The organism is Meiothermus cerbereus, from assembly GCF_051297115.1.
Classification (GTDB): Bacteria; Deinococcota; Deinococci; order Deinococcales; family Thermaceae; genus Meiothermus; species Meiothermus cerbereus_A.
In genome coordinates this window covers 1-55,347 of sequence record NZ_JBEVAL010000011.1, presented here as the reverse complement: position 1 = coordinate 55,347, position 55,347 = coordinate 1, and the positions used below count along the sequence as shown (strand labels likewise).

The 55,347-nt window shown below is 61.5% G+C and carries 57 protein-coding genes and 3 tRNA genes (1 of these 60 only partly in view); 26 read left to right on the top strand and 34 right to left on the bottom strand.

The annotated features are described in order from the left end of the window. The 3 genes from ilvN to ABWU19_RS04130 form a co-directional block, all read right to left on the bottom strand. Positions 1-260, bottom strand: the 5' portion of a protein-coding gene (ilvN, locus tag ABWU19_RS04140) for an acetolactate synthase small subunit (RefSeq protein WP_435900498.1). It extends 250 nt beyond the left edge of the window; the window shows 260 of its 510 coding nt (coding positions 1-260); its start codon is at positions 258-260; its stop codon lies beyond the left edge, outside the window. A gap of 61 nt (positions 261-321) precedes the next feature. Further along, positions 322-2,007: a biosynthetic-type acetolactate synthase large subunit gene (gene ilvB, locus ABWU19_RS04135; protein WP_435900497.1), complete on the bottom strand. Its 1,686-nt coding sequence runs from the start codon at positions 2,005-2,007 to the stop codon at positions 322-324. A 215-nt stretch (positions 2,008-2,222) separates the two neighbouring features. Continuing rightward, a complete protein-coding gene (locus tag ABWU19_RS04130; protein WP_435900496.1) occupies positions 2,223-3,209 on the bottom strand; it encodes a YpdA family putative bacillithiol disulfide reductase in 987 nt (328 codons plus the stop codon). Positions 3,210-3,322: 113 nt separating this feature from the next. Here ABWU19_RS04130 and ABWU19_RS04125 point away from each other — a divergent pair, with 113 nt between their 5' ends. The 5 genes from ABWU19_RS04125 to ABWU19_RS04105 all read left to right on the top strand — a co-directional run bounded on the left by ABWU19_RS04125 (position 3,323) and on the right by ABWU19_RS04105 (position 8,787). Further along, on the top strand, positions 3,323-4,387 hold the full coding sequence (locus tag ABWU19_RS04125) for an alpha/beta hydrolase (RefSeq protein ID WP_435900495.1): 1,065 nt from the start codon (positions 3,323-3,325) through the stop codon (positions 4,385-4,387). Positions 4,388-4,551: 164 nt separating this feature from the next. Next, positions 4,552-5,187: an arginine-tRNA-protein transferase gene (locus ABWU19_RS04120; protein ID WP_435900494.1), complete on the top strand. Its 636-nt coding sequence runs from the start codon at positions 4,552-4,554 to the stop codon at positions 5,185-5,187. 137 nt (positions 5,188-5,324) lie between these two features. Then, complete coding sequence (locus ABWU19_RS04115) at positions 5,325-7,556, top strand: FdhF/YdeP family oxidoreductase (RefSeq protein WP_435900493.1); 2,232 nt, start codon at positions 5,325-5,327, stop codon at positions 7,554-7,556. Continuing rightward, a complete protein-coding gene (fdhD, locus tag ABWU19_RS04110; RefSeq protein WP_435900492.1) occupies positions 7,525-8,409 on the top strand; it encodes a formate dehydrogenase accessory sulfurtransferase FdhD in 885 nt (294 codons plus the stop codon). Before ABWU19_RS04115 ends, fdhD begins: the two co-directional genes overlap by 32 nt. A gap of 51 nt (positions 8,410-8,460) precedes the next feature. After that, the gene (locus ABWU19_RS04105; protein WP_435900491.1) at positions 8,461-8,787 is read left to right on the top strand and encodes a DUF503 domain-containing protein; all 327 of its coding nucleotides are present in this window, start codon (positions 8,461-8,463) and stop codon (positions 8,785-8,787) included. Positions 8,788-9,072: 285 nt separating this feature from the next. On the opposite strand, the gene ABWU19_RS04100 is transcribed toward ABWU19_RS04105, so the two are convergent. After that, positions 9,073-10,266, bottom strand: coding sequence for a thiolase family protein (locus ABWU19_RS04100; protein WP_435900490.1), 1,194 nt, complete (start codon positions 10,264-10,266; stop codon positions 9,073-9,075). A 651-nt stretch (positions 10,267-10,917) separates the two neighbouring features. Between ABWU19_RS04100 and rodA the strand changes: the two genes are divergently transcribed. Both rodA and tatA read left to right on the top strand, forming a co-directional pair. After that, positions 10,918-12,000, top strand: coding sequence for a rod shape-determining protein RodA (gene rodA, locus ABWU19_RS04095; RefSeq protein ID WP_435900489.1), 1,083 nt, complete (start codon positions 10,918-10,920; stop codon positions 11,998-12,000). An 85-nt stretch (positions 12,001-12,085) separates the two neighbouring features. Next, positions 12,086-12,265 (top strand): twin-arginine translocase TatA/TatE family subunit, encoded by a 180-nt coding sequence (gene tatA / locus ABWU19_RS04090; protein ID WP_314135844.1) that lies wholly within the window; start codon positions 12,086-12,088, stop codon positions 12,263-12,265. Here the strand turns inward: tatA and ABWU19_RS04085 are convergent. From ABWU19_RS04085 to ABWU19_RS04040, 10 genes are all read right to left on the bottom strand, one after another. Then, on the bottom strand, positions 12,262-13,269 hold the full coding sequence (locus ABWU19_RS04085) for an ABC transporter ATP-binding protein (protein ID WP_435900488.1): 1,008 nt from the start codon (positions 13,267-13,269) through the stop codon (positions 12,262-12,264). The two genes, tatA and ABWU19_RS04085, sit on opposite strands and share 4 nt — an antisense overlap. Continuing rightward, positions 13,236-13,916, bottom strand: coding sequence for a molybdate ABC transporter permease subunit (gene modB, locus ABWU19_RS04080; protein ID WP_435900487.1), 681 nt, complete (start codon positions 13,914-13,916; stop codon positions 13,236-13,238). Before modB ends, ABWU19_RS04085 begins: the two co-directional genes overlap by 34 nt. Next, entirely contained in the window at positions 13,916-14,749 is an 834-nt protein-coding gene (gene modA / locus ABWU19_RS04075; protein ID WP_435900505.1) for a molybdate ABC transporter substrate-binding protein, read from the bottom strand. The genes modB and modA overlap by 1 nt, the downstream gene beginning before the upstream one ends. Positions 14,750-14,812: 63 nt before the next feature. Then, complete coding sequence (locus tag ABWU19_RS04070; RefSeq protein WP_435900486.1) at positions 14,813-15,361, bottom strand: PadR family transcriptional regulator; 549 nt, start codon at positions 15,359-15,361, stop codon at positions 14,813-14,815. 274 nt (positions 15,362-15,635) lie between these two features. Beyond that, positions 15,636-16,076, bottom strand: coding sequence for a c-type cytochrome (locus tag ABWU19_RS04065; protein WP_435900485.1), 441 nt, complete (start codon positions 16,074-16,076; stop codon positions 15,636-15,638). A gap of 34 nt (positions 16,077-16,110) precedes the next feature. Continuing rightward, a complete protein-coding gene (locus ABWU19_RS04060; RefSeq protein WP_435900484.1) occupies positions 16,111-16,563 on the bottom strand; it encodes a c-type cytochrome in 453 nt (150 codons plus the stop codon). Positions 16,564-16,774: 211 nt separating this feature from the next. Beyond that, a complete protein-coding gene (locus ABWU19_RS04055; protein ID WP_435900483.1) occupies positions 16,775-17,800 on the bottom strand; it encodes a polyamine ABC transporter substrate-binding protein in 1,026 nt (341 codons plus the stop codon). Between the two features lie 50 nt (positions 17,801-17,850). Next, positions 17,851-18,630: an ABC transporter permease gene (locus tag ABWU19_RS04050; RefSeq protein ID WP_435900482.1), complete on the bottom strand. Its 780-nt coding sequence runs from the start codon at positions 18,628-18,630 to the stop codon at positions 17,851-17,853. Next, complete coding sequence (locus ABWU19_RS04045) at positions 18,627-19,490, bottom strand: ABC transporter permease (protein ID WP_435900481.1); 864 nt, start codon at positions 19,488-19,490, stop codon at positions 18,627-18,629. Before ABWU19_RS04045 ends, ABWU19_RS04050 begins: the two co-directional genes overlap by 4 nt. Then, a complete protein-coding gene (locus ABWU19_RS04040) occupies positions 19,483-20,625 on the bottom strand; it encodes an ABC transporter ATP-binding protein (RefSeq protein ID WP_435900480.1) in 1,143 nt (380 codons plus the stop codon). Before ABWU19_RS04040 ends, ABWU19_RS04045 begins: the two co-directional genes overlap by 8 nt. Before the next feature lie 140 nt (positions 20,626-20,765). Here ABWU19_RS04040 and ABWU19_RS04035 point away from each other — a divergent pair. The 3 genes from ABWU19_RS04035 (at position 20,766) to ABWU19_RS04025 (ending at position 21,131) form a co-directional block, all read left to right on the top strand. Further along, a tRNA-Pro gene (locus ABWU19_RS04035) sits at positions 20,766-20,842 on the top strand. Positions 20,843-20,878: 36 nt separating this feature from the next. Then, positions 20,879-20,954: transfer RNA gene (locus tag ABWU19_RS04030), tRNA-Gly, on the top strand. A 101-nt stretch (positions 20,955-21,055) separates the two neighbouring features. Then, positions 21,056-21,131, top strand: a tRNA-Arg gene (locus ABWU19_RS04025). 211 nt (positions 21,132-21,342) lie between these two features. Here the strand turns inward: ABWU19_RS04025 and hemG are convergent. The 10 genes from hemG to ABWU19_RS03975 all read right to left on the bottom strand — a co-directional run bounded on the left by hemG (position 21,343) and on the right by ABWU19_RS03975 (position 31,445). Continuing rightward, positions 21,343-22,710: a protoporphyrinogen oxidase gene (gene hemG / locus ABWU19_RS04020; protein WP_435900479.1), complete on the bottom strand. Its 1,368-nt coding sequence runs from the start codon at positions 22,708-22,710 to the stop codon at positions 21,343-21,345. Next, on the bottom strand, positions 22,703-23,680 hold the full coding sequence (hemH, locus tag ABWU19_RS04015) for a ferrochelatase (protein ID WP_435900478.1): 978 nt from the start codon (positions 23,678-23,680) through the stop codon (positions 22,703-22,705). Before hemH ends, hemG begins: the two co-directional genes overlap by 8 nt. 99 nt (positions 23,681-23,779) lie before the next feature. Continuing rightward, positions 23,780-24,562: a chlorite dismutase family protein gene (locus ABWU19_RS04010; protein WP_435900477.1), complete on the bottom strand. Its 783-nt coding sequence runs from the start codon at positions 24,560-24,562 to the stop codon at positions 23,780-23,782. Next, entirely contained in the window at positions 24,559-25,614 is a 1,056-nt protein-coding gene (hemE, locus tag ABWU19_RS04005) for a uroporphyrinogen decarboxylase (RefSeq protein ID WP_435900476.1), read from the bottom strand. The genes ABWU19_RS04010 and hemE overlap by 4 nt, the downstream gene beginning before the upstream one ends. After that, entirely contained in the window at positions 25,611-26,375 is a 765-nt protein-coding gene (locus tag ABWU19_RS04000; RefSeq protein WP_435900475.1) for a response regulator transcription factor, read from the bottom strand. The genes hemE and ABWU19_RS04000 overlap by 4 nt, the downstream gene beginning before the upstream one ends. After that, a complete protein-coding gene (locus tag ABWU19_RS03995) occupies positions 26,372-27,490 on the bottom strand; it encodes a sensor histidine kinase (protein ID WP_435900474.1) in 1,119 nt (372 codons plus the stop codon). The genes ABWU19_RS04000 and ABWU19_RS03995 overlap by 4 nt, the downstream gene beginning before the upstream one ends. Before the next feature lie 209 nt (positions 27,491-27,699). Beyond that, positions 27,700-28,728 (bottom strand): porphobilinogen synthase, encoded by a 1,029-nt coding sequence (gene hemB, locus ABWU19_RS03990; protein WP_435900473.1) that lies wholly within the window; start codon positions 28,726-28,728, stop codon positions 27,700-27,702. Then, positions 28,716-29,396 carry a uroporphyrinogen-III synthase gene (locus ABWU19_RS03985; RefSeq protein WP_435900472.1) on the bottom strand — a complete coding sequence of 227 codons (681 nt, stop codon included), beginning with the start codon at positions 29,394-29,396 and terminating at the stop codon, positions 28,716-28,718. Before ABWU19_RS03985 ends, hemB begins: the two co-directional genes overlap by 13 nt. Further along, positions 29,381-30,283, bottom strand: coding sequence for a hydroxymethylbilane synthase (gene hemC, locus ABWU19_RS03980; protein WP_435900471.1), 903 nt, complete (start codon positions 30,281-30,283; stop codon positions 29,381-29,383). Before hemC ends, ABWU19_RS03985 begins: the two co-directional genes overlap by 16 nt. Then, positions 30,276-31,445, bottom strand: coding sequence for a glutamyl-tRNA reductase (locus ABWU19_RS03975; protein WP_435900470.1), 1,170 nt, complete (start codon positions 31,443-31,445; stop codon positions 30,276-30,278). Before ABWU19_RS03975 ends, hemC begins: the two co-directional genes overlap by 8 nt. Before the next feature lie 169 nt (positions 31,446-31,614). On the opposite strand from ABWU19_RS03975, the gene hemL reads away from it, so the two are divergent. The 11 genes from hemL (at position 31,615) to ABWU19_RS03920 (ending at position 43,325) form a co-directional block, all read left to right on the top strand. Then, positions 31,615-32,931: a glutamate-1-semialdehyde 2,1-aminomutase gene (gene hemL, locus ABWU19_RS03970; protein WP_435900469.1), complete on the top strand. Its 1,317-nt coding sequence runs from the start codon at positions 31,615-31,617 to the stop codon at positions 32,929-32,931. Positions 32,932-33,191: 260 nt separating this feature from the next. Then, a complete protein-coding gene (locus ABWU19_RS03965; RefSeq protein ID WP_435900468.1) occupies positions 33,192-34,211 on the top strand; it encodes an ABC transporter substrate-binding protein in 1,020 nt (339 codons plus the stop codon). Positions 34,212-34,340: 129 nt separating this feature from the next. Next, positions 34,341-35,144 (top strand): ABC transporter ATP-binding protein, encoded by an 804-nt coding sequence (locus ABWU19_RS03960; protein ID WP_435900467.1) that lies wholly within the window; start codon positions 34,341-34,343, stop codon positions 35,142-35,144. After that, positions 35,141-35,902 (top strand): ABC transporter permease, encoded by a 762-nt coding sequence (locus tag ABWU19_RS03955; RefSeq protein WP_435900466.1) that lies wholly within the window; start codon positions 35,141-35,143, stop codon positions 35,900-35,902. Before ABWU19_RS03960 ends, ABWU19_RS03955 begins: the two co-directional genes overlap by 4 nt. A 2-nt stretch (positions 35,903-35,904) precedes the next feature. Then, positions 35,905-36,402, top strand: a complete 498-nt coding sequence (gene uraD / locus ABWU19_RS03950) for a 2-oxo-4-hydroxy-4-carboxy-5-ureidoimidazoline decarboxylase (RefSeq protein ID WP_435900465.1) — start codon at positions 35,905-35,907, stop codon at positions 36,400-36,402. Positions 36,403-36,422: 20 nt separating this feature from the next. After that, complete coding sequence (locus ABWU19_RS03945) at positions 36,423-37,739, top strand: urate hydroxylase PuuD (RefSeq protein WP_435900464.1); 1,317 nt, start codon at positions 36,423-36,425, stop codon at positions 37,737-37,739. A 9-nt stretch (positions 37,740-37,748) separates the two neighbouring features. Next, entirely contained in the window at positions 37,749-38,105 is a 357-nt protein-coding gene (gene uraH, locus ABWU19_RS03940) for a hydroxyisourate hydrolase (RefSeq protein ID WP_435900463.1), read from the top strand. A gap of 193 nt (positions 38,106-38,298) precedes the next feature. Then, positions 38,299-39,555 carry an allantoate amidohydrolase gene (locus ABWU19_RS03935; RefSeq protein WP_435900462.1) on the top strand — a complete coding sequence of 419 codons (1,257 nt, stop codon included), beginning with the start codon at positions 38,299-38,301 and terminating at the stop codon, positions 39,553-39,555. Between the two features lie 30 nt (positions 39,556-39,585). Continuing rightward, the gene (locus ABWU19_RS03930; protein ID WP_435900461.1) at positions 39,586-40,950 is read left to right on the top strand and encodes an allantoinase; all 1,365 of its coding nucleotides are present in this window, start codon (positions 39,586-39,588) and stop codon (positions 40,948-40,950) included. A 213-nt stretch (positions 40,951-41,163) separates the two neighbouring features. Then, positions 41,164-41,913 (top strand): (S)-ureidoglycine aminohydrolase, encoded by a 750-nt coding sequence (gene allE / locus ABWU19_RS03925; RefSeq protein ID WP_435900460.1) that lies wholly within the window; start codon positions 41,164-41,166, stop codon positions 41,911-41,913. A 119-nt stretch (positions 41,914-42,032) separates the two neighbouring features. Continuing rightward, positions 42,033-43,325, top strand: coding sequence for a M20 family metallo-hydrolase (locus ABWU19_RS03920; protein WP_435900459.1), 1,293 nt, complete (start codon positions 42,033-42,035; stop codon positions 43,323-43,325). Between the two features lie 82 nt (positions 43,326-43,407). On the opposite strand, the gene rplT is transcribed toward ABWU19_RS03920, so the two are convergent. Beyond that, the gene (gene rplT / locus ABWU19_RS03915; protein ID WP_027876664.1) at positions 43,408-43,755 is read right to left on the bottom strand and encodes a 50S ribosomal protein L20; all 348 of its coding nucleotides are present in this window, start codon (positions 43,753-43,755) and stop codon (positions 43,408-43,410) included. A 17-nt stretch (positions 43,756-43,772) separates the two neighbouring features. Then, positions 43,773-43,973 carry a 50S ribosomal protein L35 gene (gene rpmI / locus ABWU19_RS03910; RefSeq protein ID WP_435900458.1) on the bottom strand — a complete coding sequence of 67 codons (201 nt, stop codon included), beginning with the start codon at positions 43,971-43,973 and terminating at the stop codon, positions 43,773-43,775. Positions 43,974-44,203: 230 nt separating this feature from the next. Here rpmI and ABWU19_RS03905 point away from each other — a divergent pair, with 230 nt between their 5' ends. The 4 genes from ABWU19_RS03905 to ruvA are packed head-to-tail and all read left to right on the top strand — an operon-like array spanning position 44,204 to position 46,699. After that, the gene (locus ABWU19_RS03905; RefSeq protein WP_435900457.1) at positions 44,204-44,536 is read left to right on the top strand and encodes a cupin domain-containing protein; all 333 of its coding nucleotides are present in this window, start codon (positions 44,204-44,206) and stop codon (positions 44,534-44,536) included. A gap of 24 nt (positions 44,537-44,560) precedes the next feature. Beyond that, positions 44,561-45,331, top strand: a complete 771-nt coding sequence (locus ABWU19_RS03900) for an enoyl-CoA hydratase-related protein (protein WP_435900456.1) — start codon at positions 44,561-44,563, stop codon at positions 45,329-45,331. Positions 45,332-45,340: 9 nt separating this feature from the next. Continuing rightward, positions 45,341-46,108 carry an enoyl-CoA hydratase-related protein gene (locus tag ABWU19_RS03895; protein WP_435900455.1) on the top strand — a complete coding sequence of 256 codons (768 nt, stop codon included), beginning with the start codon at positions 45,341-45,343 and terminating at the stop codon, positions 46,106-46,108. Between the two features lie 9 nt (positions 46,109-46,117). Next, entirely contained in the window at positions 46,118-46,699 is a 582-nt protein-coding gene (ruvA, locus tag ABWU19_RS03890; RefSeq protein ID WP_435900454.1) for a Holliday junction branch migration protein RuvA, read from the top strand. A 7-nt stretch (positions 46,700-46,706) separates the two neighbouring features. On the opposite strand, the gene coaBC is transcribed toward ruvA, so the two are convergent. The 4 genes from coaBC to ABWU19_RS03870 are packed head-to-tail and all read right to left on the bottom strand — an operon-like array spanning position 46,707 to position 51,346. Further along, positions 46,707-47,918: a bifunctional phosphopantothenoylcysteine decarboxylase/phosphopantothenate--cysteine ligase CoaBC gene (coaBC, locus tag ABWU19_RS03885; RefSeq protein WP_435900453.1), complete on the bottom strand. Its 1,212-nt coding sequence runs from the start codon at positions 47,916-47,918 to the stop codon at positions 46,707-46,709. Beyond that, positions 47,915-48,679 (bottom strand): type III pantothenate kinase, encoded by a 765-nt coding sequence (locus tag ABWU19_RS03880; RefSeq protein WP_435900452.1) that lies wholly within the window; start codon positions 48,677-48,679, stop codon positions 47,915-47,917. Before ABWU19_RS03880 ends, coaBC begins: the two co-directional genes overlap by 4 nt. 56 nt (positions 48,680-48,735) lie before the next feature. After that, positions 48,736-49,449 (bottom strand): aminotransferase class IV, encoded by a 714-nt coding sequence (locus tag ABWU19_RS03875; RefSeq protein WP_435900451.1) that lies wholly within the window; start codon positions 49,447-49,449, stop codon positions 48,736-48,738. Further along, complete coding sequence (locus tag ABWU19_RS03870) at positions 49,436-51,346, bottom strand: chorismate-binding protein (protein ID WP_435900450.1); 1,911 nt, start codon at positions 51,344-51,346, stop codon at positions 49,436-49,438. The genes ABWU19_RS03875 and ABWU19_RS03870 overlap by 14 nt, the downstream gene beginning before the upstream one ends. Positions 51,347-51,387: 41 nt before the next feature. On the opposite strand from ABWU19_RS03870, the gene folK reads away from it, so the two are divergent. After that, entirely contained in the window at positions 51,388-51,879 is a 492-nt protein-coding gene (gene folK / locus ABWU19_RS03865) for a 2-amino-4-hydroxy-6-hydroxymethyldihydropteridine diphosphokinase (RefSeq protein WP_435900449.1), read from the top strand. 3 nt (positions 51,880-51,882) lie between these two features. Here folK and ABWU19_RS03860 read toward each other — a convergent pair whose 3' ends face one another. The 4 genes from ABWU19_RS03860 to ABWU19_RS03845 all read right to left on the bottom strand — a co-directional run bounded on the left by ABWU19_RS03860 (position 51,883) and on the right by ABWU19_RS03845 (position 55,199). After that, complete coding sequence (locus ABWU19_RS03860) at positions 51,883-53,196, bottom strand: bifunctional folylpolyglutamate synthase/dihydrofolate synthase (RefSeq protein WP_435900448.1); 1,314 nt, start codon at positions 53,194-53,196, stop codon at positions 51,883-51,885. Next, positions 53,193-53,546, bottom strand: a complete 354-nt coding sequence (folB, locus tag ABWU19_RS03855; protein ID WP_435900447.1) for a dihydroneopterin aldolase — start codon at positions 53,544-53,546, stop codon at positions 53,193-53,195. The genes ABWU19_RS03860 and folB overlap by 4 nt, the downstream gene beginning before the upstream one ends. Before the next feature lies 1 nt (position 53,547). Then, positions 53,548-54,345: a dihydropteroate synthase gene (folP, locus tag ABWU19_RS03850; protein WP_435900504.1), complete on the bottom strand. Its 798-nt coding sequence runs from the start codon at positions 54,343-54,345 to the stop codon at positions 53,548-53,550. Between the two features lie 68 nt (positions 54,346-54,413). Continuing rightward, on the bottom strand, positions 54,414-55,199 hold the full coding sequence (locus tag ABWU19_RS03845) for an HAD family hydrolase (protein ID WP_435900446.1): 786 nt from the start codon (positions 55,197-55,199) through the stop codon (positions 54,414-54,416). Positions 55,200-55,347 lie beyond the last annotated feature (148 nt).

Genomic DNA, 55,347 nt, shown 5'->3' with positions numbered 1-55,347 from the left:
AGGGCCAGCTCGCGCTCCACGTGGGGCTCAGCGTGATCAGTTACCTTAATGACCTCAATCAGCCGATTGAGTTGCTTTTCCACCTGCTCCAGTACCGCATCGTCCCCCGAAACCACCAGCGAGATGCGGGAGAGGCCCGGCTGGTGGGTGCGCCCCACCGCCAGCGACTCGATATTAAAGCCCCGCCTTGCAATCAGGCCCGCAATACGTTGCAGGACGCCTGGGTTGTCTTGAACCAGCACCGAAACCAAGTGTCTCATGAGAAATCTCCGATTTCTGCTGATAGCTTTCGGCTATGGGCTACCAGCTATATTGGCTTACTCAATCACCCGCCACTGTCTCCCGTGGGTTCTCGATGATCATGTCTTCCGCCGCCCCACCTGCTGGAATCATGGGGAAGACGCCTTCTTCATGGTAAACCCGGGCTTCCAGCAGCACCGGGCCGGGATGAGCCAGCACTTCCTTAACCGTCTCGTGCAGCCTGGCCTTGTCGGTCAGGGCAATGCCCTTGATGCCGTAGGCTTCAGCCAGTTTGGCGAAGTCGGGATTGGAGTCGGCCAGGTACACCTCGCTGTAACGCTTGGCGTGGAACAGGTCCTGCCACTGCCGCACCATGCCCAGGAAGCCGTTGTTCAGAATTACAATCTTGACATTCAGGTTGTGTTTTTTGAGGGTGGCTAGCTCTTGCAGGGTCATCTGGAAGCTGCCATCGCCATCGAAGTCGATCACCAGCTCGCCCGGTCGGGCCAGGGCCGCACCGATGGCAAAAGGCAGCCCCACCCCCATGGTGCCCAGCCCTCCGGAGTTAATCCAACAACGAGGGGCATCGAACTTGTAGAACTGGGCGGCAAACATCTGGTGCTGGCCTACCCCGGCAGTGACCACAGCCTTGCCCTGGGTGGCCTCCCAGAAAGCCTGGATGACCTCCTGGCTTTGCAGGTGGGGCTTGGGTTTCCAGGCAAAGGGGTGCTTGGTCTTCCAGTCCTCGAGCTGTCCCCACCACTTGGTCAGGTTGAGCTTTTTGGCGCCATTGACCAGCTCTGCCGCCACCCATTTGGCATCGCCCACCACCGGAACGGCGGTCTTGACCAGCTTGCCAATCTCGGCGGGGTCAATGTCCACGTGGATGATGGTATGGGCATTGGGAGCAAAGCGCGAAACCTTGCCAGTTACCCGGTCGTCGAAGCGCAACCCAATAGCCAGGATGGTGTCGGCGTGGTGGATGGCGCGGTTGGCTGCTACCGAACCATGCATGCCCGGCATCCCCAGAAACTGCGGGTGGGTTCCGGGAAACACCCCCAGGCCCATCAGGGTTGGAATCACCGGAAGGCCGGTCTTCTCAGCCAGGGCCATGATTTCCGGGGCCGCATTCAAAGCCCCACCGCCCACCATCAATATGGGTTTTTCTGCCTTTTGCAAGGCCTCCAGGGCCCGCTCAATCTGGCGGGGGTGGCCCTTGTAGGTTGGCTTGTAGCCCGGCAAGTCTATCTCCACATCGAAGCTGCCGGTGAACTCGGCTTGCTGCACGTCCTTGGGAAAGTCTATCAGCACCGGGCCGGGCCGGCCGGTAGAGGCGATGTAAAAGGCCTCGGCAATTACCCGCGGAATATCGTTGACCTTGCGCACCTGGAAGTTGTGTTTGGTCACCGGCTGGGTGATGCCTACCACGTCGGCTTCCTGAAAGGCATCGGTGCCGATGAGGTGCTGGGGCACGTTGCCGGTGATGGCCACCACCGGAGTAGAGTCCATCAGGGCATCCTGCAGCCCCGTGACCAGGTTCAGTGCCCCCGGCCCCGAGGTCGCCATACACACCCCCACCCGACCCGAGGCCCGCGCATATGCGGTTGCAGCGTGCACACCGGCCTGCTCGTGCCGCACCAGGATGTGCCGTATGGGCGAGTCGTAAAGCGCATCGTAGGTGGGCATGATGGTGCCCCCCGGATGCCCAAAAATGGTATCCACTCCCTGCATCTCCAGGGCTTTCAGGATGGCGGCGGCTCCGTTCATAGCTCTCTCCTCAAAAAATCGCCCCCCGGTGCTTCGGGGGGCTTTAGGATGCGCTTATAGGCTCTTCGCTACACCAAATCCCCCGTAGGCCTGGTAATTAGGCCTACTACGACTAGGATCAGGCTGCTGGGCAAAAGCATCTTGTGGAAGAGTTTACGGGTGTTTGGTATACCGTGTCAAGGCTTAGCCCATACCCCCTCTCTCCGAAGACCACTCTAGGTAAGGCGCTTTTGCATACGAAAAGCCATCTCCAGCACTGCTCTTCTGGCATGCTCCCGCCCATTTTCGATGAACACCGTGCGGGTATCGGAGCCATACCCCGCACTGCCCGCCACAAAAAGCCCCTTGATGCTGGTCTCGTAGGAATCGGACAACACCGGCGCATCGCCACAGTAAGCCACCTTGGCCGCCCTTAGAAGCCCGTCTGCCGCTTTGTAGCCAATATGAATCAGCACAAAATCGCTGGGGAGGCGATGTACGGCCTTTTCTTCTGCAATTTCCTGCTGAAGCACTACCTCTCGCGGGGTAATTTCCACCACCTGCGCGTTCAGCAAAAGCCGTATGGCGCCCTCTTTGACCCGGTTCTCAAAATCGGGCTTGAGCCAGTACTTAACCCCCGGACGAATTTCGGCCCCATGATGGACAACCGTAACCACAGCTCCAGCGCGGTAAAGCTCGAGGGCCGCTTCTACCGCACTATTGGAGCCCCCCACCACCGCTACCCTCTGGTTCCAGTAGGGCAGGGTTTCGTCTAGGCCATAGCGCACGTGCGGCAGGTTTTCTCCGGGTACACCTAAGCGGTTGGGGTTATCGTAGTAGCCTGTGGCTACCAGCACAAAACGGCTTTTAAGCTCGCTTTCGCCATCGCGGTCACGGTAGCCCACCCTGAAGTGGGCCAGCTCGGGGTAGATGCCGGTTACCTCGGTATAGGTTCGAATGTTCAGCGCTTCGTTCTCGGCTACCCGACGATAGTATTGCAAAGCCTCGCGGCGGGTAGGTTTGGCAAAGGGCGAGGGAAAGGGATGCCCCCCAATCTCGATGTTTTTGGCCTCGCTGAAAAAGACCGTTTCTTTAGGCCAGCGGTACAGGGTGTGAACGATGGTGCCCTTCTCCAGAACCACCGCATTAAGGCCAGCACGCCTGGCCTCGATTGCAGCAGCCAGCCCCACTGGCCCTGCACCCACAATCACCAGATCCCACATACGCTAAAGGATACCCATTTTGGGCAAAGCTGATTGTTGCGCCCTGCTATGAGTAACAAGTTTGTAACAAAAATCCAGTAGCATGACTTATCTCGAGTCTGAAGGAGTGAGCTATGGGTTCCATCCCTACCTTGCCGGGCATTTTTTCCACAGTGATCGAGACCCCTCGCCTCCGCATGCACCTGCTGCTACGGGGCCCCTCCGATGGGGTACCGGTGCTCCTAGTTCATGGCAACGCCAGCAGCAATACCTTTTGGGAAGAGACCATGCTGGCCCTGCCCACAGGCTACCGCGCCATTGCCCCCGACCTGCGCAGCTACGGCGACACCGAAGACAAGCCGATTGATGCCAGCCGTGGTTGCATGGACTGGGTGGACGACCTGCTGGGCCTAATGGACGCCCTGGGCTATGCCCGCTTTCATGTAGCGGGGCACTCGCTGGGGGGAAGTGTGGTCTGGGCCTTGCTGGCTAGCGCGCCTGAACGCATCTACACCGCTACCGTAATTGCGCCAGGTTCCCCGTTCGGGTTTGGCGGCACCAAGGATCTTCAGGGAACCCCCTGCGCTCCCGACTTTGCTGGCTCGGGGGCTGGCATCGTCAACCCCGAGTTCGCACGGCTAATCGCCGAGGGCTACCGGGGCAGCGAATTCCAGGCCTCCCCCCGCGTCGTCATGAACAGCTTCTACTGGAAGCCGCCCTTTCGTCACCCCCGCGAGGAGGCCCTGCTTTCGGGCATTCTCTCCGAAAAGATTGGGCCGAACCGGTACCCTGGCGACGCTGTGCCTTCGCCCCACTGGCCGGGCATGGCTCCAGGAAAGTGGGGCCCAGCCAACGCCATCTCGCCCAAGTATGTGGGCGATACTGTTCAAAAGATGCTGTCGGCAACAGCCAAACCCCCCATCCTCTGGGTGCGCGGCTCCGACGATCAGATTGTGGGGGATATGAGCCTGTTCAACATGGGTACCCTGGGCAAACTGGGCGTGGTTCCTGGCTGGCCTGGCGATGATGCACACCCCCCACAGCCAATGGTGGGCCAGACCCGTTATGTGCTCGAGCTGTACGCAGCCAACGGTGGCTCGTTCCGCGAAGAGGTGATCCCGGACACCGGCCACTCCCCCCACATGGAAAAACCCGACGTCTTTGACCCACTGTTTCATGCCCATCTGAAGTCGGTTTAGAACGGGTTTGTGGTGGGCTGCTACAAACCCCACCCCAGGCGCAGGTCAATGCCGACAGAAAGCGCAGGTTGCTGCCAGTGTTTGCAAAGGCCCCAGCAAGAATTGGAAGCATGCGGCCCCAGGTTAATGAGTATTTTTTGAGCACAGCGACTGACTCCGCCCAAATGGACGCGCTCTGGGCAGAAGGCTGGCGTCACTTTGGGGTCTATTTCTTTCGCTATAGCCGTCTTGGAAACAATCATGTGCTGCCCCTTAGGGTGCGGCTGGCCGACCATACCCCAAGCCGTAGCCAGCGACGGGCGCTCAAAAAGAACCTGGACTTGCAGCTGAAACTACAACCCGCCTTCGTGAACGGCGAGGTTGAGGCCCTGTTCGCCAGACACAGGACCCGCTTCACCCACAACGTGCCCGAAAGCATCTACAACTTTATCTCGCGTCGTCCGGCCTACATCCCCTGCCGCTGCCACAGCCTGACCCTGTACCACCAGAATCGCCTGGTGGGCATCAGTTACCTGGACGAGGGCGAGCAGGCCACTTCCAGCGTTTACCAGTGCTTCGACCCCGCCTACACAAAGCGCAGTCTGGGCATTCTGATGCTTGTTCACTCGATTGAGCTTTCGCGGGCCTGGGGAAAGGCCTACTACTACCCTGGCTATGCCTACCAGGAACCCTCCGAGTACGACTACAAGAAACGGCTGGGGGCGCTTGAATACTTCGACTGGCAAGGCAACTGGCTAAAATTTGAGGCAGGTCCGCCGGGTAGAGCGCTCTTCACAAATATTGAGCTGCCCACAACTTGATTGCTTTGTCCTGCGCAGCACAGTGGCCTCCCGGATGGGAGGCCTCTTCTGTGCAGAGTGCGATAAGCCAGAACCCGCCCTCACAAATCGTTTTCCAGATTGGGGTTTAAAATGAAGGCATTCGCTGGAGGCATGAAGTGGCACTAAAGCCAGTCAAGAAAGGGTGGAGCTTCGAAACCTGGGTCAGCCTGCGGCCTTTTGGGCTGGGGATGCAGAAGCCCAACAACTTCCTCGAGGTCTTCCGGGCGGTTTTTGAGAACGCCGACAACCTCGAGTACGCCTGGCGTATCCTGCGCGATGGGGTCTGCGATGGCTGCGCTCTGGGCACCAGTGGCCTTAAAGACTGGACCATCGAGGGTATCCATCTCTGCAACATCCGCCTGCGGCTGCTGCGGCTCAACACCATGGGGCCGCTCGAGGCCTCCAGTCTGAAGGATGTGGCGCAGCTTCGTGCAAAAAGCTCTGCTGAACTGCGGGCGCTGGGCCGCCTCCCCTACCCCATGCGCCGCCGCCGGGGGGAGGCGGGGTTCACCCGGATTAGCTGGGACGAGGCCCTCGACCGCATCGCCTGGAAGCTCTGTAAAACCCCGCCCGACAAGATGGGCTTCTACCTGACCAGCCGCGGCACCCCCAACGAAACCTACTACGTGGCCCAGAAAGCGGTGCGGGCGCTGGGCAGCAACAACATCGACAACGCCGCGCGCATCTGCCATAGCCCCAGCACGGTTGCACTTAAAGCTGCCTTGGGCGTGGCCGCTACCACAATCAGCTACCGCGACCTGATTGGCACCGACCTGGTGGTGTTTTTTGGCTCGAATCCGGCGGTCAACCAGCCGGTCATGATGAAGTACCTCTACTACGCCAAAAAGGCCGGAACCCAGGTGGTTTGTGTAAACCCCTACCAGGAACCGGCCATGCAGCACTACTGGATTCCCTCCGACCTCGAGAGTGCGTTGTTTGGCAGCAAAATTACCGACCGCTTCTTCCTGGTTCAGCCGGGGGGCGACAGCGCTTTTATTGCCGGAGTGCTCAAGCATCTGATCGAACAGGACTGGCTGCACCACAGCTTCATTGCCGAGCACAGCGAAGGTTTTGAGCAGGTCAGAGCCCAGGTGGTTGGAACCTCGTGGGAGCAGCTCGAGCAGCTTTCCGGGCTGAGCAAAGCCGAGATGCTCGAGTTTGCCCTCCTGCTTTACAAGGCCGAGAAAGCGGTGCTGGTCTGGAGCATGGGCATTACCCAGCATCGCTCGGGCGAGGACACCGTGCAGAACATCATCAACCTGGGCCTGGCGCGGGGCTACCTGGGGCGCGAGGGCTGTGGCCTGATGCCCATCCGCGGCCACTCGGGCGTACAGGGCGGGGCCGAGATGGGGGCCTATGCCTCGGTGTTTCCCGGCGGCCTGCCCATCAACGCCGAAAATGCAGCTGCGTTGGAGAAGCTATGGGGTTTCCCGGTGCCAAGCCAGCCGGGCCTGACGGTCACGGAGATGCTCGAGGGGGGCCTCGAGGTCTTGTGGAGCGTGGGGGGCAATTTCCTCGAAACCCTGCCCAGCCCGGCCCTGGCCGAAGCCCGCCTGGCCCAGGTGCCATTGCGTATTCACCAGGACATTGTGCTGTCGTCGCAGATGCTGGTAGAGCCCGCTGAAGAGGTTATCCTGCTGCCTGCCACCACCCGCTACGAAATACCGGGCGGGTGTACCGAGACCAGCACCGAGCGCCGGGTTATCTTTAGCCCTGAAATCCCCGGCCCTCGCATTGCCGAAGCCCGCTGGGAAGGGCAGGTCTTCCAGGATGTGGTGGCCCGGATGTGCAGTCCCGAGCTGGCCGAAAAGGTGCGCTTTGCGGATACCGCCGCCGTGCGGGCCGAGATTGCCCGGGTGGTTCCGCTTTACGACGGCATCCAGCACCTGCGCTCAAAGGGCGATGCCTTCCAGTATGGAGGGCCGCAGCTTTGCCCTGGGGGGGTCTGCCCTACCCCCAGCGGGCGGGCACGGTTCCTGCCCGTGGTGCTGCCCGAAAGCAGCCTTCCCGCAGGGGCTTACCGCCTGGTCACGCGGCGCGGCAAGCAGTTCAATAGCATGGTGCTCGAGCACACCGATCCCATCAACGGCGCCCCCCGCGATGCGGTCTTGATGAACCCCAGCGACCTGCAAAAGCTAGGCCTGCAACCCGGCCAGCAGGTCTGGCTACAAAACCCCTCTGGCACCCTGGCGGGCCGGGTCTTTGCGGCCAAGCTTCGGCCCGGCAGCATCCAGGTACACTGGCCTGAGGGCAATGTGCTGGTAGACCCCGCGCTGCGCTCGAGCCAAGCCAAAATTCCCGCTTACAAAGAGGTGTATGTTTATATCCACACCCAACCACCGTCCTAAGGCCCGCACCCGTACCCAGCTATTGCGGATCGAGCACGGGCGGGCTTTGGTTAAGTCCGACCTGCTCGCCAGCGAAGAACCGTTGGAGATACGCTTGCTTGCAAGCTCCGGTCAGGTGAGCAAAAAGGTGTCTGAGGGAGCTAAAACCCTGGCCGTAACCATGCGCACTCCCGGCCACGACTTTGAGCTGGCCGCCGGGTTTTTGCTGGCCGAAGGGGTAATTGCACGGCGGGAAGACATTGCGCGCATTGCCTACTGCACCGACCCCAGCGAGCCCCAGCAGTACAACATCGTGAACGTGGAGTTGAAGACAGCCAGGCTACCCGACCTGGCCCCATTGGAGCGCCATTTTTACACCACATCGGCCTGTGGGGTCTGCGGGAAGGCCGGGCTGGAGAACCTCCAGCGGCGGTATACCCCCTTGAAAGCAGACTGGACGGTCTCGAGCGAAGTCATTGCCAAACTGCCCACCCAGCTGCGGGCCCACCAGCCCCTCTTTGCCCAAACCGGGGGCCTGCACGCAGCCGCCCTGTTCGACCAATACGGCAACCTCCTGGCCCTGCGCGAAGACGTGGGCCGCCACAATGCCCTGGATAAGCTTCTGGGCTGGGCCCTGCTGGAATACCAGCTCCCCCTTTGTGAACACATGCTGCTGGTAAGCGGCCGGGCCAGCTACGAACTAGCGCAAAAAGCCCTGGCTGCCAGCATTCCCCTGTTGTGCGCTATTTCCGCCCCCAGCAGCCTGGCGGTGGAGCTGGCCAGGGAATTTAATCTGACCCTGATTGGTTTTCTGCGAGACAGCTTCAATGTGTACAGCGGTGCAGAGCGGCTCGATATCGGCCCCAGCTCCTAACCCTGGCCCCATGCTGGGGGTTGTGTCCGGGTTTGTGGCACAATCAATTACATGAAAGCCTACCTGGGCATCTACACCGCGCGCCTGGAAATGCCCTGGGTGAAAAGCCTCAAGGAAAAGCGGGCGCTAATCAAACCCACCATCGAGCGCCTACGTTCGCGCTTTCCCGTTTCGGCAGCGCGGCTGGCCGGGCAGGACGACCACGGCTGGGAAGTGGTGGGTTTTAGCCTAATCGGCTACGACGGGGTCTGGGTCGAAACGGTACTGCGCCAAGCCGCCGACTTCATTGCGGCCCAGGCCGAGTACGTGGTAACCGATGTGAGCTGGAGCATCGAGGAGGTAAACCTCGAGGACCTAGTTCCCACCTGGGCTCACTAAGTGTCTCCATAAGCGAAATGCAAGACGCCGTACCGAAAGTTCGCTTTAGGAATTGCGCCAGGTATGCATTGACTCATTCCGCTGGTTTTGCCAATCTGCCCTGGCGCAACTTAGTGCTCTGGTAACTTAGAGCGGTCTTCAGAGAAAATGGTACAAAGCCGGAAGTGCTACTCAGAGCGCTCTTTACAAATATTGAGCTGCTCACAGCTCGATTGCTTTGTCCTGCACAGCACAGTGGCCTCCCATCCGGGAGGCCACGCCTGTGAAGAGTGCGATAAAACTGGTTTAGTCGATGGCTTCAAGCGCCATTGCAGTTGAGCCACCGGTTCCGTGGCAAATTGCAGCCAGACCCCGCTCCTTGCCGTGGGTGTGCAGGGCATGAATCAGGGTGGTCAGGATGCGGGCACCGGAGGCCCCAATGGGATGGCCCAGCGCAATGGCCCCTCCATGCACATTCAGGCGATCCATAGGCACGCCCAGCAAGCGGTTGAACAACAGGTTGTTGAGGGCAAAGGCCTCGTTATTTTCAAATAGATGGAAGTCGCCTACGCCAAGACGGAGCTTTTCTAGCAGCTTCTTAACCGCAGGAACCGGCGCCTCGGGGAAACGCCAGGGCTCGCCCGCGGCCCAGCTGTTGCCCAGAATGCGCGCAATAGGCTTCAAGCCGTACTTTTGCACTGCCTCAGGACTGGCCAAAATCAGAGCCGAGGCCCCGTCGGATATTTGCGAGGCATTGCCCGCGGTCAGCACCCCATCTTTCTTGAAGGCCGGGCGCAAGGCTGCCAGCGATTCGAGGGTGGTATCGGGCCTCACGCCTTCGTCTTTTTCTACCTTCTCGACCCCCTTGCGGGTCTTGACCTCGAGCGGCACAATCTCCTTGCCAAAGTAGCAGGATTCCTGGGCCCTGGCGGCCCGCTGGTGCGACTCGTAAGCCACTTCGTCGAGCTCGGCCCGGGTAACACCGAATTCGGCGGCCAGGCGTTCGGTTTGGTCGCCCATGGCCTCCCCGGTAAAGGGGTCGGATAGTCCATCCCGCTGCAAAATATCTTGCAGTTGCTCGGGTGCACCCGCCAGGTACTTGTAGCCCCAGCGAGCCCGGCTCGAGAGGTAAAACCCAGTCTGGGTCATGGATTCCATGCCGCCAGCCAGCACCACCTCCGCATCGCCATTTTTGATGGCCAGCGCCCCGTTGGCCACAGCCTGCATGCCCGAAGCGCACACCATATCCACCGCGTAGCCGTCTACGGTGTCGGGAATACCCGCCTTGAAAGCAGCCTGCCGGGGTGGCAACTGGCCGTGCCCGGCCCGCAACACCTGCCCAAACACAAACAGGTCAAGGTTGGCTCCGTTCAAGCCTGCTTGCTCGAGGGCCGCTTTCATCACGTGCGCCCCCAGGTCAACCGGCGAAAAATCCTTGAGCGCCCCACCAAACCGCCCAATCGGGGTGCGTACGGCCGAGATAACCAACACCTCACGCATAACTGCCTCCTGCCGATATATTACGTCATTTTGGCTCGGCAACGTAAAACCGTAGGATGCTTGGATGCAGCAGGTAAAAGGAAATCGGCAGCTTCAAGCGTTTGAACATCAAAAACACAGCACCCAGACATACCTCCGGCTGGGTGCTGGGGCCAGGGTATCTGCCCTGTACTTAGTGATCCTTGTTGGGCAGGCCCTTATCCTTTACAAAAAAGACAAACATGATAACCAGCAGCAAAATAACCACAGCCGAACCAATGGTGATGATCTCGTCCATAGCCTTCTAACCTCCTTTTGTTCCAGGTTCAGAAAGATGATCAGCTCAGGGCTATCTTTTGAATCCTGGAGCACACCCCCCGCAGCGTTCGGGAAAAAGTGTCTCCCGCCGGTCGGGGTGGTTCGCCAGCGCCGGGTGACGAACTACCCGAAAAAAGTTTAGCACCATTGCCATATTCAGGGGGGTTTGCAGCACCCTTGGCAACCACACAATTTCTGATAAGAAACGGATTTGATTTGTTCTTTTTGCTGGGGCCCCCACCTGAAGCTGCGCCAAGAGTTGCCCCTGCATCCGGCCGGTTTTGACCTGGCTAAACAGAAATCTTCAGGTGGGTTCATATGACAAATCTCACCCTGCCTTTATAGACTGTTGGGGTGACACTGCGCAGGGTTCCGGTTTTTGCCTACGACTGGGTGCTCATAAGCCTGGTGCTGCTTATTAGCTTTATTGGGCTGGCTACACTTTACAGTGCAGCACCCAGCCAGAGCGTCTGGTTACAGCAGCTGGTGGCCCTTCCGATTGCCCTGGCGGTGGGCCTGTTGATACAGTTTTTTACGCGCCGGCAGGTGCTCTCCTGGGGCTTTCCGCTCTACGCGGCTTCACTGGCCATGCTGGTGCTGGTCTTGCTGATAGGCCGCGAGATAAACGGCGCCAAGGCCTGGTTCGACCTGGGCCCGGTTAGTTTTCAGCCGCTCGAGCTCGCCAAAATTGGCCTCATCCTGGTGCTGGCCCGGGTGCTGGCGGCAAGACCGCTGGAAGGCCCGCTGGATTATGTATTGCCGACTTTGCTGGCGGCCCCCGTTCTGGGGTTGGTATTCATCCAGCCAGACCTGGGGGGCACCCTGGTGCTCATCGCGGGGTTATTAGGCATGTTATTTGTGCGGGGGATGCCCACCAGCCACATCGTTTTAGGGCTGGTTGCGGTTGCGGTACTGCTGCCAACAGTAATTTGGCCCAACCTGAACCAGTACCAGCGCGACCGGGTTGAAATTTTGTTCGACTTATCCAAGGACCCCAAGGGCAAGGGCTTTCAGCAGATTCAGTCCACCATTGCCATTGGCTCTGGGGGCCTGGTGGGCAAGGGTTTTGGAGCCGGTACCCAGACCCAGCTGGGGTTCGTGCCAGAGCGCCAGACCGACTTCATCTACGCTGTGCTGGCCGAAGAGTGGGGCTTTGTTGGTGCAACCACGCTGATGGCACTGTACGCCTTGCTTTTTTTTCGCCTGGGCCGCATGGCTTTGGAGTGCGTACGCCTGGAGGATCGCCTGATCATCATGGGGGTGCTCTCGATGCTGGCTTTTCAGGTCGCGGTTAATATTGCGGTTACGCTGGGCCTGGCCCCGGTAACCGGCCTCACCCTGCCTTTGGTCTCTAAAGGTGGCAGCAGCCTGATTATGGTCTACTTAGGCCTGGGGCTGGCTTTGCTGATCCATCGCGACCGGTACAGCGAGGTATAAGGGTGGTTTTCATACTTCTGTTACGAAGCGGGTTTACAGTTGGGCATAGCTCAGTCGGCGTATACTAGCCGCAAGGAGGAACACCATGCCTTTAGGCCCCACCGAACTACTCATCATCCTGCTGATTGTGGTTTTGTTGTTTGGCGCACGCAAGCTACCGGAGCTGGCTCGAGGTCTCGGCCAATCGGCCAAAGAGTTTCGCAAAGGTCTGAGCGAGGAAGAAAAAAAGCCTGAAGAAAGCAAGCCTGAGCAGAAGCAGTCCTAGCTTGCTGGCATCAGGTGCAAAAAGCGCGGCTCGAGGGCAACCTCGAGCTGCTGTCCTTCGGTCAGCCCCAGCTGGGTCTGTTTGTAGCGGGGCAGCAAGAAGTCCAGCGCAACCTCTCCCACCACCAGCTGGCCGCGCAGACGCAAGCCCTGCCAGCGCAGTTGACAAACCCTGCCCAGCACGCGGTTTTGTGGTGTGTCCAGGGTAAATACCTCCTCCGAACGAATACCCAGCCAGACCTTCTGGCCCACCTGAACCCAGTCGGGGCGGGCCGCCTGAAGCACCCCCAGCGGGGTCTCTACCCAGAGCCACCCCCCTTCCAGCCGCAGCACCACCCCACCCCACAGGTTACGAAAACCCACCAGCCGGGCCACCTCGAGGCTCTTTGGCCGGGTAAACACCTCTTCGGCAGAACCCTGCTGTACCAGCCCATGTCTGGTCAGCACCGCCACCCGGTGGGCCCGTTGGGCCAGCCACTGGTCGTGCGAGGCGGCCAGGGTGGGTATTTGAAGGGATCTGAGGCGCTCAATCACCCCCCCAAAGACCTCCTCTCGTGTCGCCACATCCAGGGCACTGGTAGGCTCGTCCAGCAAGAGAATCTTGGGTTGGCGGGCCAGTGCCCGAGCCAGCGCCACCCGCTGCTGTTGCCCTCCGGAGAGCTGCCGGGGAAAGCGCTCGGCCAGCTCGGCTATGCCCATCTGGGCCAGGTACTCGAGGGCTTTGGATTTGCGCTGGGCAGGGGGCAGATGGGCCAGCGGGAAAGCCACATTCTGCCAGGCGCAGAGGTGCGGAAACAGGGCAAAATGCTGGGGCAGGTAGCCCACCGGACGCTCTTCGGGCCGTAGGCCCGCAAAAGGCTGCCCCTTAGCGGAAACCAGACCAGCCACCGCCTTCAGCAGGCTGGTCTTGCCCACCCCGCTTTCCCCCAGCAAAACCGTAAAGCCCTGCACGTGCAGCTTCAGATGCAGCTTTACCGGGTGCTCGAGGGCATACGCGATCTCCACACATCCTCCAAGGTTCGCACCAGATACACCAGGGCCAAACTAACCACCAGTAAAACCGCCGCTGCCTCGGCGGCCCGCCCAAACTGGAGGGCCTGTACCTGGTCGTAGATGTAGATGCTGACCAGCTGGGTTTTGCCGGGAATGCTTCCCCCTACCATCAGCACCACCCCAAACTCGCCCAGGGTGTGGGCAAACGCCAGAATTGTGCCGGAAAGTATCCCCGGCCAGGTGATGGGCAGAATCACCTCGAGCCAGATCCGCCGCCAGCCCGCCCCCAGGGTACGCGCGGTCTGTATCACGTCTAAGTCCAGGCTACGAAAGGCCTCACGGTAGCCATTGAGCGCGAATGGCAGGCTAAACAGCACCGAACCCACCACCAGCCCCTCGAAGCGAAAAGCCCAGGTGAAGCCGAAGGTCTGGGCGATTGGACCATTCTGGCCCAGCAGCAAGAGCAGGTAAAACCCCAGTACCGTGGGGGGCAGGGTGAGGGGCAAAAGCACGATGGACTCCAGCACCCGCTTGCCCCAAAAACGCTTGTGGGCCAGCACCCAGCCCAGTGGCAGCCCCAGCAAAAGCAGAATTACGGTCGTCACCAGACTGACCTCGAGGGTCAGGCGCAGGGTCTGCCAGAAGGCCGGGTCGTCCATTACTCTATTCTCTCCCCCGGCAGCAAGAACCCATACTTGCGAAGCACACGGTGCGACTCGGGTGAAGCCAGGTAGTCATAAAAACGACGCACCGCCGGGCGATCCTGGCCCCGCAACATGACGTAGGTCTGGTTCAGGCGCAGGTGGCTGCTCAGGGGGGCCAGCCAGTAAACCCCAGAACTTTGCATGACCTCACTCCTGGCAAGGGAGAGCGCAATCAGGCCAATATTGGTGCTGGTCAGGGCCAGTTGTGCGGTCTGGGAGATGTTTTCGCCATACACAAACTCAAAGCTGGTCTTGCCCCGCTGCAGTGCGGCCAGGTCGTAATAAGCCGGGATGCCACCGGTCATCTCCTCCCACCTGACTGGACGGGTCTGGCGCAATAAACCGAAACGCTCCAGAAGCGTTACCCCAGCCCGACCATACGGCGCATGTATCGGATTAGCGATGGCCAGCCGGGTAACTCGAGGGTCAAGCAGTATTCGCGGCCCCAGCCGCCGGGGGTCGAGCCCTTGCTCAACCAACCGATTGGAAGCCCATATCACCATGCGGCCAACGGCATACAGCTTCAGGCTTCCGGGCACGATACGTCCTGCCTGCTCTAGCTGGTTGGGGAAGGTTTCATCGGCAGAAAAATAGATGTCCGCTGGCAAACCCTGCATAAGCTGGGTGTAAATCTTGCCCGAGGAGCCAAAGCTCAGTTCAACCCGCAGGCCCGGGTTCTGCCGCTCGAAATTTTGCGCAATTTCGCTCAGGGCGTATTGCAGGTCCGCAGCAGCCACCACCCGCACCGCATTTTGGGCCAGGCCCAATCCCATCAGCAACAACCCCATGCTCAAAAAGCGAATCACGCCGGTCTCCCCTATTAGTTACAGTATAACTATATGGGTCGGGGCCTATTTGGACAAGGCCAGGTTTTGCGCCAGCAGCCGCTCGATAAACCCCAGGCTGGCCCTGGCCATCTCCATGCGCCACAACGCCGAAACCAGCTGAATACCCTCTGCCGTCTGAATCTGCTGCTGCAGATCCTCCAGTATGGCTTTAAAAACCCCCGCCTGGGCTTTTAGCAATGGCTCGAGGTCGCACTGCAGTCGAATCAGGAAAGCGATTTTCAGCCTTAGGTCGGAGCGGCCATAGCGCAGCCGCGTTACGGGGGTGTAAAGCCAGCACCGCACCGCCGCCTGGCCGCTGGAGGTAGCGCCATACAGCGTCCGGGGTGGCCCCGCATCGCCTTCTTCCTGCCGGACAGCCTCGATAAGCCCTCGAGCCTCGAGGTGTTCTATGGCCCTGTAGACCTGGGTGCGCTGGATACGCCAGATATCCCCCAGTTCGCCACTGGGGGCAAACAAAAGCGCCAGGCGAAACCCGTGTGAGGGCTGCTCGAGCAAGGCTGCCAGCACAGCCCAATCGGTGGTCGAGAGCCTGTAGGTTGCCAGCTCGCTCACCCCATCAGCCTATCGCACCCTTGGGCACAACCGTAAGGTTGGCAAGGGGCCCAAGGATGATGAAGAGCGCCCTAGGCTGGAGCATGCCAGGTTTGTCAAACCCTGAAGCCTCGCTCACACCCCAAGCGCCACGCCCAGGTCAAGGCCACGGCACTTTGGGGTTGGCACTCCTCCACCCTTGCCAGGTATAGACAAAACCCGTTATCGAGGGCACACCAACGCTCTTCTCGGGTAGCTTTTAGGGCAGTTGCAAAAAAGCGAAAAGCACACCAGGTCACTTCAGGCCCAGGGCCTTGCGGGCTGTGTTGACCTGGGCCGGCGTCAGGGTTTTGGCCCGCTGGGCCTTGACCTCCGCTGGTGTGAACGGCTTCTGCCCTGCAGGAAATTTATTGCCCCACTGGGTCGAGATGTGGTTGAGCAAGGCGGCAATCTCGGCATCGCTGAGCTGGCGGTAGCCTGGCATAACCCCGTTGTACTTGACCCCTTTTACGGCAATTTCGCCGCTCATACCCCACAGTAAAACCTGGATGAGCCAGGTTCGGCCCCCCTTGGCTGCCAGAATATCGGGAACATGCCCGGCCAATGGGGGAAATACCCCGGGAATACCCGCGCCATTGGGCTGGTGGCAGCCCTGGCACTGCTGGTACAGCACTGGCCCACTTTGGGCAAAAGCAGCCGGAAGGATTAGAACCAGCAAAACCAACAGCTTCTTCATCGCTTCTCCTCCAAAACAAGTTTAAGTTCAAACACTACGGGACATTTATGCGTGAGCGAATGCCGCCGATTTGTTGAGGGGTTGGCTTATCGGCCACATTGCGTGCACTGCTAACTTCTGATGCTGTTATGGGCCGATGGTCCCGTGGCAGCAGTTTGTCATTGCCCCAGGCGTTGAGGATGTAATTGAGCACAGTGGCAATCTGGTCATCGGACAACTGAGCAAAAGCCGGCATCACCCCGTTGTAGGTAATGCCCTTGACCCGAACCGGGCCCTGCATCCCGAATAGCACCGCATTAATCAGATGGGTACGGCCTTCTGGGGTTTTCACCAGCTCGCTGGCGTGGGCCGCCAGGGGCGGAAAGGCTCCCGGCCGTCCCTGGCCGTTATCCCCGTGGCAGAACGCACAGTTCTGCTGGTAGATCTGGGGCCCAGCCTGACCCAGCGCCAGGCTCAAAAAGGTCAGGAGACCAAAGAGCGTTCTCACGCCCTGAGTATAGCCCTGCTGGCTGTGACAAAAGTAAGATTCAGCCCCACAACGGCGCTTGATTAATCGAGGCTAAAGGACACCAGTCCGATTTGGCAAAAGCTGCTGGCCGGGCCAGGCAAGAGCAGAACGGGTTTTGGATGATTCCGTGCCTGCGCGGATGAGCAATCCGTGCTGCTTGCCCAAAGTTTGCTTTCGGGGTCAAGGCCCGCTAACGCGACTTGACCTCCGCCCAGACCCTATTGAACAAATCCTCCTGGTCGCCCAAATCGGCAAGCAGCTCGAGGCGGGCCCTGATCTCGGGGGTGGGGTAGATGATGGGGTTGTCTTTTTCTTCAATCTGATCCATGGCTGCCGCTACCGGGGTGGCATAGCCAATCGAGTTGGAGATTTGCGCGGCAATCTCGGGCTCGAGCAAGAAGTTGATGAACTTATGGGCCAGCTCGTGGTTGGGGCTCTTTTTCAACACCACCAGGTTGTCGGTCCAGAGGGTAGCCCCTTCAGCAGGGATTACATATTTAAGCTTGGGATTCTCGGGCTGGGCTGCCAGGATGTCTCCCGAATAGGCAGGCCCCACCGCGATGTCGCCGGCAATCAGGCGGTCGCGGATACTGGTTCCCCCAGCAAAGCCCTGCGAACGGCGCTTGGCCTCGAGCAGCATGGCCTGGACTTCGGCCAGCTTGGCCGGGTCGGTGGAATTGACCGATTCGCCTTTGTACTTCAGGGCTGCCCCTATCATCTCGCGCATCTCGTCCAGAAGCAAGAAAGGCCCAACCTGTTTGGCTGGATCGAATACCACAGCCCAGCTTTCCACTGGCCCACGCACCAGGTCTTCACGGTAGGCCAGCCCGGTGGTGCCCCACTGGTACACCACGCTGTACCTGCCCTCTGGATCAAAGGCCGGGTTGGCAAACTGCGGGTCGAGGTTCTTCAGGTTGGGAATTTTGGTCTTGTCTAGCTCCAGCAGGCTACCGGCTCGAGCCAGCGACCCCACGGTATAGTCAGGGGTAATCAGCACGTCGTACTCGGTGTCGCCGCCGGCCTGCAGCTTGGAGAGCATGGCCTCGGGGGAGTCGTAGGTATCCTCCACCACCTTTATGCCCTCACGCTTCTCAAACTCCTGAAGCACCTCTTTGGGCATGTAGTCCGACCAGTTCAGCAGACGCAACTCTTTTTTCTGCTGACCGCACCCGGCTATCAGAAGCCCCAACAAAGCGATAAGCCAGAATCTGTTCATGCCAACCTTCCTCCACGCCAGTTGTCGTTCCTGCAAACGCACCCAGGAAGCTAGGTACGCTTCCTCCAGTACAGTGTTCCCAACAACAGCACCAAAATTGTAATCCCCACCATCAATGTAGAAAGGGCATGAATTTCGGGGCTAATCCCCAATTTGACCGACGAATAGATGTACAGCGGCAGGGTGGTGGAGCCTGAGCCAGCAGTAAAAAAGGTTACCACGAAATCGTCGAGCGATAGGCTAAAAGCCAGCAAAGCCCCCGAAACCACCCCCGGCATGATCAGCGGCAGCGTTACCTCACGGAAGGTGAGCCAGGGGGTGGCCCCCAGGTCTTTGGCGGCTTCTTCCAGGGTGGGGTCCAGGAGCAAAAGCCGGGCCCGCACCACCAGGGTGACGTAGGCAATCTGAAAGCTAATGTGGGCCAGGATGATGGTAAACAGCGACAGCCGGGGCCAGCCAATGGCGTCACGCACCACGTCGAACAAAAGCAGCAGCGAGATGCCCATGACCACATCCGGCACCACCACGGGCACATACAGCAAGTAGCGCAGCGCACTTTGCCAGTGGAAGCGGTAGCGCACCAGGCCCACCGCCAGAAGGGTGCCCAGGGTGGTCGAGACCAGGGTGGATACCACCGCCACAATCAGGGTGTTGGTGAGGTACTCGAGGATCCGCTCATTGTTAAAGAGCCGGAGGTACCAGTCGAAGGTAAAGCCGGTAAAGCGCACCCCAAAGCGGCTTTGGTTGAAGGAGAGGGCCACAATGACCACTATGGGCAGATATAAAAAGGCAAATACCAGCCAGGCGTGAAGGGATAGCAAGCGCTTCATACCAGTTTGTCCAGTCCTTTCTCACCCTGGGTGCGGGCGTAGAGCCACAGCCCCAGCAATACCATGCCCATTAGCACCATGCTGACTGCGCTACCAAAGGCCCAGTTTTGTGCAGAGCCAAACTGAAGCTGGATTAGGTTGCCCACCAGCGTAACCTTGCCGCCCCCCAGCAGGTCGGCAATGACAAAAGTGCCTACCGCCGGTATGAACACCAACAAAAAGCCAGCAAACAAACCCGGAAGCGTCTGGGGAAAGATGGCCTCCCAGAAAGCCCGGATGGGCCGGGCCCCCAGGTCGTAGGCGGCCTCGAGCTGGCTCCAGTCGATGCGCTCGACGGCAGCATAAAGCGGCAATACAAAAAAAGGCAGGTAGGTGTAAACGGTAGCCACATACACCGCGAAGGTAGAGGGCAGCAGCTCCGCCGGCGGGAGACCAAGCGCCGTGATTAGGCTGTTCAAAAGGCCTTCTTTCTGAAACACCACAATCCAGGCGTAGACCCGAATCAGAAAATTGGTGAAGAACGGAATGACCACCAGCAGCAGCAGCACTTCCTTGTAGCGGCTTTGGGCAATGTAAAAGGCCAGCGGATAACCCAGCAAAACGATGAATACCGTAGACCAGAAGCCAATCACCAGACTGCGCCCGATAATTTCAATAAAAAGCGGGTCGGAAAAAAAGCGCACATAGTTGTGCAGGCCAAATGGCGGTACCAGCTGGCCCAGGCTGCCCCGGCTCATCAGCGAGGCCACAAACATGATTAGGGTGGGGATAAGAACAAAAACCATCAGCCACAGCGCACCTGGCCCCACCGTAACGAGCACCTGACGTAGGCGCTCCCAGGGCCTTGCGGCTTCACGCATAGGGATTGCTCCCTTCGGCCCCGCCCTGAATGACCACCAGCTTTTCGGGCGTGAAGGCCACCCAGACCTCTTCGTCGTAGGAAAACTCCTCGTGGCCGGGCTCCTGTATGTCCTGGTTGAGCGTCTTGCACATCAGGCGCTGCCCATCGGCCAAAAGCAAATACTGGTTTTCCGAACCCGTATAGATAATGTCGTCTACCCTTGCCGGAAAAACGTTGGGCAGGCTGGGTTTCTCCCTAAAGAGGCGTATTTTCTCGGGGCGAATCGAAAGCAGCACCTCCTGACCAGGGATGAGGGCATCCTCGTCGTCGAGCACAAACTCACCCAGGGGCGTCCTGACTTTGCGCGGCTCTATGGCCTGGGCCGGAATCAGGTTGGAGTCGCCGATGAACTTGGCCACAAAGGCCGTTTGTGGCAGCTCGTAAATCTCCTCAGTGGGGCCTAATTGCTCGATGCGCCCCTTGTTCATCACGGCGATGCGGTCGGACATGACCAGGGCTTCTTCCTGGTCATGGGTTACAAAGATGAAGGTGATGCCCAGTTGTTCCTGGAGGTTCATCAGGTCTACCCGCAGCTCCTGCCGCAGCTTTAGGTCGAGGGCCGAAAGGGGTTCATCGAGCAGCAGAACCTCCGGCTCGTTAACCAGGGCCCGGGCCAGGGCAATGCGCTGACGTTGTCCCCCGGACATCTGGTCTGTACGGCGTTTTTCGTAGCCCGGCAGGTTAATGAGCTCCAGGGCCCACTGCACCCGCCGGGCAATTTCGTCACGGGGCATTTTTTTCATGCGCAGCCCAAAAGCGATGTTTTGCTCCACGGTCATATGGGGGAAAAGCGCATAGTTCTGAAAAACTGTATTGACCGGGCGCAGGTAGGGCGGCACCTCGGTCATGTCCTTTCCTCCGATGATGACCCGGCCCTGATCGGGGGTATCAAAGCCGGCAATCATGCGCAGCAAGGTGGTTTTGCCACAGCCCGAGGGCCCCAGCAGGCTAAAAAACTCACCATCACGAATCTCGAGGCTTACCCTATCAACCGCTACCTGATCGCCAAAGCGTTTGGTGACATCCTCGAGGCGCACGGCAATTTGCTCACCCAGTTTCCGCTCGCGTCGGCTGCGAAAAAGCGTAGGCTCCACAGGGCAGAGTGTAATCTTTCATAAAGGTTGACGACAACATGCCCCCGGGTTTCTTCTTGTAGATGCACCCGTGTTTGACCGACCTCGCCCGGACATGTTATCTTTATTTTCGCGTTCTGGCGAGATGGTCAGGCGCACAACGGGGAGTAGCGCAGCCTGGTAGCGCATCTGCTTTGGGAGCAGAGGGTCGCTGGTTCGAATCCAGTCTCCCCGACCAAGCGCTCCAGGAACCCCCTGGAAGCGCACGCAGCACGCGGGAGTAGCTCAGTTGGTAGAGCGTCAGCCTTCCAAGCTGAATGTCGCGGGTTCGAATCCCGTCTCCCGCTCCAAAAAGCCGTCCAGAGGGGCGGCTTTATTTTGCAGGCCAGAGCCAGTTTTTACGATTTTGATAAGTCTGCTAAACTATCGCTGGCTCGACCTGGGCCTGCATGCGCCCGTAGCTCAGTGGATAGAGCAGCCGCCTTCTAAGCGGTAGGTCAGGGGTTCGAGTCCTCTCGGGCGCGCCAAGTCCAGGACGCAAAGACCGGAGTTGCTAAGGCTCCGGTCTTTGCCGTTTTGACAGCAGCAGAGTTTCAGCCCTGGCCTCTGGGCTTGCTGGAGTACGGTTCGTCAAAGCCCCCTTCTTCAAGCACGCAACGCCACACATCCAAGGCAATTCCCAATCCGCTCGGCAACCACTTCCAGGTGCTTTGAAGGATGAGCGGGGCAGCCAGAGCGTCAGGTGGCATGGGCGGGCGTGCCTATATAGGTCAGTACCCGCATCGCCACCGCCTTACCCATTCGGATCACCTCGGGCAATCCTACGCCGTAGTAGGCAGCGCCGGCCAGAAATAAGCCCGGCAACGCTTCGGCCCGAAGTGCTCTGGACACCCGCTCCTGGTGGCCCAGGGTGTAGCGAGGAAGGCCCTCTGACCAGTGAAATACCCAGGTATGTACGGGCTCTGGCACCTGTCCCCACAGGCGAGCCAGATCGCCCAGAGCCAGCTGGGCAAGCTCGGTCTGGCTGGCTTCCAGGCCGGAGAAATAGGCACGTACCAGGCTATAGCCTTCCGGGGCGCGGCCTGGCCACTTCTGGTCGGTCCAGGTAAAACCGCGCACGCTAAAGCCCCGCTGCGCGGCCATAAGCATGCCGTGGCCCGCCCTTGGGGGCAGTTTTTCCTGGGCAAAGGCAAACGTAACGGTTGAAGAAGCGCCGTAGGGAATCTGCCGCAAGGCAGAGGCAGCCTCAGGGTGTAGGGGCTCCAGCAAGCGCCCGCTCATGCCCGCAGGCGTAGCCAGCACCAGCGCATCGGCTCGTAGCGTACCTTGGGTGGTGTGAATTCGCCACTCATTGGAGTGCTCGAGGGCCTGAGCGGCGGTATTGAGCCGAATTTCCACCCCAGTTAGCTGCGTCCGCAATGCCTCTACCAGGCTGCCCAGGCCCCCTTTGAGCGAAGCAAAGAGTTGTCCTTTTTCACGGCTGCCGCGCTCCTTACGCTGCCGCATGGCCCCCCGGATCAGGCTGCCGTACTGCTGTTCGAGGGCCTTAAGTTGAGGAAAGGCCGCCAGGGTAGAGAGTTCGTAGGGGTCGCCCCCATAGATGCCACCCGAAAGTGGGGCCACCAGCCGCTGCCAGACCTGCCGGCCCAGCCTGCGCTCGATGAAGGCGCCAAAAGGCTCATCCTCTGCTGGTCCCCTGGGAATGAGCAGCTCGAGGGCCGCTCGAGCCTTACCAAAAGGGCTCAGCAATGGGCTTCTGGCCAGAGCCCCCAGATCGCTTGGTACCACCATCTGCAAGCCCGCGGGTATCGGTAAGGCCTCACGCCCATCGTGGATCAGGGCCGAGGGGTGGGCGGGTAGGGTTCCCACCACCTCGCTTTGCAGCCCGAGCTGGTGCACAAGCTCTAAAGCCCAGGGTTTATAGCGCACTACCGCGTCCGGGCCACCCTCGAGCAAAAAGCCGTTCTCGGCCACGGTGGTAATTTTCCCACCCAGGCGCGCATCGGCCTCCAGCAAGGTAATGCGCAGATGGGGTGCTGCTTGATGCAGGTAATAGGCCGCCGAAAGCCCCGCAGCCCCACCCCCCACCACCACCACGCTAGCCATTCTGACCCACCGGCTCTGCTGAAAAACAGGCCCACGCCCGCAGCACCAGGTCGCGCAGCACCTCGATGTAGTCGGGGTCGGCATTGAGGCTGCGGGTACGCAGCAGGCGCAGGCCCAGCCGGGCAGCGGTATTTTGCGCTTCGTAGTCGAGGTCGTAGAAGACCTCGAGGTGATCGGAAGGAAAGCCCACCGCCGTCACCACCACCTCGCGGTAGCCTTGGGCGGCTGCTTGCTCGAGCTTTTCGTTCACATCAGGCCCAATCCAGGGCTCAAGCGTGCGGCCTGCCGACTGCCAGGCAGTGTCCCAGTGCGCCAGGCCTAGCCTTTGCACCACAAGCTCGGCGGTGGTGCGCACCTGGGCCTGATAAACCCCGTCCTGGGCCGATTTTTCTGGAATCGAGTGGGCCGTAAAAAGGAAGAGGGCCTTCTTGGGTTCCCGCAGCCGCCAGACCTGCTCGAGCACCCGCCCCGCCAGGGCTTGAATGTAGCCCGGATGGTCGGGGTAGGCCTCCACAAGCCTAAACTGGAAGGGGTGGCCCAGCTCGGCCAGGGCCTTTTCCACCTTCTCGCGGTACTCGGCGATGCTACGGGAGGAAAAGTGCGGAGCAGCCACAATGCCTACCGCCTGCTTGACCCCATCCGCAGCCATAGCCTGAACGGCCTCGGCAATAAAAGGGTGCCAGTGCTTGGTTCCCAGATAGACCCGCGCCGGGCCTTTTACGTGAGGGCCGGGGGAGCTTTGCAAAGGCTGGGGATACAGGGGCAAAGTAGCGTTCAGGGCAGCCTCGAGGCGCACTGCCTGGGCAAAGGTAATCTCGTTCAGGGGGCTGCGTCCAATCAGGTGGTAGCGCTCGGCCAGCTCGGCCAGTAGCTCCGGGCCAGGGGGCCGCCCGCGGCGGATGTCGGTGTAGTAGGGCTCGATCTCTTCCTGCCGGTAGGGGGTACCGTAAGCCATCAAGAGTACGTTCATAGGTTCTCCGTCAAAGGACAAAGCCAAGCGTTGAAGGTTGGACCGGTCACGGTTTTTGGGCATTTGGTCCTTAGCTTTCGACCTTAGCCCTCCGAACCATCACGCCAGATCTTCCAGAACCTCGCGAATGTCCTTTTTTATGCAGGTAAACATGGGGGTATCGCGCAGGGTATAGAGGCTGGCCTCGGTGAAGCGCAGGCGCTGCACCAGGTCTACAAACTCCTGGGGGTAGTTGGAGTCAAAAGCCACCACAAACTCCTGGTCGTCTATGCCATAAGAATAGGAGGTGTTGAGCGTAACCCCGGTAAAGGGGGCCGAAACGTAAATGTGTTCGTCCATCATGCCCTGGCGAGCCTGGGGTGAAAGGTCGTACCAGGCCCTGGTCTTTACAAATGGATAAACAAACAGATACTGGCCTTGCCCCGGCAAAAGGTGCACCCCTTCGCCATCGGGGTTAAAGCGGTCTACATAGATGGAACGTTTTTGCATCGAGAGGAACGAGTAAGGCTGGCTTAAGTACCCGGCCAGGGCGGTACGGTTTAGTTCGCGTTGCATGGCCTGGAAGTCGGGTACGTTGAAACTGATGCGCCAGAGCATGAAGTCTACGTCGGCCCTGGTGCCCACCAGGCTGTAGCTGCGCAGGATAAAGCCTTCCCCCCGGCTGGCCCAGCGCTCGCAGACTTGAGCAAACTCAGCCTTGGCGGACTCCACAAACTCGGGGCCTTGCCTGCGAAACTCAGGGTTTAGCTTAAAAAAGGCGTAGTTCATGAACTGCCGTTTGGCTTGATCCGGGGCCTTGCGGCTAATCAGGCCAGCCGGATCCAGTTCGACCATGCGCCGGGTTTCCTTCTCTTTGTATTCGCGGGTTTCTTTCTCGTTCATGCAGACTCCTTGTTGTGTCGGTTGAACTGGTGAACCACCTCAACGAGGTGGGCTACGTGCTCTGGGGGCGTGGTTCGGATTACCCCGTGGCCCAGGTTGAAGATATGGGCACCTCCCAGACCCGACTTGAGTACCTTTTGCGCCTCCTGGGTGATGACCGCTGGAGGTGCCAGCAGAACCGCCGGGTCGAGGTTGCCCTGCAGGGTGTGCGGCAAAAACCGGCGCACCTGGTCTAAGGGCATGCGCCAGTCCACGCTCACCACTTCACAGGACAGCTCGGCCAGCAAGGGATATAGGTGTGAAGCCCCCACCGCCAGGTAGATGCGAGGCACACCCAGGCCCGTCAGGGCCGAAAAAACGGCCTGGTTGTAGGGCAGGCCAAAGGTGCGGTAGACCTCCCCGTCGTGCAGGCCAGCCCAGGAGTCGAACAACTGAATGGCCTCAGCCCCAGCTTCTATCTGCATGCGAAGGTAGCGAATGGTTAACTCGGTCAGCTTGTGCAGCAGCCGGTGGGCCAGGGCAGGTTCCTGACGGAGAAAAGCGCGCAAGTCCTCGTAGTCTTTTGAACCGCTGCCCTGCACCAGGTAGGTAGCCAGGGTCAGGGGGGCCCCGGCAAAACCGATGAGGGCCACGGGCTTACCGGCCAGCTCGCGCCGCACCAGCCGTATGGCCTCGGCCACATAGGGGGCAATCTCCTGGGCTTCGGGTAGCCGCAAAGCCTCAATTTGGGCTGGGTTACGCAGCGGATCGGCCACCACCGGCCCTGGGCTAAACTCGATCTGCACCCCCATGGCTGGCAGGGGGGTCATGATATCGCTGAAGAGGATGGCCGCGTCCAGCGGGAAGCGGCGCAAGGGTTGCAGGGTAATCTCGGCGGCCAGGTCGGGGGTGCGTACCATCTCCCAAAAGCTAGAACGGGCCTTGATGGCAAGGTACTCGGGCAGGTAGCGCCCGGCCTGGCGCATCAGCCAGAGCGGGGCTTTGGGGGTATCTTCTCCCCAGGCAGCCCGCAGGAAAAGCGAGGTGGCGGTTTGGGTACTCGAGGTATTCACGTTGGCTCCTTGGTAGGCGAGGCTTCCGGTCGGGGTTCGGGGCTGGGCGTAAAGCGGTAGCCCACCCCCCAAACGGTATGAAAGTGCACAGGATGGGCCGGATCGGGCTCGAATAGGCGGCGCAAGCGCATTACAAAGTTGTCGATGGTACGGCTGCTGGGAAAAACCTCCTGGCCCCAGACCCGGTCAAGAATTTCATCGCGGCTTACCACCTCACCCGACCGCTCCACCAGCAGGCGCAAGATGGCCATCTCGCGCTCGCCCAGGGCTTCCTTGCGGCCATCCTTCAGGTAAGCCGTCCAGGCCCTGAAGTCGATGCGGTGCCCGGCAAACTCATACACTGCGGAAGGGGTCTCGGCCCGGCGGCGCAGCAGATTTCTGACCCGCAGCAGAAACTCGGGCAGGTGGAAGGGCTTGGCCAGGTAGTCGTCGCCGCCTACCTTTAGCCCCTCTACCCGCTCCTCGGGGGCCCCTCTGGCCGAAAGGAAAAGCACTGGGGTGGTGTGGCCCAAAGCGCGCATCTGTCGGCAGACCTGAAGGCCGTCCAGACCCGGTAGCATCACATCGAGCACGACCAGATCGGGTTTCCAGGCTGCCCAGCGCTCGAGGGCCGTTTTGCCGTCGGGAGCGATTTTCACTTCATAACCCTCGCCCTCGAGGTTGTCGGCCAGGGCAGCAGCCAGGGTCGGCTCATCCTCGACCAGCAGTATCTTCTGCACTGGATTAGCCTGTCCTGAACGGGGGTCATCCACAGGCTTCATGCCAGACTCCTTTCAGGCGCCAAACCCTGGGCTTCAGCCAGGGGGAAACTGAGCACAAATCGGCTTCCCTGAGGCAGAGGTTCGGCCCAGACCCGGCCCCCCATCAGCTCGGTGATGCTTTTGACCAGGTAAAGCCCCAGGCCAAGCCCCCGGGTGCTGCGGGTCTGTTCGTCGCCCACACGGTAGAAGGGCTCGAAAATCTGTTGCAGCTCACCCCTCGACAAACCTACCCCCCGGTCTTCGACCTCGAGCATCGCCTGGCCGCCCTCGCGGCGCAGGCGCACCCAGACCGGCTTCTGTGGCGCTGGGCTATATTTGACCGCGTTGTCCAGCAGGTTGGACAGCACCAGGCTAAAAGCCTCGGGGTCGAGGTCTACCGGAAGCGCAGTGGATGAGGGCTCGAGGTGCAGGACAGCCCCTCGAGCCACCAGGGTGTTTTGCTGCTGGGCCAGGCAGCGGCTTACCGCCTGGTTCAAATCGTGGCGTTCGGGTTTGATCGCGCCCATCCCCTGCGCCAGCCTCGAGGTCGCCAGCAGCCGCTCCGAGAGGTCTTCCAGACGGTCTATCTCGTGGGACATGTGGGTCAGGTAGGCAAGTTGTTTTTCCCGGGAAAGCTCACACATCTGCAAGGTTTGGGCCAGTAGCCGCAGGGTGCTGATGGGGGTGCGAAACTCATGCGAGGCAGCCATCAGGAAGTTTTGCTGGCGGCGCTTAAGCTCCTGCTCGCTTTTGAGGCTGCGCCCGATGATGTACAGCCCCAAAAGCATCACCAGCAAGAAAAAAGGGCCTTCGTAGGCGAACATGCGCAAATGGCGCATCTGCTCGGTGCGGTAGGCCTTGAGCCGCTCGGGGTTGACATAAACCCGGTCGCCCTCGACCTCGAGGTGCGGGAAAGCCTGGCGCAGCTCGGAAAGGAGCGCCGCGCGCTTTTCCGGGGCCGTGGCCGCCCAGAGCTGCTGTACCAGCGCGGCTTCCTGCAGCCAGGCGGTTTCGGCGTATTCGATGTTCTGCTGGATGGTGTTGCGCTGAAAGATAAGCCACCAGGCCACCTGGGCCAGCAAAAAAACCACCACCAAGCCAAAGGCCAGCCAGACCCGACCCCGTGAAGAACGCATATTGTCTAACTTCCGCAACAAGTCCTCCTCCTAAATACGCTTCTCATCGTGTTGCCCACCGGATTGCCGCTGTTGAAGATCAAAGGACAAAGGCTGAGGGGTGCTTCGTTTTGGCCTTTGGGTGCAGGTGCTCGTTTTCAAGAGACAAAACCTGAGCTTGAAACAGCATTCTTGCTTTTCCCCGACCTGCGGCTGCACGCGAAAACCCCCTAGATCCAGCCCTGAGCCAGCGCTTCCAGGGCATGGTAGCTGATGATCAGGTCGGCCCCGGCCCGCTTGATGGCCACAAACGTCTCGCGCACTGCGCGGGCCTCCTCCAGCGCACCCGCCATCGCCGCCGCCTTGAGCATGGCATACTCGCCGCTCACGTTGTAGGCCACCAGGGGTAGCTGGGTTTGCGGGCGCAGACGGGCCAGGATGTCCAGGTAGGCCAGCGCAGGCTTCACCATGAGCATATCGGCCCCTTCGGCCTCGTCGAGCGCGGCCTCTCGCAGGGCCTCGCGGGCGTTGCGGATGTCCATCTGGTAGCTGGCCCGGTCGCCAAAACCGGGTGCGCTTTTGGCGGCATCGCGGAAGGGGCCATAAAAAGCGCTGGCATACTTGACGGCATACGAGAGGATGCCCACCTCGGTATGGCCGGCCTGGTCCAGAGCCCGGCGCAGGTAGCCCACCCGTCCGTCCATCATGTCCGAGGGGGCCACAAAATCGGCGCCGGCCTCGGCATGGGTAAGGGCCATGGCCGCAAGCTGGCGCAGCGAGCGGTCGTTGTCAATGCGTACACCCCGGGGGGTTTCTTTTAGCACCCCACAGTGGCCGTGGGAGGTGTGGGCGCACAAGCAAACGTCGGTGTAAATCACCACCTCGTCCCCAAAGGCCCTGCGGGCCGCGCGGATGGCCGCCGGCACCGGGCCGTTGGGGTCGGCGGCGCTCTGGCCCTGGGGGTCTTTCCAGGTATCGGGCAAAACCCCAAACAAAAGCACTGAGCGCACGCCCAGCTTCAAGGCACGCTCGGCCTCGAGCAAAAAAGTATCCACACTGTAGCGGTTTATCCCCGGCAGTGCGGCAATGGGTTCGCTCAGGCCTCTGCCCGGCATCACAAAAAACGGGGCCAGGAAGTCGGAAGGGCGCAGGTGGGTTTCGGCCACGCTCTCGCGCAAAGCAGCGCTGGAGCGCAGCCGTCGGGGTCGCTCAAGAAGTTCAGGGGCCTTTAGAAGTTCGGGGTTTTTCAGGCTGGACATTGCTCACCTCGAATGCGCGCTATGGTCTCCAAAACCGCCTCCACGCTGGGCCCTGGCACCAGGGTGTACGGCAGGCCTCGCTCGGACAAAGCCGCAGCAGTGGTAGGGCCCAGGGCCAGCAAGCGGGCCTGGCCACCCACCGACTCCGGCAGGGCTTCGACCCCGGAGGGGCTGGTCAGAAGCACCAGGTCGGGGGCCGGGAGGTCTGTTGGCCAGGGCAGGGTCTGGGTCTGGTAGACCACCACGCTCTGCACCACGTAGCCGGCTTCGCGCAAGCGCTGGGCCAGCACCGGTCGGGCCCGGTTGCCCTGGGGCAGGCCCACAAAACCAAAGGGCCTTTGGGCCAGAAAAGCCTCGGCCAGCCCCTCTGCTGTCTCGTCGGGCGAGACCAGGTCTACCCTACCCCCGGCCTCTTCCAGGGCCTGCCGGGTGGCCTGACCCACCGCACCCAGGCTGCGGCCCTTCAGGCTGCCCCCCAGCGCAAGCAGCGCCCGCACTGCGACCACGCTGGTAAACAGCCACCAGCGGCAGTCCGACAGGGGTTTGAGGTCGGCCTGCAGAACCTGGGTCTGGATCAGCGGCTGGCGCACCACCTCGAGGCCCATCGCCTCGAGGCGCTCTTGCAAGCCTGCCAGACGACCTTCGGACTGGGTCAGGGCAATTCGCATACCACCTCCGGGTTATCGGCCTTGATCTGCTGGAAAACCGCCTGGGCTACGGCCTCGGGCGAGGGCGCCTGGGCCTGGTAACGTTTACCTCCATACCAGGCCAGAAGGGTTAGGCCCTGCTGGGTTTCCCGGGCCAGTGCGCCCAGCGCCAACTGACAACCTCCGGCCAGCATCTGCATCAGGCCCCGCTCGGCAGCTACGGTGCGGCGGGCCTGGGGGTCGTCCAGGTGCTCTAGCAGGGCTTTGAGGCGGTGGTCGTCCTGGCGGCACTCCAGGGCCAGGGCCCCCTGCGCCGGAGCAGGCACCAGCAGGGTGGGCGGTAGCACCTGGAGGTATAGCCCGCTCAAGTCCAGTGCCAGCCGCTTGAGGCCTGCCTGGGCCAGCAGGATGGCGTCGTAATCGCCACGCCGGAGCTTATCTACCCGGGTGGGCACGTTGCCGCGCAGTTCCTTAAGCTCTAGGTCGGGCCGAAGATGCTTTAGCTGGGCCTGGCGCCGCACCGCGCTGGTGCCTACCTGTACCCCAGCACGCAAGGGCAGCCCCGGGGCCTGTTCATCCAGGGCGTGCAATCGAGCCAGCAAAACCTCGCTGGGGTCTTCCCGTGGAGGCACGGCTGCGATCTGCAAACCCGCTGGGCTGGCGCTCGGCAGGTCTTTGTAGGAGTGCACCGCCAGGTCGGCCTCGCCCACCAGCAGGGCCTCCTGCACGGCTTTGGTAAAAAAACCCTGGCCCTGCATCTGGGCGAAAGGCAGGCCTTCGCGGTCGCCCTGGGTTTCCACCACCACCAGCTCGACCTGGGCACCTTGCCGAAGGAGCTTCTGCTTTACCCAGTCGGCCTGCCATAAAGCCAAGCGGCTGCCACGGGTGGCAATGCGTACTCTAATCAAGCTTCACCTCCCAAAGGCCTGCCTCTTGCAAAAACACCTCGGCTGCTTCGGGCCCGTGCCGACGGGCTAGCCCGCGCAAACCCTTCACCGGAAAGTGGGCAAAACGGTGGGCCAGCCGCTCGATCAGTTCGGGTTCCACCCGCTCCCCCACCAGTTCGGTAAGGGTACGGCGATAGGCCTCACGCATCTGGGTGATCGCAGGTACGATGGTGCGTTCGGCCCATTCCACCATCACCTGTTCCAGTTCCTCAGCCACAATCAGCTCGGCCTGGGCCAGGTCGGCCCGCAGGCGTGCGCGGCGCTCTTCGCCCAGGCGTTCCAGGAGGTTCAGGTCGAACAGCACCACCCCCTTAACTGCCTCAGGGACTATGTTTCTGGGCATACCCAGGTCTACCGCCGCTTTGAGCCGGGGCTGGTTTTGAAAAAAGCCAGTACCCAAAAGCCCCTCTACCGGGGTGGCCGTCACCAGGGCGTCTAGCTGCGGAGGGTGCTTCAGGAAGTCGTGCAACGGCATAAACCGGGCCCCCAGCGACCCAGCCAGAGCCTGGGCTTTTTCGGGGGTGCGGTTCACCAGCCAGAGCTCAATTCCGGGCAAGGCTGCCAGGCTGCGGGCCGCCAGGCTACCCATCTCGCCGGTTCCCACCACCGCCACCCGTGCCGCACGGGGCAAAAGGGCCTCCAGAGCGGGCCGGGCCAGGCTAAATAGCGAGGTATTGGCCGGGGCCAGGGCCACCTCACGGCGAACCCGCTTGGCTACTTTGAGCGCATTTTGAAAGGCAAAGCGGGTCAGTGGGCCCACGCTTCCGGCGTTTTGTGCGGCTTCAAAGGCCTGCCGCACCTGCCGCATAATCTGGTCTTCGCCCGGGTTCACCGAGTCGAGCGAGGCCGCCACCCGGGCCAGGTGCTCGAGCGCGGCCTCGCCCAGGTAGGCGTAGCCCCTGGGGAGCTGGGGTGGAATCAAAGCTTGACGCACCTGCTCGAGTGATAACCCTTCCTTCAGGGCCAGCACCACCTCACAGCGGTTACAGGTGAGGATGGGCACCCATTCCTCCGCCAGGGTGGAAACGGCAGGAGCATGGTTCTGCCACCAGGTGCTCCACAGGGTCAGGGCCTCGACACCCCCCCGCCGCTGTGAAACCCCAATCAGGGCTAGCTGCTCCATACGCAAATGATTATCAGTAGTAAAACGCTTAGAAAAGTGTCATGAAATTGTCACTGGCCCCACCCCAAAGGCCCTCATGGTAAGCCGTCAGGCTGGAAAACATCAGACCCGACCACCCCAGCCAGGGCAGTGGCTTGTACTTGGGGGCCTGCGGTGCTAAGTTCTGCACATGGGTCATTCCACCGCACGCTCTTTGGAGCTTTTTCGCCAAGCCCAGCAAGTGATACCCGGCGGGGTGAACTCCCCCGTTCGCGCCTTCAAGGCCGTGGGCGGCACGCCCCGTTTTATCGCGCGGGCCCAGGGGGCCTACCTGTGGGACGCCGATGGCAACGCGCTGCTCGATTACATCGGCTCCTGGGGGCCCATGATTCTGGGGCACAACCACCCGGCGGTGATAGCCGCCTTGCAGGAGGCCCTCGCCGAAGGACTGAGCTACGGAGCCCCCACCGAGCGGGAGGTACGCCTGGCCGAACGGGTGCGGGAGGCCTACCCCAGCGCCGATCTGGTGCGCTTTGTGAGCAGCGGCACCGAAGCCACCATGAGCGCTTTGCGGCTGGCCCGGGGCTACACCGGGCGCGACCTGATTGTGAAGTTTCGCGGCAACTACCACGGCCACGCCGATAGCCTGCTGGTGCAGGCTGGCTCGGGCTTGCTCAGCGGTGGTGGGGGAACCGCCAGAAGCGCACCCTCGAGCGCCGGGGTGCCCCAGGCTTTTGCCGAACTCACCCTGGTGGCCGACTACAACGAGCCCCAGGCCCTCAAAGACCTGTTCGAGCGGTACGGTGAGCAGATCGCCGCGGTCATCTTCGAGCCGGTCGTGGGCAACGCCGGGGTGCTGGTACCCACACCCGAGTTCCTCGAGGCCCTGCACCAGCTCACCCAGCAGTACGGGGCCTTGCTCGTTGCCGATGAGGTGATGACCGGCTTCCGTCTGGCCAAAGGGGGCGCGGTGGAACTTCTGGGCCTGAAGCCCGACCTGATCTGCTGGGGCAAGATTATTGGAGGGGGGCTGCCGGTGGGGGCTTATGGGGGCCGGGCCGAAATCATGCAGCAGGTAGCCCCCCTGGGCCCGGTGTACCAGGCCGGCACCCTGAGCGGGAACCCCTTATCGATGGCCGCCGGGCTGGCCACCCTGGAAACCCTCTTCCAGGACCCGCCCTTCGCCCGCCTCGAGACCTACGGAAAGGCCCTGGAACAGGGCTTGCTGGCCCTTTTTGCTGCTGCCGGTGTACCGGTAGCCATCAACCGGGTGGGCTCCATGCTAACGGTCTTCTTCCGCGAAGGGCCCGTACAGACCTACACCGATGCGGTTACCTGCGACACCGAGCGCTTTAAGGTTTTCTTCCACGGCCTTTTGCAACAGGGCGTTTACTGGCCCCCCAGCCAGTTCGAAGCGGCCTTCTTCTCCGTGGCACACGGTGAGGATGAGCTTGCCAAAACCCTGGAAGCCGCAGAACAGGCCCTAAAGCTGCCTGCGGCAAGGTAAATCTTTTGGGCAGGGGCCATTTGCCACACAGTTGAACCGCCCGGCCCTGATTTCACCAGTCAATTTAGCCAGAATAAGCAAACTGTACATCGAAAAGTAAACGCACGGTCTATTTTCTATCAACAATAAGCTGCTCATTTGCTTTTGCCAGGAAAAATGTCTTTTGGAGAGCGGCCGGTATTTCATACTGCCGTTGACACCGCACCATCCGTGTTTCTATACTCGGCCCAGGTGTTCCACAACACCGGGGAGGTTTTGCTATGTGGACTCGAGGACTGCTTCTCGCCCTTTTGCTCCTGACCAGCCTGGGCCTTGCCCAGCCGCGCACCAACGTGCGCTTCACCCTGGACTTTGCTTTTCAGGGGCCCACCGCGCCTTTTTTGCTGGCCCTGGACAAGGGCTACTATGCCGCCGAGGGGCTGAATGTGAGCATTGACCGGGGCTTTGGTTCTGCCGATGCCATCAGCAAAATTGCCGCTGGCAACTACGACATGGGCTTTGCCGACTTCAACTCCCTGATCGAGTTCAACACCCGCAACCCCGCCAATCAGCTTCTGGCGGTCTTTATGGTCTACAACACCACCCCGGCTGCGGTATTTGCCATCAAGGGCAAAGGCATTGCCCGCCCTGCCGACCTGGTGGGCAAGACCCTGGCCGCGCCCGCCGGCGATGCGGGCCGCAGGCTTTTCCCGGTGTTTGCCGAGGCGGTGGGCATAGACCCTGCCAGGGTCAACTTCATCAACGTGGACGTGCCGCTGCGCGAGCCTACGCTGGCCCGCGGCCAGGCCGACGGCATCACCGGCTTTTATTTCACCTCTTTCCTCAACCTGCGTAACGTGGGCGTCAAGCCCGAAGACATGCTCATCTTCAGGTATGCCGACTACACCCAGGATCTTTACGGCAATGCGGTGGTGGTACGGCGCGATTTTGCCCAGGCCAACCCGCAGGCGGTGGCGGCCTTTTTGCGGGCTCTGGTCAAGGGCTTTAAGGACGTAATCGCCAACCCCGACGAGGGCATTGCGGCCGTCAGGCGGCGGGACGGCCTGATTAACGAGGCCCTCGAGCGCGAACGGCTGATCCTGGCCCTCAATACCCACGTCCTCACCCCCGACAGCCGGGCTTTTGGGCTGGGCTCGGTGCGGCGGGAGCGGGTGGAGCGCAACATCCGCGCGGTAGCCAAAGCCTTCGACCTGGCCACCACCCTGAAGGTAGAGCAGGTCTGGAGCGACCGCTTCCTGCCCCCCATCGCCGAGCGGCGGGTAACCGGCCCCGCCCGGTAAAGAACTGGTGCAAACCCTGGGCATGACCAGCCTGCAGTGCTGCTCTTCACGCGCTATAAGGGCCTGACTGGCGGGCTGTATTTTGACCATTTATCCCAAGCGGATTAAACTTTAGGCCAAGGTACAAACATGTCTTTTATTGAGCTCAGCAATGTTAGCCTGCGCTACGACAACGGTTACCTGGCCGTAGAGGGGGTCAACCTTTCCATCGCCCAGGGCGAGTTTGTAGCCCTGGTGGGGCCTTCGGGCTGCGGAAAGTCCACGCTTTTGCGGGTTATTTCCGGGCTGCGTCCCCCCAGCACCGGCAGAGCTACTGTGCATGGTCAGGTGGTTAAAGGGCCTGTAGCCAGCATCGGGATGGCCTTCCAGAACCCCACCCTGATGCCCTGGCGCACCATCCTGCAAAACATCCTGCTGCCCCTCGAGGTCTCCGCCCAACACAAGCGGCAGTACCGGCAAAACCCCAAGCCCTACATCGAGGCCGCCCGCGAGCTGATGGCCTCGGTGGGGCTTTCCGGCTTCGAAAACGCCCAGGTGTGGGAGCTTTCGGGGGGGATGCAGCAGCGGGCCAGCCTGTGCAGGGCCCTCATCCACCAGCCCGAGATCCTGCTGCTCGACGAGCCCTTCTCGGCGCTGGATGCCTTCACCCGCGAGGAACTCTGGCAGGCCATGCAGGTGCTGTATATGAGCCGCAAGCCCACGGTCATCCTGGTCACCCACGACCTGCGGGAGGCGGTCTACCTGTCCGACACCATCTACACCATGAGCACCCGCCCCGGCAAAATTGCCTATTCGCGCAAGGTGGAGTTTCCCCGCCCCAGGCCGCTCGAGCTCACCTACAGCGACGACTTTGCCCACATCGTACGGGAGCTGCGCGAACAGATTGGCGGGATGCGTACCCCGATTAGCGGTTTGAAGGGGGTGGGGGCATGAACCGAAGCCGCGATACCCTGGTTGCGGCCGGGGCCAGCGTGGGTTTGTTCGTGGTCTGGGAGCTCGCAGTGCGGCTTTTTAAGATTCCCCCCTTTGTGCTGCCGGCCCCTTCACAGGCCGTCGAGTCGCTGCTGCCGGTCTGGGGGGTGGTGATGGGGCATGCCTGGCAGACCCTCTGGACCACCCTGGCCGGGTTTGGGATTGCGGTGGTGGCGGGCGTACTGCTGGGGGCCGCTGTGGGCACCTCGAGGCCCTTGAACCTGGCGCTGTACCCCATCCTGGTGGGCTTCAACAGCGTGCCCAAAGCCGCTTTGGTGCCGGTGCTGGTGCTGTGGTTTGGCATCGGCACGGTGCCGGCCATCCTGACGGCCTTTCTGATCTCCTTTTTCCCCATCGTGGTCAACGTAGCCACCGGGCTGGCGGCGGTGCCGCCGGAGCTGCGGGAGGTGCTGCGGGTGCTGGGCTCGAGCCGCCTCGAGGCCTTCACCCGGGTCTCCATCCCCTTCTCCCTACCCTACTTTTTCGCCTCGCTTAAAGTAGCCATCACGCTGGCTTTCGTGGGCGCGGTCATCTCCGAGATTGCCGCCTCGCAAAGAGGCATCGGCTACATGATGACCTCGGCCAGCTCCCAGTTCAACGTGCCGCTGGTCTTTGGCGGGCTCTTGCTGATCGCCGTGATGGGCATTGCGCTTTATGCGGTCTTCGCCATCCTGGAGCGCCGGCTGGTGGGCTGGGCTTACCGCAGCCAGAACGCCTGAAAATGAAGCTCGCAGCGATTAACCAACTCTCCAAAAAGGCCTTTGTTGAGCAGCTGGGCTGGGTCTTCGAGCACTCCCCCTGGGTGGCCGAAAAAGCCTGGGAGCACCGCCCCTGGGCCAGCCTCGAGGCCCTGCACCACTCGCTGGTACGGGTGGTGCGAGAAGCCCCCAAAGAGGCCCAGCTGGCCCTGATCCGGGCCCACCCCGACCTGGGCAGCCGCGCCCGCATGGCCCAGGCCTCGGTCGCGGAGCAAAAGGGCGCCGGCCTCGATGCCCTCACCCCCACCGAGTTCGAGCGCATCCAGACCCTGAACCGGGCTTACACTGGCAAATTTGGTTTCCCCTTCATTCTGGCGGTGCGGGGCAAAAGCAAAGCAGACATCTTTGATGCCATGGAAAAAAGGCTGCACAACAGCCCCGAAGCCGAGTTTGGAACCGCCCTGGAGGAGATTTACAAGATCGCGCGCTTTCGCCTTGCCGAGCTGCTGGGCCAGGATTAGACTCAATCTGCGTAACTGCCATGAACCCCCTCGACCAAGACCGCCTCCGCATCGTCAAATGGCCCTGGATTTTAGCCATCCTGGCCCTATTTGCCCTGGCTTTAGCCCTCACCCTGGCGGGCGGCTGGCAGGCCCACGCCCGCGAATGGCTCAACCTGATCGTGCGCTGGCTGCACATCATCTACGGCATCGCCTGGATCGGGGCCAGCTTCTACTTCATCTTTTTGGAGAACGCCCTCGAGCGCCAGGGCGTGCGGGCCGAGCTCTCCGGCAACATCTGGACCATTCACGGCGGGGGCATCTACTACCTGGAAAAATACAAAACCGCCCCCGCCCAGTTGCCCAGATACCTGCACTGGTTCAAGTGGGACGCCTACCTGACCTGGGTCACGGGGTTCTTGCTGCTCGTCATCGTCTACTACGCAGACCCCCGCACCATTCTGCTGGCCCCCGGCAGCACCCTGCCCGGCTGGGCTGCCATTTTGATTGCGCTAGGAAGCCTCGTCGCAGGCTGGCTGATTTATGTAGGACTGTCCAGCACCCGGCTCTTATACCGCCCTGCGCTGTTTCTGCTGGTGGGGGGGGTACTGGTTACGCTGGCGGCTTACCTGCTGGGGCAGGTCTTTAGCGGGCGCGGCACCTTTATGCACATTGGGGCCATGCTGGGCACCATCATGGCCGCCAACGTCTTTTTCGTGATCATCCCCTCACAAAAGAAACTGGTGCGGGCCGCGCAAAAGGGCGAAACCCTCGACCCCGATTTTGTGGCCTGGGTGCAGCTTCGCTCCCGCCACAACAACTACCTCACCCTGCCGGTGCTCTTCACCATGATTGCCCACCACTTCCCCATGACCTACAGCGGCGGGGCCCACTGGCTCATCCTGATTCTGCTCTTTGGGGCCGGGGTGGCGGTGCGGCACTTTATCAACCTGACCGAGAAAGAGCACCACCGCACCCTGGTGGAAGGTGGGGCCATGCCCTATCTGCTGGTGCTGGCGGCGGCCTTGCTGCTGGGGGCTTTTTACCTGACCGCACCCCGCCCCAGCGCAGATGCCCAGAACCAGCCCCTGGTGGCTTTTGCCGAGGTGCAGGATATTATCGTGCAGCACTGCCAGATGTGCCACGCCGCCCGCCCCACCCAGCCCGGCTTCGCCTCGGCGCCGGGCGGGGTGATGCTGGATACGCCCGAGCAGATTGTGGGGCATGCCCAGAAAATCAAGCAGGTCACGGTGGACACCCAGTACATGCCCCTGCTGGTGCCGGGGGTTCCGGCCATGACCCCCGAGCAGCGGGCCCGGCTGGGGGCCTGGGTAGCCCAGGGGGCCAGGGGGCCGTAGGATAAAGGTATGGCTCGGCTTTCGACGCATGTTCTGGATACCGCCCACGGGCGCCCGGCGGCAGGGCTCGACCTCGAGCTCTACCGCATCGGCCCGGCGGGGGAGCGCACCTTCATCACCGCCGCCAGCACCAACGCCGATGGCCGCACCGACCAGCCCCTGCTCTCGGGCGAGACCATCCCGCCGGGCATCTACGAGCTGGTCTTCCACGTGGCCGCCTACTTCAAAGCCCAGGGCGTCCCCCTGCCCGACCCGCCCTTTCTGGACGAGGTACCCATCCGCTTTGGCATCGCCGAGGCCAGGGGGCATTACCATGTACCCCTCCTGCTCTCGCCCTACGGCTACAGCACCTACCGGGGCAGCTAATATGAACCCCACCCGAAGCGTTCCGCTGAGCGCAAGAAAAAGCTCATTCTTAGCGCTTCGGGTGGGGGCCCCAGAAATAAGAACAAATCAAGCAGGTCTCTTGCTGGTGCCCCTTCCCCCAGGATAAGGGGGGTACAGCACTCAGGTCCTCGACGAAAACTGTGAACAAGGCTCCACCTTACCCGACCCGATCATGAGTCTCTCCGATGTCGACTTCTCCAAACTGGCCCTAGAAGCCCTCGAGCGCTGCCGTGTGCTGGCGCATTTCTCGGAAGAGCCGGGCCGCCTGACCCGTACCTTCCTCTCGCCCCCCATGCGGGCCGTACATGAATCCCTGGCCGGCTGGATGAGGGAGCTGGGTATGCAGGTACGCACCGATGCGGTGGGTAATCTGATTGGGCACTACCCCGGCCACTCCCCCGATGCCCCGCTGTTTCTGCTGGGCTCGCACGTGGACACCGTGCGTGACGCAGGCGCTTACGACGGCCCCTTAGGGGTTACGCTGGCCCTGGCCCTGATTAAGGGCCTGGGCGGAAAACGGCTGCCGTTGGCCCTCGAGGTCATTGCCTTTTCCGAAGAGGAGGGGGTGCGCTTTGGGGTGCCTTTTCTGGGCAGCAAAGCGGTGACCGGGCAGTTTGAGCCAGAGCTGCTCAGGCTCAAAGACGCCCAGGGGCAGACGGTAGAGGAAGCCATCCGGGCCTTTGGCCTCGAGCCCGCCCATATACCGCAGGCCGCCTACAACCCGGCCCAGGTTAAGGGCTTTTTGGAGTTTCACATCGAGCAGGGGCCGGTGCTGGAGGCCCTGGGGTATCCGCTGGGCGTGGTGGAGGCCATTGTGGGGCAGAGCCGGCTCGAGGTGGCCTTCCGCGGTAAAGCCGGACACGCCGGCACCACCCCCATGCACCTGCGCCAGGATGCCCTGGCCGGGGCCGCCGAATGGATGGTTTTGGTGGAACGTGAGGCCCGGGGGGAACCCGGCCTGGTGGCTACGGTGGGCCTGATTACGGCCCTGCCTGGAGCGGCCAATGTGATTCCGGGGGAGGTGCGCATGAGCCTGGATGTGCGCCACCCCTACGACGAGGTACGCAGCCTGGCGGTAGCCAACCTGGTGACCCGGGCCCAGCAGGTGGCCCAGCGCCGGGGGCTCGAGCTCGACTACTTCACCCGCTACGAACAGGCCGCCGTTCCCTGCGACCCTGAGCTGAACGAGATGCTGGCCCTGTCGGCCCAGGCCCAGGGCTACCCGGTGCACCGGATGGTCTCGGGGGCCGGCCACGACGCCATGATTATGGCCGCGCTGTGCCCCTCGGCCATGCTCTTCCTACGGAGTCCGGGCGGCCTTTCGCACCACCCCGAGGAGTCGGTCTGGCCACAGGACACAGAAGCCGCCTTGCGGGTGGGGCTAGACTTCTTACAACGGCTGGCAAGCGCTTCAGGCCCAACCCACTAGCCCATCTCCCTGGTTACCTAAGGAGTTGCGATGCTCGAGCTAATTGTGCGTGGTGGAAAGCTGGTAACCCCAGAAGGGGTGCGGCAGGCCGATTTGGGCATTTCGGGTGGGCAGATCGTGCAGGTGGCCCCGGAGATTGCCGAACCGGCCCGGCAGGAGATTAGCGCCTCAGGCTTGCACGTTTTTCCGGGCCTGATTGACGTGCACGTGCACTTCAACGAGCCGGGACAGGCCCACTGGGAGGGCATCGCCTCGGGCAGCGCGGCCCTGGCAGCCGGCGGCGGCACGGCCTTCTTCGATATGCCCCTCAACTCGCTGCCCTGCACCCTGGATGGCCCCTCCTTTGACCAGAAGCTGGCGGCCATGCAGGCCCGCTCCCACACCGATTTTGCGCTATGGGGCGGCCTGACCCCAAACAACCTGCAACATATGCCCGATCTGGCCGAACGCGGCGTAATCGGGTTCAAGGCCTTCATGTGCAACTCCGGCCTGCCCCAGTTTCCCGCCTGCGACGACGCCACCCTGTATGTGGGCATGCGCCTGGCTGCCCAGCTTGGCCTGCCGGTGGCGGTGCACGCCGAGTCGGAAGCCCTGACCGCCCACCTGGCCCAGCAGAAGCGCCAGAAGGGCCAGACCAGCTGGCGCGACTACCTGGACTCGAGGCCGGTCTACACCGAGCTCGAGGCCATCCAGCGGGCCTTGCTGTTTGCCCGCGAGACCGGCTGCCGGCTGCACATCGTACATATCAGTTCGGGCGCAGGGGTGGTCATGGCCGCCGAAGCCAGGGCCAAGGGGGTGGACGTGAGCCTGGAGACCTGCCCTCACTACCTGGCCTTTACCGAAGAAGACCTGGAGCGGCTGGGAGCGCTGGGCAAGTGTGCCCCGCCCTTCCGCTCCGAGCTGCAGCGAACTTTGCTGTGGGTGCAGGTGCTGCAAGGGCAGGTAGATATCATTGGCTCCGACCACTCCCCCAGCCCACCCGAGATGAAACAGGGCCATGACTTCTTCAGCCTGTGGGGCGGCATCGCGGGGGTGCAGTCTACCCTGGGGGTGCTGCTGAGCGAGGGTTGGCGCCAGCGCGGCCTGGCCCTGGAGCGGCTGGCCGCCCTGCTCGCAGCCAACCCCGCCAAGCGCTTTGGCCTGGCCCAGAAAGGCCGCCTGGCCGAAGGCTATGATGCCGACTTCGCCCTGGTAGACCTGGGCCAAACCTACACCTTGAGACAGCAAGACCTGTTTTACCGTCACCCCATCTCACCCTATCTGGGCCGTACCTTTGTCGGGGTGGTGCAGGAGACCTGGTTGCGTGGGCAGCGGGTGTATGCCGGAGGTAAGATAGAAAAGCCCGGCGAGGTTCGCTTGCTCAAGGGGACGATCCCCTTCGGGACAGAACCCTGATGGGCCTGTTCACCTAGCGGACGATCCCTTTCAGGACAGAGCCCTGACGGGCCTGTTCACCCAGCGGACGATCCCCTTCGGGACAGAGCCCTGATGGGCCTGTTCACCTAGCGGACGATCCCCTTCGGGACAGAACCCTGACGGGCCTGTTCACCCAGCGGACGATCCCTTTCAGGACAGAGCCCTGACGGGCCTGTTCACCTAGAGGAATTTATGAGTCTGACCGGTTTTACCCGCACCCGCGTAACCCCCGACCACGCCCTGCTGACCCCCGATACCTTTGTGCGCTCGAGCCTGCCCGGCTGGAGCCAGGCTGCCTGCATCGTACATATCTCCCCCGAGATGGGAGCCCGCTTCATGATGTACACCGTAGAGATGCAGTCCGGCAGCACCGGCCAGATGAGCCTGTTGGACATCCAGCGCTTTGCCTATGTGCTCGAGGGCGAAGTGGCGCTCGAGGTAGGGGGAGCCCGGCATACCCTATGGGCCAACAACTATGTGTACCTGCCTGCCAACACCCCCCATCATTTTGCAGCGGCATCCGGCTGCCGGATGGTGGTTTTCGACAAACCCTACCAGGCCTTGGCCGGCATGGACGTACCCCAGGTGGTGCTCGGGCACGAACCAGATACCCCCAGCAGCCCGCTGATGGGCGATGAAGCCCTGCAGGTGCGCCTGCTCCTGCCCGACAATTTCTCCTTCGATATGGCCGTTAATACCATGACCTTTGCTCCTGGGGCCCACCTCTCCCTGGTAGAAACCCATGTCATGGAGCATGGCCTGTTGTTTTTGCAAGGCGGCGGGGTGTACCGCCTGGGTGACCACTGGTACACCGTGCAGGCTGGGGACGTAATCTGGATGGCCGCGTACTGCCCGCAGTGGTTCGGCGCTTTAGGCAAGTCTCCCAGCAAATACCTCATCTACAAAGATGTAAACCGCCATTCCCTGGAGATGCTATCCTGACGGGGTGGGCAGGGCCCATGAAGTGCTTACATTCTTTTGATCCGAGCGGCGCTCGAGTTGTTTCGATAAACCTGGCGTGGCCCCGTATAAACCGCTGAAAGATTTTTTTTGGAGCAACCATGATTGTCCGACCCCTGGTAGACCAAGAACGAATTATCCGCGAACTCGAGGCCCTGGCGGAGTTTTCCGACACACCCAAGCCAGCCATTACCCGCATCCTGTACACCAAGCCCGACCTCGAGGCCCGGGCCTACCTCAAGGGGCTGTGCCAGGAAGCAGGCCTGAATCTGCGAGAAGATGGGCTGGGCAACATCTTTGCCCGCTGGGAGGGTTCCGCCCCCGAGCTGCCAGCCGTTGGCACGGGCTCCCACTTCGACGCCATCCCCTACGCCGGCATGTACGACGGCACCGTGGGCGTGCTGGGGGGCCTGGAGGCCATCCGTTCGCTGCAGCGCAGTGGTTTTAAGCCCTACCGCTCCATCGAACTGCTCATCTTCACCGCCGAAGAGCCCACCCGTTTTGGCATTGGCTGCCTGGGAAGCCGTACCCTGGCCGGGGTTTTGAGCCCCGACTCGCTGCGCCAGCTTAAGGATCAGGAAGGGCGTACCCTGGAGGAAGTCCGCTGGGAAGCCGGTTATATGGGCCCTCTAGAAGATGTGCGGCTTCCCCAGGGCTATTACTCGGCTTTTGTGGAACTGCACATCGAGCAAGGCCCCTTGCTCGAGCAAGAGCAGGTGCCCCTGGGCATCGTGACGGCCATTGCCGCTCCGGCTGCCCTGCGGGTGGAGTTGGAAGGCGTGGGAGGCCATGCCGGGACGATGTTGATGCCCGACCGCCGCGATGCGCTGTGTGCCGCTGCCGAAATTATCCTGGGCGTGGAGGCCTTTGCCAAAAACAGCGGTAGCATCAATACCGTAGCCACCACCGGCTTTTGCGAGGTCTATCCCAACGCGGTCAATAGCGTGCCCAGCCGGGTCAAGCTCGAGATAGACATTCGCGATGTTGAACAGTCTCGCCGGGATCAGGTGATTCGCAACGTGATTCAGGGGGTGGAGCAGGTCTGCACCCGGCGCGAAATAAAATACAGCGTAGACATCATCAACGTAGACCCCCCGGCCAAAGCTGGCTCTGAAGTGCTAAAAGCGCTGGTGGCCTCCTGCGGCGAGGCCGGGGTCAAGTTCAAGCTGATGGTGAGCCGGGCCTACCACGACTCTTTATTCATGGCCCGGATTGCCCCTACCGCCATGCTCTTTATCCCCTGCCGGGGAGGGGTTAGCCACCGTCCGGACGAGTACGCCTCCCCCGAGGATATCGCCAGAGGCACCTACGTGCTGGCCCTGACGCTGGCCAAGCTCTCGCTGGCCGAAGATAAAACGGCTTCCAAGGAAGACCCTGTTTTAGTAGATGACTAGGGCAGTTTTCGCAAACGCTTTGTGCAGCTGGAAAAAGTAAAACACCCACCCGGCGGTGGGTGTTTTTGAGGGCGCAGTTCCCCTACGCCCTGGCTTTGCTGACCAGCTCGGCGAAGGCCTCCGGCTGGCGCACGGCAATATCGGCCAGAATCTTGCGGTCGAGTTCGATTCCGGCTTTCTTGAGGCCGTGCATAAACACGCTGTAGCTCAGGCCATGCTGGCGAGCGGCAGCGTTGATACGCACAATCCACAAGCGGCGCATATCGCCCTTGCGCTTGCGGCGGTCGTTGAAAGAGCGCATGGCGCCGCTAAGCAGGGTTTCGCGGGCCTTACGAACGCTCTTCGAGCGCAGCGCATAGAAGCCCTTGGCTCGTTTAAGAATTGCTTTGTGTTTACGGCGACGGACTACACCGGTCTTTGCGCGTGGCATTCTATATCACCTCTCCTTTATACGTCGTAGGGCATCAGCTGGTGGACACGGCGCTCTTCACCTTTGGCAAAGGTAAAGTCACGCCCTTTCTGACGACGGCTCTTGCCCGACTTGTGCCAGTTGAGGTGGCGCTTTCCCGGCTTTTTGCCTATCACTTTGCCTGTAGCCGTAATCTTGACACGGCTTTTGGCGCCCTTATGGGTCTTCATCTTGGCCATTGTCTGCTCCTGTGTGCGGCTCGAGTGCCCCGTGCTGGGGTCTTTAAACTCGGCAGCCTAGGAAGTATAGCATCCCGAAGGGCTAGCTGCCAACACAATTGTGGGGCCTTCAGCATCTCCTTTTGACACAGCCACTGGTCGGTGTTTTGGCGGGAAAACTGGGGAAAGCCCCTCCGGACATGCTACCCGCACCAGGCCAGAGGCGATAAGCTACTAGCTGAGGTCAAAATATGAATGTCTTTCCCGAGTGGTTTAAGGCCTTCAAACAGGTGGAAATCTGGCCCGGCATGGACATGGCGGTGCTTTCCGGCCATAAGGGCCAGGTGGGGTTTGCCCAGGTAGCCCAGGAAACCTTTGTGCCCGAGCACGCCCACGAGGGCCAGTGGGGGGTGGTGCTCGAGGGTGAGGTGGTGTTCGTGATGGGGGGCGAGACCAAGGTGTTTCGCAAAGGCGACTACTACCACATTCCTGCGGGTGTTCCACACAGCGCGAAGCTGGCCGCAGGAACGGCCTTTATTGACGTGTGGGAAAACGAGCGCTTTCCGGCCAGCCGGCTCAAATAGGTGGCGTTTAGGCCAGAGGTTATCATGTACGAGAACATTCAGGTCGAGACCCACGGGCAGGTAGGGCTGGTTCGGCTAAACCGGCCCAAGCAGCTCAACGCCCTCAACACCGCCACCCTGAGCGAGCTGGCCCAGGCCATTGGCGAATTTGAGCAGGACGGGGGCATCGGGGCCATGGTCATCACCGGCAACGAGCGGGTTTTTGCTGCCGGGGCCGATATTGCCGAGTTTCAAAAAACCAGCCTAAGCGAGCTCATGCGGGGCTTGCGTGCCGACCAGTACGAGGTGTTGCGCAAGGTGCGCAAGCCCCTAATAGCGGCTGTGTCGGGGTATGCGTATGGGGGGGGTTGCGAGCTGGCCATGCTTTGCGACCTGATTGTGGCTTCCGACACGGCCCGGTTTGCCCAGCCCGAGATCAACCTGGGCATCATTCCGGGTGGCGGGGGCACCCAACGCCTGACCCGGCAGGTAGGCAAGTACCTGGCCATGGAGGTAATTCTGGCCGGACGGGTGCTCTCGGCCTGGGAGGCCCTGCAACACGGGCTGGTGAACCGGGTGGTTCCAGTAGAGCTTTACCTGGAAGAAACCCTCGAGCTCGCCCAGACCATCGCCGAACGGGCCCCCTTAGCTGCGCGGCTGGCTAAGGATGCCATCAACCGGGCCCAGGATATGAGCCTGGAACATGGGCTGGGGCTCGAGCGCAGCAACTTCCTGATTGCCTTTGGCAGCGAGGATAAACAAGAAGGCACCACCGCTTTTCTAGAAAAACGCAAGCCCCAGTGGAAAGGGCGTTAAGGAGGAACCATGGACGTACTTCTACGCGAGGCCAAAGACGGCATCCTGACCCTGACCATGAACCGGCCCGAGGCCATCAACGCCCTCACCACCGAGATGCTGCGAGAACTGGGCAAGGCCATCAAAGAGGCCAGCGCACCGGAGGTACGGGTGGTGGTGCTGCAGGGTGCGGGCCGTGGCTTTTGTTCCGGCCAGGATCTGCGCGAGTTTGAAGGGCAGCGCATCTCCTACAAAAACCACCTGCGCAACTACCGCTCGGTGGTGGAAGGCCTGGCCGGTCTGGAAAAACCGGTGATTGCCGCAATTCATGGGGCAGCGGCGGGCGCGGGTTTGTCGCTGGCCCTGGCCTGCGACCTGCGCATCGCTTCTGCCGACGCGGTGCTGACCACCGGCTTCAGTAAAATTGGTCTGATTCCCGATGCAGGCATGAACTATCACCTGCCGCGCATGGTGGGGTACGCTAGGGCCTTCGAGCTGGAGGTGCTCTCCGGTCGAATAAAAGCCGAGGAGGCCCTGAGCCTGGGTCTGGTAAACAAGGTGGTGCCGGTAGAGAGTTTTGCCGAAGAGGTGGCCCGTCTAGCGGGTGAACTGGCCCAAGGCCCCACCAAAACTTATGGCCTGATCAAACGGGCTTTGCGACGCAGCGCCAGCGCCAGCCTGGAGGAGATGCTCGAGTACGAGGCTTTGCTACAAGAAGTGGCGGGGCGCAGTGAGGATCACCAGGAGGGCGTGCGGGCTTTTTACGAGAAGCGCCCCCCGCATTTTCAGGGAAAGTAGACTTTTCTCGTGGTTCGCTATTTGAAAGGAACGGTACTCAAAAAAGGCTCCAGCAGTGCAGTCTTGCTGGTGGGGGGTATCGGCCTCGAGGTTGGCTGTCCAGCTTCCACCCTGGCCCAGCTCACCGAGGGCCAGGAAGCCGCCCTGCACACCCGGCTCATCGTGCGCGAGGACGATCTGTCGCTCTTTGGTTTTGCCGAGGCACGTAGCCTCGAGCTTTTCGAGCTTTTGCTCTCGGTGTCCGGGGTGGGGCCTAGGGTGGCCCTCAACCTGCTTTCCTCCCAGACCCCCGCCCTGCTGGCTCGAGCCCTGGCCGAGGGCGACCTGCGCCTGCTCACCGCAGCCCAGGGCGTGGGCAAAAAACTGGCCGAGCGGATTGCCCTCGAGCTGCGCGGCAAGGTTCCGGCCCACCTGATGGGCGAGGGGGGAAGCCTGGTTCGCACCAGCCATACCGAGGAGGCCGAGCTGGCCCTCATCACCCTGGGCTTCCGGGAAGGCCAGGTAAAAAGCGTGGTGGCCGAAATTGCCCAGAAAAACCCCGAGGCCACCACCCAGGAGCTGATCAAACTGGCGCTGAAGGCCCTGCGGTAAGCCCGAATCAACCCTCCAAAAGGGCCACCACCCGCCTGAGGACTTCTTCCGCAACCTCGCTTTTGCTCAGAAGCGGCAGGTGCTCCACCGCACCCCCTGGCCAGAGCAGGCTGACCCGGTTGGTATCCACCGCAAACCCCGCATCGGGAAGGCCGACCTGGTTGGCAACAAGCATAGAAAGCCCTTTGCGCGCTAGCTTATCCTGGGCGTTTTCCAGCAGGTTCTGGCTTTCGGCAGCAAAGCCCACCACCACCGCAGGCCGCCCTATCCGTCGGCGCAGCTCGGCCACGGCCAGCAGAATATCTGGGGTGGGCTCGAGGTCAACCTGGGGCAGCAGGTTCTTCTTGATTTTGTGCGGCTGAACCTGGCGAGGACGAAAATCGGCCACCGCTGCGGCCATAATCAGCACATCGGCGCTGCCAGCCCGTTGCAATATGGCCTCGGCCATCTGGGCAGCGGTCTCCACATCAATACGCTCAGCCCCATAGGGCGTGGGGAGGGATGCAGCCGTGGCCCCCGCCACCAGGCTCACCTGCGCCCCCAGGTCCAGCGCCGCCTGGGCCAGGGCGAAACCCTGCTTGCCAGAGGAGCGATTGGTCAGATAGCGCACCGGGTCCAGCGGCTCCTGGGTGCCCCCTGCACTGACCAGGACATGCCTGCCAGCCAGGGGGCCACCCCGGCTTAGAACCAGGCGCAGCTGTCCCAAAATCTCGGCTGGCTCCAGCATCCGCCCCCACCCTACCAGCCCCGAGGCCATCCGACCCTGGGCCGGGCCCAAGATCTGCACGCCCCGCTGGCGCAGCGTCTGAATGTTGGCCTGGGTAGCCGGGTGTTCAAACATACCCCCATCCATGGCAGGCGCTACCAGCACCGGGCAGCGGGCAGCCAGCGCGGTCAGGGTGAGCAGGTTATCGGCCTGGCCTGTGGCCAGTTTAGCCAGGGTATTGGCGCTGCAAGGAGCTATAATTAGCAAGTCGGCGGCCTCCCCCAGGCCCACGTGCACCACGTGCGCATCGCTGTCCCACAGGCTGCTGTAGGCCTTGCGGCCGGTTAGCGAGGCGAAGGTCAGGGGCGAAATAAAGCGCTCGGCCCCCTCACTCAAAACCACATCCACCTGGGCTTTGGCCTGGGTCAGCTTGCTGGCCAGTTCAGCCGCTTTGTAGGCCGCCACCGAGCCGCTAACCCCCAGCACGATGCGCTTATTTAGCAAAGGGTTCACTGGTTCATCTCCCAGATAATGCGCAAACCATCCAGGGTTAGCCAGGGCGCAATAATCTCGATGACCGGCGTTTCCCGCGCGATGAGTTCGGCCAGACCACCGGTAGCAATGACCTTCATCTGGGGGCCCAGCTCTCTGCGAAAGCGGGCCACCATACCCTCCACCAGGCCCACATAGCCAAACAGCAGCCCCGACTGCATCGAATGCACGGTGTTGCGCCCAATAGCCGTTGGTGGGGCCTTAAGCTCCACCTTTGGCAGCTTTGCCGCCCTTTGAAACAAAGCCTCGGCAGCAATTCCTATTCCTGGGGCAATAGCGCCCCCAAGGTAATCTCCTTCGGCGGTAATGGCATCGAAGGTGGTCGCGGTGCCAAAATCCACCACACAAGCAGGGCCGCCGTAAAGCCGGTGTACGGCTGCAGCGTCCACAATTCGATCCGCGCCTACCTGCGAAGGGTCGTCGTAGCGTACCCGCACCCCAGTCTGAACGCTGGCGTCCACCACCAGCGGCTTGTGACCCAGGTAATCCTGCACGGCCTGCACCAGGGTGCTGGTCAGGGGTGGAACCACCGAGGCCATGACCACCGCCTTAACCTCGGCGGCTGAGTGGCCGCGGTAGGCCAGCAGGTTGAGAATTCCGACACCGTACTCGTCGGGCATCCGTTGCGGGTCGGTGGAAATGCGCCAGCTCGAGCTCAAGGTCTTTCCCTGGTACAACCCCAGGGTGATGTTGGTGTTGCCAATGTCAATCGCTAGAAGCATGGTCACCCTTTAGTTTATCCTGACCCGATAACCCCGCCACAGGCCTCCTGGCAGCACTACGGTCGAAAACGCGCGATAAGCTCTTGCAGTCCAGCATCGGCAGGCTGGCCCACCGGCAGCAGGCCGACGCCGGTTCCAGCCAGCAGCAGTTGGCCTGCAAGCTCATCTGGCCTCAGGCGCAGCTTTCCCACCCGAAAACCCATGCCGGCCGCACATTCGAGCACTTTCTGGCGGGTGATCCCCTCGAGCCCACCCAAAAGCGCGCTCAGCTCCCCCTTGCGGTACAGCAGCAAGCTGGTACGGCTGCCATCGGCCAGGTACCCGTCCTTATCGAGCAGCAGACCTTCAAAGCAGCCATGGCGCTCGGCCTCGAGGCGGGCCAGGCGGTACGCAAGGTAGCTGCCGGTCTTATACACACCCAGATCGGGATGAATCTGTCGGGCCGTCAGCCAGACCCGAACCCCAGAGGTATAGGCCGCCGCCGGGGGTGGAACAAATGGGCGCGCGCTCGAGGCATACCCCTCGGGAAATACCACCAGCCGCAGCAGCAGGTCGGCTTTTGCCAGGCTATAGTGCATGACTTCCTGCTCCAGCACAGCAAATCCTGGAAAAGCCAGGCCCAAAGCCGCTGCATGCCGGCGCAAGCGCTCCAGGTGTGCTGGCAGCCAGAGCGGCTGCCCCTGCACCAGACGCAGGGTGGTATACACAAAAAAACCGTGCCAGAAAGCCTCGGGCAGTGGGTGGGCGGGCCTGCCGTTAATGCGAGACATGGTCGGTTTCCACGGCTTTCACCAGGGGTTCGCCCAAGGAAAGAAAGTTGCTGAGCAGGATCATGCCATACTCCGAGAGCATACTTTCGGGATGAAACTGCACCCCCCAGGCCGGGCGATCCCGGTGGGAGACCGCCATGCACAACCCCGAAGCAGTCCAGGCCTCCAGGCGTAGGGACGGGGGCAGGTTATCGATGAGCAACGAGTGGTAGCGGGTGAAACGGGCGGGGCTGGGCAGGCCCTTAAAAATCCCCTCCTGCAGGTGATTAACCGGACATGCTTCGCCGTGCACCGGTTCAGGGGCCCGCTTCAGGCAGGCGCCCAGGGCCATCCCAAGGGCCTGGTGGCCCAGACAGATCCCCAAGAAGGGCAGCCCGACTGCCAGTGCTGCCCGCGTCCACTCGAGGCAGCGTCCTGCGCTGCTCGGGTCACCCGGCCCCGGCCCCACCACCAGGTGCGTCGGCCAGGACAGCTCGGGAGGCTCCAGGTGGTCCACCACCCGCACCTCCGCCCCCAGGGCACGGAGGTAATCAACGAGGTTATAGCTGAAGGAGTCGTGGTTCTCCAGAAAAACCACCCGGGCCGCCTGGCGCTTGGCCGGTCTTGGGGGTCTCCAGGCGCTATCCCGCCGCGGTAAAGCCGGAGGCCTCCCCTTCTGGCCTTGCCCCAGGGCAAAAAGCAAGGCCTCTGCTTTGGCCTGGGTCTCGAGATACTCCCGCTCAGGATCGCTGGCAATCACCACACCAGCCCCCGCCGAAAAATAACCGGTGCTCTTGGCAAAGCCAAAACTTCGGATGAGGATGTTAAAATCACAGCCTTTGCCCGATACATAGCCCATTGAGCCGGTGTAAACCCCACGAGGCACCGGCTCCAGTTCGGCAATGGTGCGCATCACGCTTTCCTTGGGAGCACCGGTGATGGTTCCACCAGGAAAAATGCTGGCGAAAACCTCTTGCAAAGGAGCACGGCTATGACCGCGCACCTCCGAGACCAGGTGCATCACATGGGAGTAGCGCTCGAGGGTAAAAGCTTCGCTTACCTCCACGCTACCTGGCGCACAGACCCTTGCCAGGTCGTTGCGCAAAAGATCGACCAGCATGACGTGCTCGGCCCGCTCCTTGCTGCTATTGCGCAGCTCTTCCTCCCGTGCCATGTCCTCGGCTTCGCTCAGACCTCGAGGCCGGGTTCCGGCGATGGGCCGGGCTGTGAGGATGCCTTCTCTGTAGCTAAAAAGCCGCTCAGGGCTGCCCGAGAGCACTGCATAGGCCTCCCTCTCGAGCAAGCCCATAAACGGGCTGGGGTTGTGGCTGCGCAAGGCCTGGTACAAGTGCAGGGGATCCACCCCCTGGGCGCTGAAACGGAAGCGACGGGACAGGTTAACCTGATAAACCCAGCCCGCCCGAATGCGCTCTTTTACCTCCGCCACGCCCTGCAGAAAGGCCTCCTGGGAATAGTCGCTCTTTAGCTTTAAACCGCTCAGCGTCTTTTCGGGCAGCCTCGCCAGCGGGCCCACCGCCGGGCCCTCCAGCAAAACCCCCTCGAGCCAGGCATAGCCCTTGGGATAAAAGAAAAAAGCTGCTTCTGGCAGACCAGGCAGGGCAGCTCGAACAGGTAACCCCAGGTAGCGGGCATACTCGTAGGTAAAGAAACCTATCCAGGCAGGAAAGTAACCCTCCCCAAGCCCCTCCTCCAAGAAGCTAAACACCTTTAGCGCATCGCCCACCGGCCTTCCATCCAGGTAGGTACGGCCCTCCCAAACCTCCAGCCGCCGTGTGGCCCCCACCCCCAACAAGGTCAGGCGTCCGAAAGGGGTGATTTCCCCAGCCGACTCGAGCAAGGCCGGGTACAGTCCCTGGGCCCGGGCGCTGGCATAAAGGGCTGTGGCACCCTCAAACATCGCCCATCAATACTACCAGCCGCAGGTGATACCTTGTTGGCGTGTATCGTTACGCAGTGGCTTTAGGCTCTAATCTGGGTGATCGCCTCGAACACCTGCGGCAGGGTGTGGCCCGCTTGAGGCATGCTGGAAAGGTAGAGGGGCTGGTTTTAAGCCGCATATACGAGACCGAACCGGTGGGTGGCCCCCTCGAGCAGGAAGCCTATCTCAACGCAGCAGCAGTTTTCTTTTGCCCGCTCGAGCCCGCCGCACTGCTCGCACTTCTACTGCACATCGAACAACAGGAAGGACGGGTACGGCTCTACCCCAACAGCCCCCGCACCCTGGATCTCGATCTGCTTCTGTGCGATGGGCTAGAGCTTGAGCTGCCTGGCCTGACCCTTCCACATCCCCGCATGCACCTGCGGGCTTTCGTGCTGGCCCCCCTGGCCGAAATCGCGCCCGACTGGGTGGTTCCAGGACGAGGGTCTGTGGCGGCTTTGCTGGCTAGGGTTGGCCGTGCAGGGGTACGCCCAACAGATCTGCGCTGGTAATCCCTAACCAGCCATCGCCAGACTGCGGTAAGGCTCGGGAAGCTCCCCCACCGTGAGCAGCGAGCCAGTCAGCACAACCGGCTGTTCGGGCTCAGCCTGGGCCAGGGCCCGGGCCAAGGCCTGAGGGATATCCGGCAGCGCCTCGACCTCGAGCCCCAGATCACGCGCTACTGCCAGCAGTTCCTCAACCGGACGGGGGCTGTTGCGCGGCTGACTTACCCACAGGCGGTCTATCTGGTCGCGCAAGGGCGGCAGGAACTCCGCGGGGTCGTGGTTGGCTTTCATCCCCACCACAAAAAGACCCTTCCGCTCGGGAAAGGTAGCCCTTAGCGCCTCGGCCAGGGCCCGGGCTCCATCCTGGTTGTGGGCCACATCGAGCACCAGCACACGGGGGGGAGGCCCAAGGCGCAGCACCTGAAAACGGCCCGGCAGGCGGGCCTGCTCCAGACCCCGGCGCAAGACCTCCTCAGGAATCGCCAACCCCTGCTCCGCCAGTATCCGCAGGGCTGTGGCGGCCACGGCTGCGTTGGCCTGCTGGAAAGGGCCCCGCAGGGCCAGGTGCAGCCCGCGCAGTGGCCGCCCCGGCCACCATAGTGAAAGCCCGCTGGCATCGGTGGTGTATCGCGCATAGGCAGGGGCTGTCGGCGCGACCGTGTGCAAGGTGCAGCCCAGGCCATGGGCGGTCTCCTCGATGGCCTGCAGGGCCTCCGGCTGGGTCACACCGGTCACCACCGGCACACCCGGCTTCAGGATGCCGGCTTTCTCCAGGGCAATCTGGCGCAGGCTGTGGCCCAGCACCTCCTGATGATCGAGGCCAATGCTGGTGATGACTGCGACCAAAGGCGGTGGGATGACGTTGGTCGCATCCAGCCGCCCCCCCAGACCCACCTCGAGCACCGCCACATCCACCTTTTGTTCGGCAAAGTAGCCAAAGGCTGCTGCGGTAATCAGCTCAAACTCGGTGGTCTGACCATAGCGCGGGTCCTGGGCCAGCGCCTCTATCTCGGGCTTGAGCCTTGCAACCTGTCTGGCCAAAGCCTCAGGGGGAATAGGAACACCATTGATCTGGATACGCTCACGAAAGTCAAAAAGGTGCGGAGAAAGATAACAACCGGTGCGGTAACCCGCCTCACGCAGCACCGCTGCGATAAGGGTGGTGGTAGAACCTTTGCCGTTGGTTCCCGCCACATGCACCGCACGGAAGGCAGTATGGGGACTGCCCACCCGCCGCAAAAGCTCCCGGAAGCGATCCAGACCAAGCTGGATGCCAAATTTGACCAGCGAAGTGGTATAGCCTAGCGCCTCGGTGTAGTTCATCGCCGCCTCGAGGTTTGCACAAACACATCCCGAACCACCCCCGGCAACGGTGCGTGGGGCTTGTGTACCCGCAACAACAGCTCGTGCACTTCGGGGAAGTTTCTCATGATCTCCTCGGCCAGATGCTCGGCCAGGGCCTCTATCAAATAAAAACGTTGCTCGGTCACCTCCTTCTGGATGAGGCGAAAAACTGCGCTGTAGTCCACGGTGGAGCCAAGGGCATCGGGCTTTCCCTCAAAAGCCACCTCCATCTCCACATCTACCACAAACCGCGCACCCAGCTTTTCTTCTTCAGCATGTAGGCCATGGCGAGCGTATAGCTCGATACCTGTAAGTGCAATCTTGCCCATTCTAAGCTTCTCCAGAAAGCCTGTGTTGATGGGCCTCAATGGCGCTCCAGACCGCAAGCGCCTCCCGGTGGGCCCGCACATCGTGTACCCGCAGAATACAGGCCCCCTGGCTTACCCCAAAGAGGTGCGCCGCCAACGTGCCCATGATTCGCCCTTCCGCCTGCTCCACCCCGCTTAGCGTCCCGATAAAGCGCTTACGGCTAGCCCCCAGCAGCACCGCATGACCCAGGGCGACCAGCCTGTCCAGATGGGCAATAATCTGCAGGTTGTGCTCCAGGGTCTTACCAAAACCAATGCCGGGGTCGAGCACCACCTGAGGCACCCCGGCCATAAGGGCTTTGTGGGCTTGCGTCTGCAAAAAGGCCCGCACCTCCCCGACCACGTCGGCATAGCAAGCGTGTTGCTGCATGGTAGCGGGGTCGGGATGGGGCATGTGCATGATCACGGCAGGCACCCCGTAGTGAGCTGCCAGGGCTACCATTCGCTCATCGCGCAAACCGCTTACATCGTTCAGCAGGTGTACCCCCAAGGCCAACGCCTCGGCAGCCACCTCCGGTTTACGGGTATCTATGCTGATGGGCACCTCGAGCGAAAGGAGGGCCTCCAGCACCGGCAGCACCCGGCGTTTTTCCTCCTCTACGCTTACGGGCGCTGCACCGGGACGGGTAGACTCACCCCCCACATCGATGAGGTCTGCCCCCTCAACGACCATCTGGCGCGCACGTTCCAGGGCTGCTTCAGGTTTTTGATACCGCCCCCCGTCGGAGAAAGAGTCTGGGGTCAGGTTGAGCACCCCCATCAGCCGGGGGCGCGAAAGGTCTAAGGTATGCTCGCGAAGCCTCAAGTCCACAGGCATTATGCTACCGCTCAGAAGCTCAAAGTCTCCAGCCAGGGCAGCATCTGCAAAAGGTTGGTGACCTCGAGGTCAGCAGGGTGTGCGGGGTCTTTGTCCTTGAAGCCCCGCGCCACCCAGACCGATTTCATACCTGCGTTTGCTGCACCCGCAATATCGCGCTCGGGGTTGTCCCCCACCATCACACAGGCCTGGGGCTCTACGCCCAGCATCTGGCAGATGTGCTCGAAGATGCCACGCTCAGGCTTGCCCACGTCAAGTTCGCCCGACACCGCCACGGCCTGAAAACGGTCTTGCAGTCCAAAGCCCTCGAGCTTCTCGCGCTGCAAGTCTGGCACGCCGTTGGTCACGATGCCCAGCTTGTAGCCCGCAAGGGCCTGTAGCAGTGCGTCTATCTCGGGGTAGCGGGGGTATAGCCGCCGCTCCGCAAAGTAGCGGTGTGCCAGGGCCTCGCAGAGGGCGTCGTCGTGTATGTCCTGCTGGGCCAGGGCCTCACTCCAGACGGCCACCCGAAAAGCAGGGGCCCAGTCGTAGAGCGTCTTCAGGGCAGGATGGGCCTGGGTTTCGTAGCGTGCCCACAGTCCCTCGCCCGCGCTGTGGCCTATGCGCTGGGTATAGTCATACACCGGCGAAGCCTTCCACAGCCGCACCGCGCTTTCCTCGGCGGCCTGGATTAAACGGGGAATGTCCAGGCTGTACCAGGAAGCCGCATAAAAAGCACAACTACGCAGGGTGTGGAGCGATACCGGATGATCCAGAATAAGGGTTTCGTCTAAGTCGAACAAAATCGCTTGAATCACCCCACAATCTTATTACCCCCTCAGCGCGTGAGGGGTGCTGAAGACACCCCGCACTTGTTTGTTCTACAAGCGCTGCGCTTGTTCATATGTTTAACCCAAGTTGCTACCTACAAAACGCTGGCCAGACGCTTGAAGTTGTGGGCAAAGA

Excerpts from the sequence above, each read along its gene's own strand:
- rpmI (WP_435900458.1), bottom strand. The coding sequence starts at position 43,973 with ATGGCCAAGATGAAGACCCATAAGGGCGCCAAAAGCCGTGTCAAGATT.
- ABWU19_RS03945 (WP_435900464.1), top strand. The coding sequence starts at position 36,423 with ATGAACCCCCTCGACCAAGACCGCCTCCGCATCGTCAAATGGCCCTGG.
- ABWU19_RS03905 (WP_435900457.1), top strand. The coding sequence starts at position 44,204 with ATGAATGTCTTTCCCGAGTGGTTTAAGGCCTTCAAACAGGTGGAAATC.
- uraD (WP_435900465.1), top strand. The coding sequence starts at position 35,905 with ATGAAGCTCGCAGCGATTAACCAACTCTCCAAAAAGGCCTTTGTTGAG.
- hemH (WP_435900478.1), bottom strand. The coding sequence starts at position 23,680 with ATGAACGTACTCTTGATGGCTTACGGTACCCCCTACCGGCAGGAAGAG.
- hemG (WP_435900479.1), bottom strand. The coding sequence starts at position 22,710 with ATGGCTAGCGTGGTGGTGGTGGGGGGTGGGGCTGCGGGGCTTTCGGCG.
- uraH (WP_435900463.1), top strand. The coding sequence starts at position 37,749 with ATGGCTCGGCTTTCGACGCATGTTCTGGATACCGCCCACGGGCGCCCG.
- ABWU19_RS03965 (WP_435900468.1), top strand. The coding sequence starts at position 33,192 with ATGTGGACTCGAGGACTGCTTCTCGCCCTTTTGCTCCTGACCAGCCTG.
- ABWU19_RS03875 (WP_435900451.1), bottom strand. The coding sequence starts at position 49,449 with ATGTCTCGCATTAACGGCAGGCCCGCCCACCCACTGCCCGAGGCTTTC.
- ABWU19_RS04105 (WP_435900491.1), top strand. The coding sequence starts at position 8,461 with ATGAAAGCCTACCTGGGCATCTACACCGCGCGCCTGGAAATGCCCTGG.
- modA (WP_435900505.1), bottom strand. The coding sequence starts at position 14,749 with ATGGGGTTGTTGCTGATGGGATTGGGCCTGGCCCAAAATGCGGTGCGG.
- ABWU19_RS03960 (WP_435900467.1), top strand. The coding sequence starts at position 34,341 with ATGTCTTTTATTGAGCTCAGCAATGTTAGCCTGCGCTACGACAACGGT.
- ABWU19_RS03880 (WP_435900452.1), bottom strand. The coding sequence starts at position 48,679 with ATGCTTCTAGCGATTGACATTGGCAACACCAACATCACCCTGGGGTTG.
- ABWU19_RS03985 (WP_435900472.1), bottom strand. The coding sequence starts at position 29,396 with ATGCGAATTGCCCTGACCCAGTCCGAAGGTCGTCTGGCAGGCTTGCAA.
- ABWU19_RS03935 (WP_435900462.1), top strand. The coding sequence starts at position 38,299 with ATGAGTCTCTCCGATGTCGACTTCTCCAAACTGGCCCTAGAAGCCCTC.
- ABWU19_RS04130 (WP_435900496.1), bottom strand. The coding sequence starts at position 3,209 with ATGTGGGATCTGGTGATTGTGGGTGCAGGGCCAGTGGGGCTGGCTGCT.
- ABWU19_RS04045 (WP_435900481.1), bottom strand. The coding sequence starts at position 19,490 with ATGCGTGAAGCCGCAAGGCCCTGGGAGCGCCTACGTCAGGTGCTCGTT.
- ABWU19_RS04065 (WP_435900485.1), bottom strand. The coding sequence starts at position 16,076 with ATGAAGAAGCTGTTGGTTTTGCTGGTTCTAATCCTTCCGGCTGCTTTT.
- ABWU19_RS04100 (WP_435900490.1), bottom strand. The coding sequence starts at position 10,266 with ATGCGTGAGGTGTTGGTTATCTCGGCCGTACGCACCCCGATTGGGCGG.
- ABWU19_RS03900 (WP_435900456.1), top strand. The coding sequence starts at position 44,561 with ATGTACGAGAACATTCAGGTCGAGACCCACGGGCAGGTAGGGCTGGTT.
- ABWU19_RS03975 (WP_435900470.1), bottom strand. The coding sequence starts at position 31,445 with ATGGAGCAGCTAGCCCTGATTGGGGTTTCACAGCGGCGGGGGGGTGTC.
- ABWU19_RS03995 (WP_435900474.1), bottom strand. The coding sequence starts at position 27,490 with ATGCGTTCTTCACGGGGTCGGGTCTGGCTGGCCTTTGGCTTGGTGGTG.
- modB (WP_435900487.1), bottom strand. The coding sequence starts at position 13,916 with ATGGACGACCCGGCCTTCTGGCAGACCCTGCGCCTGACCCTCGAGGTC.
- ABWU19_RS04055 (WP_435900483.1), bottom strand. The coding sequence starts at position 17,800 with ATGAACAGATTCTGGCTTATCGCTTTGTTGGGGCTTCTGATAGCCGGG.
- rplT (WP_027876664.1), bottom strand. The coding sequence starts at position 43,755 with ATGCCACGCGCAAAGACCGGTGTAGTCCGTCGCCGTAAACACAAAGCA.
- ABWU19_RS04010 (WP_435900477.1), bottom strand. The coding sequence starts at position 24,562 with ATGAACGAGAAAGAAACCCGCGAATACAAAGAGAAGGAAACCCGGCGC.
- hemL (WP_435900469.1), top strand. The coding sequence starts at position 31,615 with ATGGGTCATTCCACCGCACGCTCTTTGGAGCTTTTTCGCCAAGCCCAG.
- ABWU19_RS03870 (WP_435900450.1), bottom strand. The coding sequence starts at position 51,346 with ATGTTTGAGGGTGCCACAGCCCTTTATGCCAGCGCCCGGGCCCAGGGA.
- ABWU19_RS03895 (WP_435900455.1), top strand. The coding sequence starts at position 45,341 with ATGGACGTACTTCTACGCGAGGCCAAAGACGGCATCCTGACCCTGACC.
- ABWU19_RS04120 (WP_435900494.1), top strand. The coding sequence starts at position 4,552 with ATGGACGCGCTCTGGGCAGAAGGCTGGCGTCACTTTGGGGTCTATTTC.
- hemB (WP_435900473.1), bottom strand. The coding sequence starts at position 28,728 with ATGTCCAGCCTGAAAAACCCCGAACTTCTAAAGGCCCCTGAACTTCTT.
- fdhD (WP_435900492.1), top strand. The coding sequence starts at position 7,525 with ATGTTTATATCCACACCCAACCACCGTCCTAAGGCCCGCACCCGTACC.
- ilvB (WP_435900497.1), bottom strand. The coding sequence starts at position 2,007 with ATGAACGGAGCCGCCGCCATCCTGAAAGCCCTGGAGATGCAGGGAGTG.
- folB (WP_435900447.1), bottom strand. The coding sequence starts at position 53,546 with ATGGGCAAGATTGCACTTACAGGTATCGAGCTATACGCTCGCCATGGC.
- ABWU19_RS04125 (WP_435900495.1), top strand. The coding sequence starts at position 3,323 with ATGGGTTCCATCCCTACCTTGCCGGGCATTTTTTCCACAGTGATCGAG.
- ABWU19_RS03920 (WP_435900459.1), top strand. The coding sequence starts at position 42,033 with ATGATTGTCCGACCCCTGGTAGACCAAGAACGAATTATCCGCGAACTC.
- ABWU19_RS04050 (WP_435900482.1), bottom strand. The coding sequence starts at position 18,630 with ATGAAGCGCTTGCTATCCCTTCACGCCTGGCTGGTATTTGCCTTTTTA.
- ABWU19_RS03930 (WP_435900461.1), top strand. The coding sequence starts at position 39,586 with ATGCTCGAGCTAATTGTGCGTGGTGGAAAGCTGGTAACCCCAGAAGGG.
- tatA (WP_314135844.1), top strand. The coding sequence starts at position 12,086 with ATGCCTTTAGGCCCCACCGAACTACTCATCATCCTGCTGATTGTGGTT.
- ABWU19_RS03860 (WP_435900448.1), bottom strand. The coding sequence starts at position 53,196 with ATGAACTACACCGAGGCGCTAGGCTATACCACTTCGCTGGTCAAATTT.
- allE (WP_435900460.1), top strand. The coding sequence starts at position 41,164 with ATGAGTCTGACCGGTTTTACCCGCACCCGCGTAACCCCCGACCACGCC.
- folP (WP_435900504.1), bottom strand. The coding sequence starts at position 54,345 with ATGGGGGTGCTCAACCTGACCCCAGACTCTTTCTCCGACGGGGGGCGG.
- ABWU19_RS03955 (WP_435900466.1), top strand. The coding sequence starts at position 35,141 with ATGAACCGAAGCCGCGATACCCTGGTTGCGGCCGGGGCCAGCGTGGGT.
- ABWU19_RS04000 (WP_435900475.1), bottom strand. The coding sequence starts at position 26,375 with ATGAAGCCTGTGGATGACCCCCGTTCAGGACAGGCTAATCCAGTGCAG.